Source organism: Cohnella phaseoli (assembly GCF_003386235.1).
GTDB lineage: Bacteria > Bacillota > Bacilli > Paenibacillales > Paenibacillaceae > Cohnella > Cohnella phaseoli.
Genome location: NZ_QRDZ01000026.1, coordinates 1 through 57,671, shown reverse-complemented (window position 1 = coordinate 57,671; position 57,671 = coordinate 1). Strand labels below are relative to the sequence as shown.

Here is a 57,671-nt window from a genome sequence, read left to right as displayed (position 1 = left end):
GTTCGCTCCGTCACCTCCAATCCGGGACACCTGCTTATGAGCGGGATCGTTTCGGAGGATAAAGCCAGAATCGTCTCGCAAAGGCTGGTGGCGCCCGACATGTTCGGAGGGTATGGCATCCGGACGATGTCGACCGGCTCGACGGGCTATAACCCGATGAGCTATCACGACGGCAGCGTCTGGCCGCACGACAACTCCATGATCCTGATCGGCATGAGCCGTCTAGGGTTGAAGGAGGACGCTTCCGTCGTCGTCTCCGGCCTGCTGAAAGCCGCCGAGCATTTCGAATACACCCGGCTACCGGAACTGTTTTGCGGCTATGACGATTCGATCGGCTATCCGGTTTCTTATCCGGTGGCCTGCTCGCCGCAAGCTTGGGCGGCGGGCACCTCGATCGTGCTCGTTCAGGCGATGCTTGGCCTGGAGCCCGACGCTCTCAATGGCAAGCTGAAATTTGCGCCGTTCCTGCCCGAAGGCGTTGATCGGCTGACCGTAAAGGACTTGCCGGTGGCCGAAGGGCGCATATCGGTGGAGCTGAGCCGTAAGGACGACAAAGCTGCCGTGCAGCTTGAAATTCTGGAGAACAGCAGCGGCTGCTCCATTGAGATTGCGGACTGATCCGCATTCGTTGGATTGAGCGGACTGCGCGGATCGCGGCGGCCGGGCCGGAAGGTACCGCCGGCTCGGCGTCGCGTCAATCGTTTGCCGCGATTTGTTCAGCCCGTTTAATTATAGATACATGCATATAAAAAGGGAGGAAGGTTTACTATGAAACAAAAAATGTCGATTACGCTTGCCTCGATGCTTGCTCTTTCCTTGGTCGTCTCCGCTTGCGGGAACGGCTCCAACGGCGCTGAAAGCGCTTCTCCGTCCTCATCTCCGTCCTCTTCCGCAAGCGCGCCCGAATCGTCTGCGCCTGCGCAGGAGCCCGTCGAAGTCACGTTGGCTGGATGGGGCTCTTCTCCGGAGGAGCAACAGCTGCTGCAGCAAGTGCTGGATGAATTTCAAGCGAAAAATCCCGACATTAAAGTCAAGTACGAAGTCATCGCCGACCAGTACATGGACGTCATTAAAACCCGCCTGATCGGCAACGAGGCGCCGGATGTCTTTTATCTGGATGCTTTCGAAGCGCCAGCTCTGATTGATAAGGACGTTCTTGAGCCGCTCGACGGTTATGTTACGCCCGAGTTCGATCTGAACGACTTCGAGGCTCCGACTGTAAATGCGTTCAAAGGGGCCGACGGCAAAATCTACGGCTTCCCGAAGGACACCTCTACATTGGCGCTGTTCTACAACAAAAAAATGTTTGCCGACGCCGGCATAACTGCTCCTCCCGCCACCTGGGACGAACTGCAGGAAGTTTCCGAAAAGCTGACCAAAAAGAACGGAAGCAAGGTTGAGGTCTACGGTCTTGGCCAAGCGCCTGAGCTGGCGCGCCAGATGTTCATGATCCAGGCGTTCGGCGGCAAACTCGTCGACGATCAAGGTCAAGCTGCGTTCGCGACTCCAGAAGGGGAGAAGGGACTCGCTCTCGTCGTCGACCAGCATCTTAAAGCTCAAACGGCGGGCCAGCCTTCCGACGTCGGTTCGGGCTGGGGCGGCGAGATGTTCGGCCAACAAAAGGCGGCTATGGTTCTTGAAGGCAACTGGGCGATTCCGTTCATTCAAAGCAACTTCCCCGACGTCGACTTTGGAACGGCAGAGGTACCTACCGTAAACGGGAAAAAAGGAACGATGGCCTTTACGGTCGCTTACGTAATGAATAAAAATTCGGCCAAGAAAGAAGCGGCATGGAAGCTGATGTCGTACTTGACCGGCAAGGAAGGCATGAAGACGTGGACGAGCAAAGGCTTCGCTCTGCCAACCCGGAAGTCGGTCTCCGCCGAGCTCGGCTATGACAAAGACGCTCTGCGCGGCGCTCTCGTAGCGGGATCGTCCTACGCTACGCCTTGGCAGGCAGGCCCCACGCTGCCTACGGTTATGAACAATTTCAACAACCAGTTCATCGCGGCTTATACGGGCGGATCGTCGTTGAACGAAGCTCTTGCCACTGCTCAAGATACGGCGAACAAGGAAATCAAAGCAGGGCAATAAAGCAGCCCGAAACATGAAGGGGAAACGCAGCGTCGGGCCGAAGGCGGACGCCGCGTTTCCCGCATTGCCGCGCGTTGGCGTGAAACGAGTGCAGCCGCGCGCCTTGATCCGGCTTTAGTCATTTCACGCCCCAACCGGGAACGGCCGAAAGGAGTATCTCAAGATGGCCAAGTCGTATTCAAAAGCAAAAATCAGGGACGCCTTATCGGGCTATTCGTTCATGTCCCCCGTCATTGTCATTCTCGGCTGCTTTCTGATGCTGCCGATCGCTTACGCGATTTTTCTGTCGCTTCATAAAGTGAACTTGCTCGGGGCGGTCAGCTACAAGTTCGTCGGCTCCGCCAACTTCGAGCGGATGATCGACGATCCGCGCCTATGGATCGCGCTCAGAAACACGGCCAAATATGCGCTGATCGTCGTGCCCTCCCAGACGGTACTGGCGTTGGCATTGGCTTCGATCCTCAATATGCAGCTTCGCTATCGCAACTTCTTTCGAATCGCATTCTATTTGCCGACAGTAACCTCGTCGGCTGTACTTGTGCTGATTTTCATGTGGATCTACAACAGCAACGGTCTGCTCAATTATTTGCTGGAGCTGGTCGGTCTGCCGACCTACAATTGGCTCGGCGATCCGTCCGTTGCGCTGCTCGGCATCATGATCATGAACGTCTGGTCGACGGCTCCGCTATTCATGGTCATCTATCTGGCCGCGCTTCAAGACATTCCGCGGAACCTGTACGAGGCGGCGGACATCGACGGGGCGAACGCATGGCAGAAGTTCAGAAGAATTACGCTGCCGCAGCTAAAGCCGGTCACTTTCTACGTCATCGTCATGGGCATTATCGGAACGTTCCAACTCTTCGACCAATCTTACATTTTCTCGGCAGGCTCCGGGGGGCCGAACAACGCCACGCTGACGATGGTATTGCTGATTTATCAATATGCGTTCAAAAATCTGGACATGGGTTACGCTTCCGCGCTGGCGTTTCTGCTTGCGGTCGTCATCATGCTCATTACCCTCGTGCAGCGGCTGTTTTTCAAGGAAGAGAAGCTTAATTAGGGAGGAGGATTGCGATGCGTTCGATCAATCGCTTCAAGTCGGCGTTTTACGTTCTATTGGGCGTCTATGCGTTAATTACGTTTATTCCGTTTTTGTGGGCGCTGTCCGCTTCGTTCAAGTCGCTGCCGGAAATCGTGTCCGGAGGCATGCATCTCATTCCGAAACATTTCACCTTCGACAATTATCGGACGATTTTCCAGCAGGAGCCGCTGTTCGGCAGATGGTTTCTGAACAGCGCGTTTATCGCGCTGTCGGTAACGGCGTTTAATCTGCTGTTCAATTCCATGGCCGGGTATGCGCTCGCCAGAATCCATTTCCCCGGAAGCACGCTAATGTTCTATAGCATTCTGGCCATGATCATGATCCCGGGGCAGCTGACGATTATTCCAAGCTATCTGATTATCAAGGAACTGGGCTGGCTCAACAGTTATCAGGCGATTATCGTTCCGATGGCCGCTCAAGCGACTTACATTTTTATGATGCGTCAATTTTTCATCAGCTTTCCGAAGGAGCTTGAGGAGGCGTCCGAGCTGGACGGTCTTGGCAAGCTCGGGCTGTTCTTCCGCGTCGTTCTTCCGCTTGCCAAGCCCGCTCTGGCCGCGCAGACGATCTTTATCTTCATGGGCGCCTGGAACGAGTTTTTGAAGCCGCTCATGCTGATGTCGGACAAATCGATGTTCACCTTGTCGGTCGGCCTGAACACGTTCAAAGGCCAGTATATCAGCTTCTGGAACTACATTATGGCGGCATCGGTCATTATGACCATTCCGGCGCTGCTCATTTACGTTTTCTTCAATCGCTTTTTCGTACAGGGAATTACGTTTACCGGTACTAAATAAACATCAGGGGACGCAGGGGCCGATAAGGCCGCCGAGCGTCCCCTTTTTATCTATCTTCCAGCCGCATGCGTCCCCGCCGTATATCCCGTCGAGAAAGCCGCCGTAATGTTGTAGCCGCCCGTGTAGCCGTGAATGTCCAGAATTTCGCCGCAGAAGTAGAGCCCGTCCATCAGCTTCGATTCCATCGTTTTCGGATCGATCTCCTTTAAGCTCACGCCTCCGCCGGTAACAAAAGCGTCCTCGATCGACAGCGTGCCGTATACCCGAATCGGGAACCGCTTGATCAGTCCGCAAAGACGGCTCCATGACTGGCGCGGCAAATTGTCGAAGGTGGTCGTCTCCGCCAACTCGGCTCCGCGCAGCAGCGGCGGGATCATTTTCTCGGGGAGGCAGGCTTTAAGCACGTTCTTGACCGCTTTCTTCGGCTCCTGTTCGGCCAGCTTCAGCGTCTCGGCGTACACTTCGTCCGGGCTTTTGTCCGGCATCAGATCGATCGCCGTTTCGACGTTGCCCGCCCGGGATGCCTTCAGCTCTTTGACGACAAACTGGCTGCACCGCAGCGCGATCGGCCCGGAAACCCCGAAATGGGTGAAAATCATGTCTCCGCGATGCTCGACGATTCGCTTTCCTTTGGCGCTCCAGACCGACAAGGCGACATCCCTAAGGCTGAGTCCCTGAAGCTCTTTGCTTGTAATAAAAGGCTCGTTAGAGGTTAGCGGCACTTCCGTCGGAAACAGCTCGGTGATCGTGTGGCCCGCTTTCTCCGCCCAGGCGTAACCGTCTCCGGTCGAGCCTGTCTGCGGTACGGACTTGCCTCCCGAAGCGACGATGACCGCTCTGCAGCTTAGCGTTTCTCCCGAACGCAGCCGAACGCCCGCAACGCGTCCGCCTTCGTACATCACAGTGTCCACTGGAGCGTTCACGCGAATGTCGACGCCCTGTTTGCGCACTTGTCCGACAAGCGTGTCGACAACGGTTTTGGCGCGGTCGGTCACAGGGAACATTCGACCGTTGTCTTCTTCCTTCAAACGGATGCCCAAATTTTCAAAAAAAGCGATAATATCCTTATTGTTGAAATTCGCCAAGGAGCTGTACAAAAACCGTCCATTGCCGGGAATGTGGCGGATCAGCTCGTCGGTGTCCTTATTGTTCGTCACATTGCATCTGCCTCCGCCGGATATGCCGAGCTTGCGCCCCAGCTTGTCTCCTTTGTCGAGAAGCAGAACGCCGGCGAGCCGTTTGCTGGCGGCGATTGCGGCCATCAGTCCCGCCGAGCCTCCGCCGATGACGATCACATCGTAGTCCATGTTCGTTCTCCTGACTAATTGATATATTTAGAGTGTATCACCGGATGCCGAGAACGCAAAATTCCATCGTTCATGTAAAAAAGCTCATAAAGAATATCGGAAAAAGTGAAGATTACTAACTGCCTTATATTGTAACTCATGGGGAGATGTGCTTTAATCAAAGTGATTCGGCACAAATTCGCTAGATCCCGATCCGTAGTTGCGGGAGGTTCGCTAGATGTGGAAAGATGCGCTACTGCAGATCCTGATTGTATTTCTTCCCGTGTTTATGTTCATGGTTTGGTACGATAAACCGGATAGAACCGGCTATTCGCACATATTCATCGGATTATGCTGCGGATTGGCCATGCTATTAAATATGAGTTTTACGACAGTGAATCCATATGGATTTTCTTTGGACCTGCGCCATGTTCCGCTATTGATAGGCTCGATATACGGCGGCATTCCGATCTCTCTGGGGCTCCTCGTTGTATACGCGGCTAAGAGACTTGGAGAGATTGCCTTTCAATGGGAATATTTTGTTTTGATCGGCTTCCTGGCGGTTTACGGTACAGTGCTTTTTACGAAAAAATTCGACTACGGCTCCCGTTCGCGCAAGGGGAAGCTATGGTTTGCGCTCTATTCCTGCTTATTTCTTGGGCTGCTTCAGGCAGGGTCGTATTTCGCAAGCGCACAGGGAAGCATGTTCGACAAGCTCTCCGCAGTAACGGGCGCTCCACTTATTTTCGTATCCGCTTTCATTGTCGCGACGCTGCTGTGCGTGCACTATATTGAGCTGACTATTGAGAGATTTCAACTGAAGCTGCAGCTTCGGGATATGTCTCTAAGATACGACAGGGAGATTCACGGGCTCAAGGACGAGGTCGACAGAATGGAGAGGCTGAGTCTGGTCGGGCAGATGGCCGCGAGCATTACGCACGAGATTCGCAACCCGCTTGCAGTTATTCGCGGATTTATACAGCTGCTTAACGAGCGTAGCCCTGCGGAGCAGAAAACGTATTTTCACATCGTGCTGGAAGAGCTGGACCGGACGAATTTGATCATTAACGATTTTCTGTCGTTGGCCCAGAATCGTACCGCCGAGAAAGAGCTGTTCAACCTGAACGACCTGCTGAGCGATTTGCTGCCTCTGATCTGGGCGGACGCCAATATGAGGGGGCAGATTATCGATCTGCACACGGACGCAAGTCTGGAACCGATTTTAATGAACAGCAAGGAGATCAAGCAGCTTGTGCTGAATTTGTCGCGCAACGGCATGGAAGCGATGAACGATAAAGGCGCGCTCAAAATCGAGACGACGAATTTGCCGGATTCGGTGCAGCTGCGCGTCAGCGACACCGGCGTCGGCATTCCTGCGGAGAAGCTGAAGCTGCTGTTCGAGCCCTTCTATACGACGAAGACGAACGGCACCGGCTTAGGTTTGGTTTTATGTATGAGCATCGTGGAGCGTCACGACGGCAAAATCCAGGTAGAATCGACAGTCGGTCAGGGAACGACCTTTATCGTCTCGTTCAGCAAGCAGAGCGCGTCAAGAGACAGCCGGCAGGCTGCGGAACAGGCGGGCTAATCGCGGATAAGCGTTCCAGTTTCGGTTACACTACGGGGGCAACGACTAGACAAGGAGGCTGTTATCATGCCCAGAAACGAAGGTCCTTCGAAGTCCGAACGGTCGGCCGAACAACGCGGCAAGAGCAAAACTTCGCCGTTATCCCCCGCATTCGACAAAAAACTGGACGGGCCTAACCGTCCCTCGACCTGACGATGGGCGGCAACGGGAGAAAGAGCAGGCCCTACGCCGACGCGATTCCCGTTCATGGGCCGGACGATCCGGAATTGGATCCGTTCGAGATCGAGTTTCGGCCGGAATTCCGCGAAGGCCGGGGACCGCGCGAGCCTTTCGTGAATGAATACGGCGTTGTTATCGGAGATCACGATTACGAATCCGCGAACTCTCCGCTGGAACGATGGAGCGAGGAGACCGACCCCTCCGTCATGGCGGGGGAGACGTGGGTGCATCCTTATAAAGATATCGGCTTTCTGACGAGCGAGAATCGCGACTTGTTCGAGCGGGGAGTGGCCTCTTCCCGTCCGTTCGCGCATCCGATGCATTCAACCGCACTGGCCATCGACGGGGACGAGGATACAAGCCATCCCTCCGTTCCGGAGGTGCTGGACGAGCCTTAAACCGGGTACGATAGCCGAAAGCGGCGGCGCGCCGAACGAAGTCCGGGCGGGCCGGAGCCTCAATAGCTTTGACGGAGCTTGCGGCAGCACGGTATAATGAAATTTAGCGGAATATGCATGCCGCCAATTTCTCGTTCGGAAAGAGAGGCGCATTAGAATGTCGATGTCATTCGAAAGATATATGCTGGATATGATTCAACCGATGCGCGACGATTTGACGCGAGTCGGTATTCAAGAGCTGAGAACCCCGGAGGAAGTGGAAGAGAACCTTCCCGGAGCTGCCGGAACGGCGCTCGTCGTCGTAAACTCCGTATGCGGCTGCGCGGCGGGACAATGCCGTCCAGGCGTTGCCGAAGCGCTGAAGCACGATGTGGTGCCCGATCATCTGTTTACGGTGTTCGCAGGACAGGATAAGGAAGCGACGGCTAAAGCGCGCGAATACTTCCTGCCGTATCCGCCGTCGTCCCCTTCCATCGCATTGATGAAAGACGGAGAGCTCGTTCATTTCATTGAGCGGCATCAGATCGAGAATCGCAGCGCGGAAGAGATCGCGGCCGATTTGACCGACGCTTTCGACCGTTACTGCAAGCAGTAAACAACGTTCCCGGAGGCAGAGGCCGCTCGCGCCCGAGCCGCCGGGTTATTTTTTGCGGTTAAGGAGGAGAGCTCAGGATGACGCTTCAGCAAGAAATTATCGAGAAGCTTGGCGTTAAACCGACGATCGACGTCGACGAAGAGATCGGACGGAGAGTCAAGTTTTTGAAGGACTATGTCGTGCAAGCGGGCGCGACGGGACTGCTGATCGCGATCAGCGGCGGGTTGGACAGCGCGGTGGCCGTGGGACTGTGCAAGCTCGCCACGGACGAGCTGTCGCAGGAGACGGGCAAGGAGTACATCACGCTTGGCGTATTCCAGCCTTACGGAGAGCAAGAGGACATTCACCATAGCTACGAGGTGGCCGAAGCGTTTAAGCTGACGCACAAAGTAGAGACGAACATTGAGGATGCGGTTGACGAGATCGCTCTGGAAACCGAGCAGGCATTCAAGTCTCTGCAAATTCATCGCCATATTAGCCGAGGCGGCAAAGGCAACGTTAAAGCCCGCACGAGAATGGTCGTGCAGTACGCACTCGCCTTCGATCTGAATCTGCTGGTCGTAGGAACGGACCATGCGTCAGAGGCGCTGACGGGCTTTTACACCAAATGGGGAGACGGCGCTGTCGATATTACCCCGCTCAGTACGCTTAACAAGCGTCAAATTAAGGAGTTGGCCCGCCGTCTCGGCGTGCCGGTCAGTATCATCGACAAAGCTCCGACCGCTGGCCTGTGGCCGGGACAGACCGACGAAGATGAGCTGGGCGTAACTTACGAGGACAACAGCTCCTATCTCGAAGGCAAGGACATCGCACCGCAAGCAAGAGAGAATCTCGAGAAGCGCTATAAGAGCACGCAGCATAAGCGCCAGCCGATTCCGGGAATCTGACCGCACAGAATGATCGTCGGAATCGGGTTGGATATCGTTGAGACGGAGCGGATGGCGAAAATTCTCGCAGGGCGAAGCGCGGCCAGGTTTATCGACAGGGTGCTGACGCCGGCGGAACGAGAGGTATGGGGAAAGCTGCCGCCCCGGAGGGCGTTGGAATACGCCAGCGGCCGGTTTGCCGCCAAGGAGGCGGTTGTGAAGGCGCTGGGCTGCGGAATAGGAGCCACGGCGGGCTTCCAAGATATCGAGATTATCGCCGACGAGCTGGGAAAGCCCGTGTGCAAGCTGTCGTCCGCCGCTGTAGTTCGTCTCGGCTGGGATCGCCCGAATTACCGGCTGCATATCGCGATTACGCACGAGCGCTCCGTCGCGGCCGCTACCGCCCTAATCGAAAAGCTATAAGCGACAACAGTCCGGCAGCTTTTTTCTGTCGGACTGTTATTTATTGGTTTGATGATTACGATATGGTAATTTACGCTTCGCTTTTCGTGACGTATAATGGAAGAATGTTAATGGGATGAAATATCATTTTATCCGGACAATGGGGCATCGAAGATGAGAACGAATTATGTCACGATTATGATGAAGCATTTCGAGCAGATGCATCTTGAGGTGGCTGCGGCTGCGGAGACGGTGCTGGACGCTTCTACGGTGAAGGACAAGGATACGGTATACGATTGTCACCGATTTTTGTTCGTGAAGTCGGGAGAAGGTAAACTGTTCGCTCAGAACAAGGAGATTCCTTTTGCTAAAGGGACGCTCTTTATTTTACTTGCGGGGATGCCGCATCGCATCGTGCTGGAGAAGGACGAGACGGCAACGGTGCAATGGTGCCATTTTCGGGGGAGCTACGAGGATCGGGATTTGTACAAGATGCTGCAGATTCCGTTTCATATTCAGGCGGAGAACGAGGACGCGGTGTCGGCAATCTTCTTTCGCTTGTTCGAAGAGCTGGCGCGCAACGGTTTAACTACCAAGCTCAGAACAAAGGCCGCGATGCTGGAGTTAATCAGCTATTATTTGGATAGCCTGTCGCTGATCGACAATGCGACGCCGACGGACGATCTGCAGAAGATCGATCAGGTGTTGAAGTACATCGACGAGCATCTCGCGGATAATATTACGGTCGAAAATATGGCCAAGCAAGTGTTCTTGCATCCGAACTATTTTATTGTTTTTTTCAAAGGAATTCTAGGCTATTCGCCGATTCAGTACGTCAATCTTCGGAGGATGGAAATCGCCAAGAGTCTGCTCCTGAAGCCCGACAGCAACGTTTCTTTCGTTGCCGGGCAAGTCGGCATGCAAATCTATTACTTCTCGAGAATGTTTAAGGCGCATACCGGGTTGACCCCCAGCCGCTTTCGCAAGCAGGCGGCATTCATCGCTGCATCGTCCGGGGAGGAGCGCGAGGAGGAAGAAAAGCTTTGACGAGCGAGAGCAACAAATCGTATTTCGGCGAAAATCTGCTGCGGTGGTATCGCAAGGAACGGCGCGATCTGCCCTGGCGGAGAAGTCGGGATCCTTATCATATCTGGGTATCCGAAATTATGCTTCAGCAGACGCGCGTAGATACGGTTATTCCGTATTTCAACCGATTTATGGGCCGCTTTCCGACGCTTCGGCATTTGGCGGAGGCGCCGGAGGAGGACGTGCTGAAGCATTGGGAAGGACTGGGCTATTACTCCCGGGCGCGCAATCTGCAGTCGGCTGCGCGAGAGGTGGTCGAGCGGTACGAGGGCGCGGTGCCGCGCGTTAAAGCGGAAGTGTCGACGCTTAAGGGAGTGGGGCCCTATACGACCGGGGCGATTCTCAGCATCGCGTACGATCAGCCTGAGCCGGCCGTAGACGGCAACGTGATGCGAGTGCTGTCCCGGTATTTCTGCCTTGAGGACGATATCGCCCGTCCGGCGACTCGGGTTTCCATGGAGAGTTTAGCCCAATCGCTCATTCCGGAAGGGCAGGCAGCCGATTTCAATCAGGCGCTTATGGAGCTTGGCGCGATGGTGTGTACGCCGAAATCTCCTTCATGTCCGATTTGTCCGGTAGGGGAGAGATGCGAAGGCAGGCTGCAGGGCAAGGAGCGGGAGCTCCCGGTGAAGACGAAGGCCAAGAAGGCGAGACCGGTATACCGTGTGGCCGCTTTGATCGAAGGAACCGGAGCGTTCGCCGGGAAAGTGCTCGTCCGGCAACGGCCGGAGACGGGGCTGCTGGCGCAAATGTGGGAGCTTCCCCATATTGAGGTGCAGGACGAGGAAGCATGGGCCCGCCTTGAGGAAGGAGCGGGATCGCTGGAGGCAGCGCTCGCGGAGGACGGCGTCCGCGTGAGAGCCGCGACCGAGGTCGTCGGCGAGGCGCAGCACATCTTCACGCACCTTGTATGGCGAATCAAGGTGCTGCGCGCCTCCGCGCTCGAGGAGCGCTTCGTGGAGGGCAGCAGCGGCTATCGGTGGATCGGACCGGAACAGTTCGAGGACTATGCTTGGCCGAACGTGTTTCGCAAATTGTTAACGGAATATTTTCTTCAAGTTCAGCGGCATTAGGGCGTGTCTGAATACTCCGAGGGCAGCAAATTTTGCCGAATTTTCGTTCCATGCAAGGAACTTTTGTGAAGGCGTACCGGAGGTACGTCAAGCAAAAGTGGCGCAGCAGGGGAGGTGAAAGGTGCCCCTGAGCGGGTTTTCAGACACGCCCTAGCTTGGCCGGATAACAGAGGCCTGGCGCAATTTGAAGGCTGTCTCTCATGCGGGGAGCCGATCCGACATTCGGATCGACCCGATCGTGGAGGCAGTCTTCTTTTTGCGTCCGTAGAGTACTTGCAAAGCCAAACATTTTCTTAACAACTGATCCATTCAGTTAGCGAAAAACATACCTATCTCATATTCGTTAAGCACAAGATCTAATAATTCCCGCTTACAGTAGAGGAAGATGTCAGACGTATGCAAACGGCTGACAGCAGGAACGCCGACAACAAGGAATGAGGGGGCGCGTAGTGAAGCTAATTGAGTTCTACAGGCAGCTTTTCCTGGAGACGAGCGCAATCTTCGAGCCGGTATGGGAGGAAGAGGACATACCGTTCGGTTATCGTTGGCATAAGCGGAACTATCCTTTGCCGGAGCAATTTCAAATTAGAGACATGAATACCGATCATCCGGCGCTCATGTATTCGCTGATCTTGCCCGAGACTTATCTGGGGACGACGATCTACGAGGAAATTAAAAGATATCCCTCGGAGTACGAGCTGTCCATCGTCATTCTGAATCGCCAAATTTGGCTGAATGCGACGCTTCAAACGGACAAGCTTCAGGATTCTCTGATGGGTTTTCTCCACCATTCACGCGGAGAGCTGATGAATGTGCTGGATTGTATAATTCGACTGCCCGAAGAGGCGGAGGGCTGACGCAACGCGCGGCCGTCCGCGGCAGACACCTACAAAGGAGACGTGGCTTGCAACATGAACATTCGAGCAAAAATGTTAACCGGTTTCGGAATTGTGCTAATTCTTCTTGTAACAGTGGGAATCGTATCGATCGTCCAGATGTCGTCGCTAAAAGGTTCGATTTCGAATCTCAGGGATGTGGGGATGCCGAGCACTTACAAGCTGTCCCAATTGCGAGGAGATTTTAACGGAATCAGCGGACAGCTGCTGATGGTGAGGTTCGACAAGGACGAGCAGACGAGAAAGTCGATGACCGATGCGGTGAGAGCGTCGATAACGAGCTTTCGAACGGGAATGGAGGAGTACAAATCTCTGATTACCGATTCCGTGGATCAAGCGAAGTATGATACGATTCGGGAGAAGTCGGATAGCTTCTTCACTGCCGTGGAGCAAATTATTAGCGACGCGGAGCGGGAAGGCTCGAATGCCGAGATGACTCCGATCCGCGAATTGCTTCCGCTTGTGCAGTCGACCCGGGCCGATATGGATTCGTGGATCAATTACAACGTGCAAAATGCGGACGAGGAGATCGCCGCGACCTTCGAATCGAACCGTATCGGCACAATTATCGTTGTTGTCTTAGCTTCGATTGCGCTGGTGCTGGGCATCGCGTTGTCGCTGTTCCTATCGTCCAGCTTCGTACGTTCGGTCAAATCGGTCGTTAACGTCGCCACCAGGGCGGCTCAGGGCGACTTGACGGAACGGGCGGAATCGCTGACGAAGGACGAGGTCGGCGTTCTGGCCGGAGCCTTCAACGAGATGATCGGCAATTTGCGAACGTTGATCGGACAGACGCTCGGCTCGGCGCAGAGTGTGTCCGCCGCCGCCCAGGAAATTTCGGCGACGACGGAGGAGATTGCCAAAGGCAGCTCGGATCAGGCGGAATCGGCCCAGACGATCAATGCACTCGTGCAGGAGATGTCCAGAGCGGTCGCCGCCGTAGCGTCCAACGCGAGCTCAGTAGCGGAGCTGTCGGAGCACACGCGGCGCAGGGCGGAGGAAGGCGGGGAAGCGATTCAGGCTTCGTTAAGCAGCATGGACAGGCTGTCGGGGCAGATGCGTCTGCTGGAGCAGGATTCGCAGCAGATTGGCCAGATCATCGAGGTCATCGACGAAATTGCCGAGCAGACGAACCTGTTGGCTTTGAACGCCGCCATCGAGGCGGCCAGAGCCGGAGATCAAGGAAGAGGCTTTGCCGTCGTCGCCGACGAAGTCCGCAAGCTCGCTGAGCGGAGCGGAGAAGCGACGAAGCAGATCGCGAATATTATCAAAGGCATGCAGAAAAATACCGATCAAAGCGTCAAGGCGGTGGAAGAGGCGGCCGGATTGTCGGCGACGTCGGGACAGACGTTCGAGCGCATCGTCGGCATGGTCGCGGAGACGGCAGGTCAGATCTCGGAGATTGCGGCGTCCAGCGAGCAGCAAGCCGCGCAGTCCGACGAGGTTCTGCGCGCGGTGGAGCTGATTGCCGCGGCCAGTCAGCAATCCGCTGCTGCGGCGGAAGAGGCGGCGACTTCATCGAACTCGCTGGCGCAACTGTCCGAGAAGCTCAACGAGAATGTGGCGATTTTCAGAGTGTAGGAGAGAGGAAGCGCGATGGAAAACTATATCGTCTTGGGTCTGAATGAGGGAAAATATGCGCTGTCGATCTCTGAGATTCAGGAGATTATCAAGCTGCAGCCGATTACGGAGGTGCCGTGCGGCAAGATGTTCGTCAAGGGAGTCATCAACCTGCGGGGCAGAATCGTTCCCGTCATCTCGTTAGGCGCCCGGTTCGGCGTCAGGGAAGCCGAACCGGGAGCTTCCGCGCGCATTGTGATCGTCAGCTCGGATACGGAAGATATCGGGATATGCGTGGACAGCGTCGATAGAGTGGCGATCTTCGACGAGCTCCTGCCTCCGGCTGTCGACAGTACCGGGGATGCGACCCGCGACTGCCTGTCGGGAATCGGCAGGCTAGGCGACACGCTGATCAGCATTTTGGATTTGCAAGCCGTGCTTGGCTTAAGAGGAGGGGTGTAATCGGAATGGACCATTTCGCTTCGACTTACTTAGGCGTGTTCCTGGACGAGTTGGAGGAACAGCTGCTAACGCTCGACCACGCTATTCTCGAGCTGGAGAGCGGCGGCAATCAACTTGATACCGTTCAAAAAATATTTCGCGCGGCACATACGCTGAAGGGCTCTTCGGCGGCAATGGGTTTTCACCAGATGAAGGAAGTTACGCATAGGGTGGAAAGCGTGTTCGATCTGCTGCGCCAGGACAGGCTGATGCTGAGCTCCTCGCTCATCAACACGCTGTTCGATTGCATCGACTATTTGAAAGTGCAGCGCGAAGCGCTGAGGCAGGGAGGGACGGAAGCGGAGCCGCACGCCTCTCTGTTCGACGCATTGGAGGATTGTCTATCGGGTCGGCCGACCGGTTCGGGAGGGAAGGAAGGGGCCCGAACCGCTGGCAAGATTGGCAAAAATAAAGCTGCGGAAAAAAACGCATTTGAGGACAAGGCTACGGGGTGGACTCCGGCAGAGCTGGAGGAAATGACTCGGAAGCGCGAAGAAGGCGTGCCGCTTTACCTCGTATCGGTGACGTTGTCGTCGGGAGCGGATATGCCGACGGTGCGGGCTATGCTCGTGCAGCGCACGCTTAGCGAGACAGGGGAAGTGATTGCGCTAAAGCCTTCGTTAGCCGAATGGGAGAATGAAGAGCTTCTGATGTCCGGCCCGATCTCGTATGTGATCGCTTCCGCGCATCCGAAGGAAACGATAGGCGGCAATGTGCTGCAGTTGTCGCAAATTAACGACGTTAACGTCCAATTGATCGAATGGTTTTCCCAGCCGGACGAAGACGAGGGATTGAAACGGGGCGAAACCGTCGCGAACGAACCGGAGGCTCCGGTTGCTGCTTCGGATACGGCTCCTGCGCCGACTTCGACCGGACTGGCAGGCAAGCTCGAGACGGCGGAGGCCAAAACAACGATCCAACAGACGGTCAGGGTGGACGTCAAGCGACTGGAACACTTGCTGAACTTGGTCGGAGAGCTTATCATCGATAATACCCGGCTGCAAGAGGTTCGCAAACGGCTGGGAGAGCGAGATAAGCAGGACCAGGACGTTGCGATGCTGGGAGAGGTTACCGATCATCTGAACGGCGTCATTGCCGAGCTTCAAGAGGGAATGATGAAAACCCGGATGCTGCCCATCGAGCAGCTGTTCAATCGTTTCCCGAGACTGGTCAGGGATTTATCGCAGCAGGCGGGCAAGGAAATCCAGTTTACAATCGAAGGCAAGGAGACGGAGCTAGATCGGACGCTTATCGAGGAGATCGGAGACCCGTTGATTCATATATTGCGAAATGCGGCAGATCACGGACTCGAGGCTCCCGAAGAGCGCGAGCGGCTCGGCAAGTCTCGCAAAGGGCAGCTGCTGCTGCAAGCGAGCCATCAGGAGAATGCGATTGTCATTCGCGTGAAGGACGACGGGCGAGGAATCGATCCGGAGAAGGTCATGCGCAAAGCCATTCACAAAGGCTTCGTGACCGAGCAGGAAGCCGCAAGAATGTCGGACAAGGAGCTCATCGCGCTGATCTTCCACTCCGGCATGTCTACGGCGGAGCAAGTGACCGAGCTGTCCGGCCGGGGAGTCGGCATGGACATCGTGCGGACGCAGATCGAGAAGCTGAACGGATTGATCGACATCGATACGGCGAAGGGACAAGGGACGGAAATTACGATCAAGCTGCCGCTGACGCTGGCGATAACTCGGTCGCTGCTTGTCGAGCTGGGCAAACATACGCTGGCGATACCGCTCGTACACGTCTTGGAAACGTTCCAATTGTCTTCGGCCAACATTCAGAGCGTTCACGGCAAAGAAATTTGCACAGTAAGGGGAGATATTTTCCCGCTGGTCAGGCTGCATGGAAGGCTGCGTACGGAGCCTTCGAGCTCCAGCAGAGGCTATGCCGTCATGATCGGCGCGGCGGATCGACGCGTATGCCTGTATGTGGATCGTCTCGTCGCCAACCAGGAAATCGTCATGAAGCCGCTGTCCGCTTATTTGGGACAAGTGCCGTATGTCTCGGGCGCATCGATTCTAGGCAATGGCAGCATCGCTTATATCTTGGACGTGAACGCCGTTGTACGCGATGCGGGTACGGTCACCGATCCCGGACGGGCCGGCAGACATGCGATCCGATCCGTTCATGCGGAGAAGAGAGTTACGTTTATGCTGGGCGATCAGCAGTATGCGCTCGATATCGGACAGGTTAAAGAGATCATCAGAGTGCCCGCGCTGTCGCAAATCGCATCGAGGTCGCCTGAAATGCTCGGCATGTTCAATTTGAGAGGAGCTTTGCTGCCGGTTGTCGATCTGGCGCAATGTCTCGGTCTTCCTCCGCTGCCGATCGGGGAAGAATCGCGCGTCATTGTGATGAAAGAAGGCGGAAGCGATATCGGGGTATTGGTGGATTCGGTAACGGAAGTGTTTAATATGCCGGACACGGAAGTCGAGACGACTCCTACGGCGATTGCCAGCGTGGCGTCGGAATTTATAAGAGGAATTCATAAGCGCGGAGACGAGCTGACGATTCTGCTGAGAACGGACAAGGTGCTGGAAGCAAGCGGCTTCTGCATCGCGTAGTTATAGGGGGGATTAGTTTGATTCGAGTAAGCGATGCGAGATTAAAACAAATGAATTATATCGGCATTTCGGAGGACGATCTGGCCGTATTGAAGTCCAAGCAGGCCGCGTTTGCCGAGATTACGAACTTAGTGGTGGACGAGCTGTACGACAGAATTGTCGGACAGCCGGAGCTGCTTAAGCTGATTAACAGCCATAGTACGATCGAGAGGCTGAAGGAAACGCAGCGCTGGTATTTCATGTCGATGACTTCAGGTTTGATCGACGAGGATTTCTTCAGCAGGAGGCTGTATATCGGCAAAGTCCATTCCCGAATCGGGCTGACGACGAACTGGTATTTGGGCACTTATATTCTGTATCTGGATCTGGCGACGAAGCATCTGAAGCGGGTCGATCCCGAGGATTGGACCAGATCGGTGCACGCGCTGAGCAAAATGTTCAACCTCGATTCACAGATCGTGCTCGAAGCTTACGAGGAAGACGAGAAAGCGAAAGTCGAAAAGCTCGTCGAGACACGCCAGTATATGCTGACCAAAGTGAGCTCGGTCGTGCAGGAGCTGTCCTCCATGATGGTGCAATTGAACTCCAGCAGCAATCTCGTGGCGTCCAACGCTTCCCATACGGCCTCCGTCCAGGAGAACTCCCACGCGAAGGTGCGAGAGCTGGCCGGCAGCATTGACGAGATCAATCAGCTGGGAACAACGATGCGGGAAATTTCCGATCAGACGCATCTGATCGGCCTGAACGCGGCGCTGGAAGCCGCGCGAGCCGGCGATGCCGGGCTCGGCTTCGAGGTTGTCGCCAATGAGATTCGCAAGCTGGCGACGAGCTCCAAGCAGTCGCTGATGACGATCCAGCGCAAGCTGAAGGAAATTCGCGAGGCGCTGGACGAAGTCAAGCACGGCAGCGAGGAGACGGTGCGCTTCTCGCGCGAGCAGGCGGCAAGCTCCGAGGAGCTAAGCTCGTTCGTGCAAATGATCGATACAGTTGCCGCTGACTTGAACGGTCTATTGGAGCAAGATTCGGTTCACTAAAAAAGAGGCCGTCCCGCAGGCAGAGTTGCTTAAGAGGAATCGATAAATAAAGTAAGGGGTATGTACCTTCTGTAGACTGCCTCATACGCTCCTGAAATGACCTTGTAACGGGTTATCCATTTCAGATTTCGGGAGCGTATAGCATCGGAAGGAGGTACATACCCCTTGAACCTTTATCATCGATTATCTTTCACAGCAACTTGAAATGCTTGCGGGACGGCCTTTTCGTTCCGATTACTTCGCGGAATCGTAGATCGCGCCGACTGCGTTCCAGTCCACGACGTTCCAGAAAGCGGCGATGTAATCAGGACGTTTGTTTTGATATTTCAGGTAATAAGCGTGCTCCCATACGTCCAGTCCGAGCAAGGGCGTGTCGCCTTCCATGATCGGGCTGTCTTGGTTAGGCAGGCTGTATACTTTCAGGTTGCCGTCTTTGCCCAGTGCGAGCCAAGCCCAGCCGGAGCCGAAACGAGTCGTAGCCGCAGCTGCGAAAGTTTCTTTGAACTTGTCTAAGCCGCCAAGCTCTGCGTCGATTGCAGCTGCCAGAGCGCCGGACGGTTGGCCGCCGCCGTTAGGGCTGATCGTTTTCCAGAACAGGCTGTGGTTAGCGTGACCGCCGCCGTTGTTGCGAACCGCTGTGCGGATGCTTTCCGGAACTGCGTTCAGGTCGGAGATCAGGTCTTCAACGCTCTTGCTTTCCAGCTCGGGAGCGGATTTCAAAGCGTTGTTCAGGTTCGTAACGTAAGTGTTGTGGTGACGTCCGTGATGGATTTCCATCGTCGTTGCGTCGATGTGCGGCTCAAGCGCATTCGTCGCGTAAGGAAGTGCCGGTAATTCGTGTGCCATGGTCAATAACCTCCTAAATGGGATTGCGATATGTAGCCTAATCGCTCACAGTCTTTATTATCCAATATCCTTTCGATTAAATCAACATAAATGTATAAAAAGTCTTCGGAAGACGAAACGGAAGTTTGCAACCGGAAGACGAATGGCAGACCGAACTGCAGCAGCCTAATTCATTATGTCCAGCCGTTTTTCTAATATTCGACATGGTGAAGCGTTTACATCGGGAGATTCAGCGATTTTGCAAAAAAATTTTATCTTATTTTAAGAAAAGAGCTAGAAATTTCGCCGAATTGTCGTAAAATGAAAAGATCGTTAGCTGGATGTAAAACTGAATGCTCGGAGGATAAGTCAGCATGCAGATTCGTTCTTTCCAATTGTCAGATTACAAGCTGGTTGCAGAGCTTCTGGAGGAAGTGCTGTCGGAAGATTGCTGCGAAGAGACGATGAAAGCTTTCGCCCGCCAATTGTCCTGGGACAGCGACTTGGTGCTCGTGGCGGAATCGGCCGGAAACATCGTCGGCGTATTGATCGGAACGATTGATCATCACAAAGGCTACGTCTATCGCATTGCGGTAAGGGACAAGTTCAGAAATCAGGGCGTCGGAAGACAACTGGTTTCTCATATGAGCAACCGGTTCAGACAGCGCAAAGTGTTGAAGGTGCTCGTCGCGGAGGACAAGCACAACGAGGTTTTGCGTCCATTCTATGACTCGCTCGGAATAAGCTCCGTCAACGTCGTTAAGTTGACGCAGCCGCTTGCGATCGTGGCCGGCTAATTCAAGCGGACGGATTCTAAGGAAAGCATATCTTTAACGCCATTGATTTTGGCGGGGAGATATGCTTTTCTTATATTACATGTATTTCGCAGGCAGAATTAAAAGCTGCTCGATCAACCAGAACCTGCAGGGAGGGACGAGCCATGACGGAAAGCGCCGACGGACGGTATATGAGGTGTGTGATCAAGAGCTTCAAGCATGACGGTTCCTTGCATCGGGTATGGCTCGAGAATTGGCAAGTTCCCGCGGATCGGCTGCTGCCGGGGCTTGATTCCCGCACGGTGTGGGTGTTAATCAACGAACATACGACGGTTCAGGAATCGAACGGCCGGGAATGGTCGAGCCGGGTTCCCGCCGTCACTTACTTTTTCCCGGAACGATGGTATAACGTCGTTGCGCTGCTGGAGGAAGAGGGAGTTCGCTATTATTGCAATTTGGCCTCTCCGCCGTATCGGTACGGAGACGTGCTGACTTATATCGATTACGACTTGGACGTAGTGGTGCTGGCCGACGGAACGGCGATGGAGCTGGACCGCGACGAATACGATGCGCACAAAGCGACGTATCGCTACGGCGAGGCGGTGGAGGAACGCGTGGAAGCGGAGCTGCTGGCGCTTCGTAAGGACATCGAGGCCGGGGAATTTCCTTTCGACGATTCCACGGCGCGCTTATTTTACCAGCAGTGGAAAGAGCAGATGAAAGCAGAAGGAGGAACGCAGGCGACATGACGGAAGAGATGGGTGCGGGAATTCCCGAAGGAAGAAGCCGCTCGGCGTCCAAAACTCAGAAAGCGCCCCAAGCGCAGAAATCCCGGAATCAGGGGCCGAGGCTGACCGGCTGGCGCAAAGAGCTGTGGGACTGGGCGAAAGCGCTGATCATTGCCGCGGCGATCGTGCTGCTGCTTAAGGCATTTGTGTTCCAACTGTCGACGGTGAAGAAAATATCGATGGAGCCTACGCTTCATGAAGACGAATGGTTGTTCGTGAACAAGATCGCCTTGCGGCTCGGAAGCTTGGATCGCGGAGATGTTGTCATCTTCAAAGATCCCAGCGTGGGAGAAGACCCGGAGTATTTGGTTAAAAGGGTGATCGGCATCCCCGGAGATCAGCTGGAAATCCGCGGCGGAGAACTCTATGTCAACGGGACGCTGAAGGTTGAGTCGTATACGGATGTGAAAATCGAGGACGGGAATTTCGGACCGACGACGGTTAGTCCGGGGCATTATTTCGTGATGGGAGATAACCGTCACCAGAATGCGAGCAAGGACAGCCGGGCCTTCAAGGAAGTGCCCGAAGAGCTAATTCAAGGGCGGGCCGACATGATCGTCTGGCCGATCAGCCGCATCAAGAAGCTGTGAGTGACGTTGTCGTGAAACGGGATTACCGATATTGGAAGCAATTCAAGGAAGAACTGCTAAAGGCTGCGCCGGGGCTAGGCATCGATAAGCTGGGCGTGACGACGGCAGAGCCTTTCCATGAATTGAAGGAACGGCTGCTTCGGCACCGCGAGCGGGGGCACGAATCCGGCTTCGAGGAGCCGGATCTCGATTTGCGGACAGACCCGTCGCTGCATATGGCGGAAGCGAAGTCCATCATCGCGATCGCGGTTGCTTATCCGTCGAAGCTGAAGAACGCGCCTGTATCCGAACCGGGTCGCAGGCGCGGCATATTGTCGCGCTCCGCTTGGGGCGAAGATTATCATCAAGCGCTTAGACGACGGATGGCGAACCTGTCCGAGTGGCTTCTGGCACGGGAGCCGGAGGCCAAGCTACTGTCGATGGTCGATACCGGCGCCTTGTCGGATCGCGCCGTGGCCGAGCGGGCCGGCATCGGCTGGAGCGGCAAAAACTGCTCCGTCATCAACCCGGAGCTAGGCTCGTGGATTTACTTGGGCGAGATCATTACCAGTCTTCCGCTGCCTCCTGACAGCTCCCTCCCGGACGACTGCGGCGACTGCACGTTATGTATCGACGCATGCCCGACCGGGGCGCTCGTCGGACCGGGACAGCTGAACGCCCAGCGATGCATCTCCTTCATTACTCAGACGAAGGGCTTCGTCAGCGACGAGATGAAGCTGAAAATCGGCAATCGTCTTTATGGCTGCGATACTTGTCAGATCGTCTGCCCCGTCAATCGTAAAATCGACATCCGCCATCATCCCGAGCTTTTGCCCGACCCGGAAGTGGTCAAGCCGCTGCTGCGTCCGCTGCTGACGATGGGCAACCGGGAATTCCGCGAGAAGTTAGGCTCGAGCTCGGCGGCTTGGCGAGGACGCAAGCCGATCCAGCGCAACGCGCTGATCGGGCTGGGCAACTTCCGCGATGCGGAATCGGTTCCGGACATTGTTGCCGTACTGCGAGACGATCCGCGTCCGGAGCTTAGGGAAGCGGCCGCCTGGGCTCTTGGGCGCATCGGAACTTCGGAGGCGCTGGACGGGCTGCGCGGAGCGCGAAGCAAGGAAGGGAGCGTCGAAGTGTTGGACGCTATCGACAGAGCGCTCGAACGAAAGAGCGATCAATAGTTTATTTCCGAGGAAATGAGAGGCATTTCATCGTTCGCGCCTTCATTTCCTCTTCTTTTTTGCCGAAATAGTGTGTAAGCATGAACAACGAGATCGAGGCAGGAGAGAGAATATGAAATTAGTCGACATAGAGACGGTTGAACCGGGACAATATTTGGGCAAGACGATTTTTTCCTCGAATGGAGCCGTATTGCTCTCCACCGGCGTGCAGCTTACCGTATACATGATCAGCACGCTTAAGCGTCTGGGCGTTACGACGATCTATATCGACGATCCGATGTTCCGAGATATTTCACATGAAGAGCTGCTGTCGGAAGAGACGAAACGCGCGGTCATTCACCAAATGTCGGAAACGTTCGAGCAGCTGCGCTCGGGCAAAAACTTCAGCTCGAAGGCGATCGGCCAGACGGTCGACGATCTGCTGGAGGATGTGATGCAAAATCAGAATCTGATGATTCAGCTGTCGGATATTCGCACCGCCGACAACGCGATGTTCCTTCATGCGATGAACGTTTGTACGATGGCGTCGTTGGTGGGCTTAAATATGGGCTTGAATATGATCCAACTGAAGGAGCTGGCTATGGGAGCGCTGCTTCACGATATCGGCAAGCTGGGCGCTCCGGAAGTTCAGGAAGGCCGTATGCATCATGCTTGGCGGGGATTCGAGCTGCTTAAGAATAAGAGGGAATACAGCCTGCTCGTCGCGCATGTCGCATTCCAGCATCATGAGGCGATTGACGGAAGCGGCGCTCCGCGCGGACTGACCGGAGACGACATTCACACCTATGCGAAAATTACGGCCGTCGTCAATATGTACGATAATATGATCTATCCGTCCGGAGACGAGAAACCGTTATTGCCTCACGAAGCGTGTGAACGCATGAACGCTTTTTCCGGAACTTTGCTGGATCATGAGGTGCTCGTCCACTTTATGCGAATTGTGTCGATCTACCCTAACGGCATCTCGGTCAAGCTGTCCACCCGTCAGACGGGCGTTGTCGTCGGACAGCACCGAGGGCTGCCGGGACGGCCAGTCGTTCGCGTCATCGACAAGGAAGGGGATGAAGCGGTCGGCTATAACGAGATCGATTTGGCGCAGCATACGACCGTGTTCATCGAAACCGTGCTGGCTTGAGGAGCGGCGTGTAGGCAAACCTGCGACTTTTTGACCGCCTCAATAAGCTATCGTTTGCGCACCTTGTTCGGCCATGCTATCATAATACAGCAGCCCTGCTCGACGCATTGCGGCGTTTGCAGGGTTTTATTTTATGAAATTCGGAGGGTGTTTCGGAAATGTGGTCCTATATTATTCCGATTGTGACGTTAATCGTCGGCATAGTCGTTGGTTTCATCATCGGAGTGTTCTACTTGCGCCGCCAGATGACCAAGATGCAGAGCAATCCCGAGATGCTGCAAAAGATGGCCAAGCAGATGGGATATAACATGAACAACCAGCAGATTGCGAAAGCGCAGCAAATGATGAAAAATCAAAATAGCGGCGGCAAGGCGAACCCTGGGGGAGCCCAAAACCAGAACCGCAACAATCCGAAGTTCCGCAGATAGGAAGGGAGGCGTTGTCATGGCGGGAGCGAAAGATTACTCTAACAGTCATGTCGGGCAGAATCGCGAGCAACTCGAATTTCACGTTCGGGAAATTTTAAAGCTGATCGGGGAAAATGTCGAGCGCGAAGGCTTGCTGGAAACCCCGGCTCGCGTTACGCGGATGTACGAGGAAATTTTTGCAGGCTACGCGGTAAACCCCAGAGATGTTCTCGGGGTTACCTTCGACGAGCAGCACGAGGAATTGGTAATCGTTAAAGATATTGTTTACTACAGCCAATGCGAGCACCATATGGCGCCCTTCTTCGGAAAGGCGCATATCGGCTATATTCCGAGCGGCAAGATCGCCGGACTGAGCAAGCTGGCCAGACTCGTCGAAGCGATCTCCAGAAAGCTGCAGGTGCAAGAGAGAATTACTTCGCAAATCGCGGACATTCTGGAGGAGGTGCTTCAGCCGCACGGCGTCATGGTTGTCGTCGAAGGCGAGCACTTGTGCATGTGCGCGCGCGGCGTGAAGAAACCGGGCAGCAAGACGGTCACTTCTGCGGTACGCGGCGAATTCCGTAAAAGCCCTGCGCTTCGTTCGGAGTTTCTGGAATTGCTTAATCGATAACAATACGACAGTATTAACGCCTGCGAGCGATCGCAGGCGTTTTTTCTATGATGCCAATGAGCGTACATCAGCCTGCTCGCATAGCCGCCAAGCAGGCGAAATTCCCGCTCACGTAACAGTCCGGTCGGCGAGCAAAGATGGGACTTTCGAATGATATTGCATCATTCCTTCAAGTTCACCTATGCGAATTGCTCAGCCGTAAGCAACGGCAACATCAAACGGCGAGAAAGAAACGATAATTGGAGATGAAGGAGAAAATAAGGGGTTTAAGGGATGTTTATTGTTAGACCTTAGCGTATATGGCAAATATAGATTTGAGGGTGGGCTTAGGATTGGGTATGCTGAAATCGATGTCGGACAATTTCTGTTATACGACATTCGAATCAGGTCTTAAGAACCTGAAAATCCCATAATTCATGTGGCGACACCTAAATATTAGGCTAATTCACTCAAATCCACAACGCTTCATCTTCCCTTTTCTTCCTTTTAAATCCATAATCGGCTAATCTGCCATAAATTCCGACAAAGTTTCTTCGACAAAATCAGGGGCCGCTTTATTGATCAGTTCGACGGTATGCAAATAGCGCTGCGTCGTATTGATGTGGGAATGGCCTAGCGTCTCTTGGACCTGCTGCAAAGTCGCTCCTTTAAGCAATGCCAGCGTCGCGTTCGTATGCCTTAACCAATGCGGGGTCGGCTTTTTCGAACGAATGCTTTGTTTTCCTGCGTCTCGGATGATGCGTTCGATCTGCCTTGCCGTAATCGGGAATACGGTTGCCGCCGGGTCCCGCGTGGAATCGTTACCCCCGACCATACAGCGATAATTCTGAAAAATAGACCAGAGGCTTGAGGGAATTTTGACATCTCTGCTCTTGCCTCCCTTTCCGTTTTTTACATGCAGCCATACTGATTTCTCAAGCGGATCGGTATGGAAGTCTTCCCATTGTACGGCGATGAGCTCGGAGACTCGAAGTCCCAATGTAACGAGCGACAATCCGATCAAATAGTTGCGGAAGCTCTGACATTGGAGCTGATTCAATAAGCTGCCGACCTCTCCCTTGGTCAAATAATGCTTGCGGCTTGTGACGCGCACTTGCGGAAGACGGATGGAGCTTGTCGGATTATAAGGGAGGAGGCCAACGTTAATATCGCTCCCCCACTTATACAATGATTTTAGCGGAGCGATCAGCGCGGCGACGCTTGCGGGAGCGAGAGGCTTATTTCGAAAACTGGAGGCTCCGCAAATCAGGCCTAATTTGTAGGCTTCTATTTCTCTCCACGTGACATCCCGAAGCGACATATGCGAGACGAAGGTTCTGAACATTTGGATAGCCCTGCTGTAATTCCGAACCGTATGGGGAGAGTAACTGCATACGGCAAGAAACATTTCAACGATCTGGTCGTCGCCGATATTTGTTCCATTGGCGTAAGCGCCGTTACCTTCCATTGAGCTTGCAGCCTGCGCTGTCAACATCGTGGTATTCATAAACTGATCCTCCTCTAGAATGTCGTATAACAGAAATTGTCCGACATCGACATAGTGGGTAACGTCCAATATATCGGCTAGACCTGGCGAACATTGAATCGGGGCAGGTGCAAAAAGGTGGTAGGAGCCTTGAGAGCAGTAGGAGATTTCCCCCATCATTTCGATCATACCTCCGATATTTCGGAGATGATGAAGCTGTTGCGGCACAAGCACGAGGACACATACCATCACTGCGTTCGAGTCGCCCTGCTGAGCGAGAAGGTAGCTTCGGCGATGGGAATGGATTCGGCAAGCGCACAGAAGCTGCTCAGAGGCTGCTTCATCCACGATCTCGGCAAATTGCTCGTTCCGACCGCGATTCTGGATTCCGTCAATCCGTTGACGGAGGAACAGTGGGCTCTGATAAGACGCCATCCGGAGTACGGAACGGACATTCTGAAGGATAGGGGAGAGCGGGATGCCGATCTGGTTCGCTTGGTGCTGCACCACCACGAGAGATGGGACGGCAAAGGCTATCCTTGCGGATTGGCGGGAGAGCAAATTCCGCTATTCGCAAGAATCTGTTCGGTCGTCGACGCCTTCGATACGATGATGTCGCCGCGGCCTTATCGCCGCCGCAAGAGGTTGGAGGAAGCGATGGAGGAACTGCGAAGGAACGCCGGAACCCAATTCGACGCCGCGGTGGTCAACGCCTTTATTCCTTTGGGGGCTGAAGTGGCTCCGCTCTATTTTTCGAATTACGATAACGAGGATTAGCGCTTGCCCGCACAGGGGAAGTTAAGCCATATTCAAAAAGAGATAACGGGAAGCGACCTGGCGAGATAAGCCCGGTCGCTTTTTGGCTTCGGACAAAAGACCATAAGAAGAAAGCCAAAATGGTGCTGTCTGCGAGTGCGGCATTTCGTATAAGATGAAAATAAGCTTTGACTACGTTAATTCTATTGGAGGAATACAACAACATGGCAGATTCATCGAAAATTCGCATCGGCCTAATCGGTGCAGGCAATATCGGCAACGTTCACTTGCAGGAGTTTGGCAAGCTTGGCGCGGAGTGCGAGTTCGTCGCAATAACGGACGCCTATTTGCCTCTTGCGGAACAACGGGCTCGGGAGTACAACATTCCCGTCGTTTCTCCTTCGCCGGAGGAGCTCATTCGCAGAGAGGACGTCGATGTGGTGATCGTCGCCGTTCCGAACCAGGCTCACGCGCCGCTGACGATTCTGGCACTGGAAAGCGGTAAGCATGTGCTCGTAGAAAAGCCGATGGGTCTGGACTCCGCTGCGGCGAAGGACATCGTTCGGGCGCAGCAGCGCACCGGCAAGACGGTTATGGTGGCGCATCAGATGCGTTGGGAGCCTCTTTCTCTGAAGGTGAAGGAGCAGGTGGAACGAGGAGAGCTTGGCCGCGTCTATACGGCGAAGACAGGCTGGTACCGCCGCAAGGGCATTCCGGGCTGGGGAACGTGGTTTACGCAGCACAATCAGTCCGGGGGCGGCCCGCTGATCGATATCGGCGTGCATATGCTGGATCTGGCGTTTTTCTTGATGGGCGAGCCGAAGCCGGTATCGGTATACGGCTCCACCTACGCGGAATTCGGTCCAAAGAAAAAGGGCATCGGAACCTGGGGCAAGCCGAATTGGAACGGTACGTACGACGTCGAGGATTTGGCGACGGCGATTATCAAAATGGAGGACGGCACTTCGTTGACGCTGGAAGTCAGCTGGGCGGTTCATATGGATACCGACAGCGCACCGTTCCTGCATCTGATGGGCTCCGAGGGAGGCGTCGCGCTTCGCGGGAACGAGGGCAAGTTTCTGACCGAACGGTTCGACCAGGCGATCGAGGCGCCGCTCACCGCGCCTGCGGACGATGAAGGAGCACGCGTCCGCCTCAGCCGTCATTTCCTGGATTGCGTAAGAACGGGCAAGCAGCCTTGGACTTCCGCAGAGACGGGCCTGCGTAGCAACCTGATCATTGACGCGATCTACGAATCTTCCCGCACAGGCGGAGAAGTGAAGCTCGACTGGAGTTTGTAAGGAAGCTTATACGCCAAGAAAGCCCCCGGACCGGGTACGGTTCGGGGGCTTTTTTTAGGATCGTTTCGGGCGAAGGTTTAAAAAAGGGAAGGATGCCAAAGAATAACACTTACATTTTCAACGAGTCTCATCTCTAAAATTGGTGGTGAAAGGCATTATGTTTCTGTTCGGAAGAAAAAAGAGAAGGCGATCATCGGAAGGCGGGGAACAGCCCTGGCATTCCGCCGATCGGCTGAACGACTCTGTCGTCGACGGAAATCTGGAGCGCATCGTGGGGCAGATTAACGGGGTGCTCGGGGAGAACGACGATTTTACGATTCGCAGGTTCCAAGTATTCGGCCGATTTCCCGCAGCAATGCTTTTTTACCCTAATATGATCGATATGACCAGCGTGAATTCGGAAATTCTAAAGCCGCTGATGTACGGGCCGCCGCACGCGGAACAGCTTCCCGAGGAAGGGAAGGAGCTGTGGGATTTCCTGCTGGAAGCGACGCTTTATCATAGCGATGTCCGCTCGGAGACGCTCGTCGCCAAAGTTGTCTCCGACGTTCTGCGCGGGCAGACCGCTGTCGTTATCGAGGGCGTGGAAAAAGCGCTGCTATTCGGAACCCGTACCATCGACAAGAGATCCATAGACCAGCCTGCCACAGAGCAGGTTATTCGCGGGCCGCGCGAAGGCTTCATCGAATTGCTGTCGACGAACATCTCGCTGATCCGCTATCGCCTCCAAACGCCGGATTTGCGCGTGAAGACGATGGAGATCGGCAGGAGAACGCAATCTAAAGTTGCGATCTGCTACATGCATGACATTACGAATCCGGAGCTCGTGAAGGAAGTCACGAGAAGACTGGAGTTGATCGACGTCGACGCCATTCTGGATTCGGGCTATCTGGAGCAATACATCGAAGATAATCAGCTATCTCCGTTCCCACAGGTCCAGTACACCGAAAGACCGGACAAGGTGGTAGCCAATCTGTTGGAGGGCCGGGTGACGCTGATCGTGGACGGCTCGCCGCTGGCGCTGGTCGTACCGACCGTATTCAGCCAATTCTATCAGGCGGTCGAGGACTACACGGAACGGTTTCTGTTGATGAGCGCTATCCGCTGGGCCAGACTGATCGCGCTTGTGTTCTCGCTTGTCTTTCCGTCGCTCTATGTGGCGATCATCTCGTTTAATCCCGAACTGATTCCGACGGAGTTCGCGGTGGCCGTGGCGGGAGGCCGTGCTGGGGTCCCGTTTCCGGCGATCGTAGAAGTGCTGGTCATTGAAATCTCGATGGAGGTGCTCAGGGAGGCCACGATTCGGCTGCCGCAGCAGGTCGGCGGGGCATTGTCCATCGTCGGCGTGCTCGTCGTCGGTCAGGCGGCGGTCGCTGCCGGCTTCGCCAGCCCGATTACCGTCGTCATTATCGCGCTTACGACGATCGGCTCCTTTGCCACCCCGGCTTACAATGCGGCATTGGCGCTGCGCCTGCTGCGTTTTCCGCTGATCGTGCTGGCCGGAATTTTCGGACTGTACGGCGTGATGATCGGTCTGATTCTAATCGCCAACCATCTGTTGTCGCTCAAGTCGTTTGGCGTTCCGTACTTGAGCCCGCTCGTCCCCGGCAGCCCTAAGGGGATGAAGGATCTATTCCTGCGCGGTCCGTTCTGGTGGATGAGTACGCGGCCCAAATTTCTGTACCCTGGAGATAAAATTCGAATAAGCGACAAAACGGTCGAAGACTTGAAGAAGCCCCCCAACAACGCGCTAGAGCCGTCGAAAATGGAGAACCCCTGAGAGAGGTGAGGGTATGAAGCAAGCAAGAAGCATTACGACGGTGCAGGTCGCCGCGATTATGACGAGTACGATTATCGGCGTCGGGGTGCTGCCAATTCCGCTGTTCGCCGTGAGAGGAGCGGATTCCGGCGCCCCTCTCGTCACATTGCTGGGAGCCTCGGTCGCTTTCGTCGGCCTATTTCTCATTGCCCGGCTCGGCATGCGGTTTCCGGGTCAGTCGATCGTTCAATACGGCGAGGTCGTCATCGGCAAGTGGCTGTCGTGGATCGGAAGCATTGGCATCATCGGCTTCTTCGCGATCCTGACGTCGCTTACGGCGCGGGAATTCGGCGAAGTGGTCATTACGTCGGTATTAACCGAAACACCGTTGGAAGTAACGGTAATCGTGATGCTAATGTTGGCTGCGATCTCCACCCGCAACGACATTACGACGTTCGCCTACATTCACCTCTTTTATTTTCCCCTGCTGATCGGGCCGGCATTGCTGATCGTCGCTTTATCGCTGAAGAATGCCGACATGGTCAATCTACAGCCGATTTGGGGCAATTCCCATAAAGACATGCTGGCCAGCGTATTGACGATCGCTTCGCTGTTCCAGGGAGGGTTCATCATTACATCGGTCATTCCGGCCATGCGCGAACCGCGAAAGGCAATGATGGCGAGCATGATCGGACTCGTCATCGCGGGCGGCTTGTACGTGACGATCGTCGGGGCGACCGTTGGCGTATTCGGTTCGGAGGAGACGAAAAATCTGCTCTGGCCGACATTGGAGCTGGCCAAGGCGACGTCGCTGCCGGCCAACGTGCTGGAGAGGCTCGATGCCGCTTTTCTGGCGGTATGGGTAACCGCTGTGTTCACGACGCTGTTTTCCAGCTATTATTTGGCGGTCAAAGAGCTGAGCAAGCTGTTTCGTCTGCAGGACCATAAGATGTTCTCCTTTTTTCTGCTGCCCGGGGTGTTCTCCATGGCGATGGTGCCCTACAACATTTTACATATGTATGAAATTATCCAGAACGTGGGACGAATCGGCTTGTTCGTGACGATCGCATATCCAGGGTTACTGCTTGTCGTCGCCATTCTCCGGAAAAAGAGAGGGGAGCCAAGTGAAGAGCGGTCTGCGGGTTAGGCGACTGTTGTTGTCCGCGTTCGCGGCGTCTGTCGTCCTCCTGTTGACGGGCTGCTGGGACCGTCTGGAGATTGAGGACCGGGCCATCGTGCTGGGCATATCCGTGGACAACGCGGCGCCTGGCGCAGCCGATAAAGAGAGCGAGATCTCCCATACGGCAGAGGGCTTTCCGGTTCCCGACGTCAACATGATTCGCATTACCGTACAGATCGCCTTGCCAGGTAAAATCCCGCTCGGTCCGGGGGAAAGCGGCGGAGGAGGCAGAGGTTCGGAGCAGACTGTATGGGTTGTCGGAACGGAAGGACACACGGTCGACGATGCGATCATGAATTTGCAGCAGCAAATCTCCGGTAGGCTCTTTTTCGGTCACCTGCGCGTCATCGTCGTTTCCGCAGACGTTGCAAGCCTGGGGATGCAAAATATTAACGACTATTTTCACCGCAATCCCGAAGTTCGAAGAATGGCCTGGATGATGATCTGCAAAGGAAGCGCGGAGAAGCTGATGCGCGCGGCGCCCGAGCTGGAACGGGTTCCGGCGCTGTACTTGATGTCGACGATGGACAATGCCGTAAAGCTCGGGAAATTTCCCGAAAACTACGTCGGCATGTACTGGAGCAATTCGGCCAAGCAGGGCCAGGAAGGCTATCTTCCCTACGTGGAGCTGAAGAAGGAACAAAATATCGAAGTAAAAGGGATGGCTTACTTTAAGGACGACAAGCTTAAAGGTATGACCAAGCCGTTTCAGGTCGCCGCCTATATGTCGATTAAAGGAATGAACCCGGCCGGATACAGAGGGGTCGTCAAAATCGGCGGGGATTCCGAAATGGTCATGATCTACGCGACGTCGCGAAGATCCAGCATCAAGGTCAGGATACAGGACGGCGAACCGATCGTTAACGTGGCGATCTTCACAGAGATCAATCTGGAAGAGAAGATCAACGATCAGTTTACGATCAATGATTCCGCCTCTCTGACCCAGATCGAGAAACAGGACGAAAAGTCTCTGAAGCTCGAGGTGGAAAACTTGATTCGCGAAATGCAGGAGAAGGGGGCCGACATCTTCGGGTTCGGCGAATACGTGCGCGCCAAAAAGCCGGGCTATTGGAACGCCCGAATTGGCTCGAAGGATCGCTGGCAGAGCGCGTTTAAGGAATTGCGCGTCGAAGTCGAGGTCAATTCGAAAATACGAAGGATCGGCATGAAGGCGAAGTAAGTAAACGAAGAGGTCGGAAAGGGGAGCGGCGAATGCTGAGAAGCGGAGGTTACGGAGGCTCGCTTGGATACATTGTCCCTCTTTGTATCCTAACGGGACTGTTTATTCTCCGTTGGGAAATCGTTATGTACCAGAAATTGAAATTGAAGCGCGAAAAAAAATTCGCCAAGGCGCTCGGTTGGATTAACGTCGTCGCGGGAGTCGGCTTGTACATCGGGAACTGGTTTTTCACCAGGCTGCTCTGATTAACGCAGGCCATAGCGTAAAGCAGGAATGTCGGGCGCTATGGCCTGTGATTACAGCTGCGAGGATCAAACGGGTTCCAGATTGCGATCTCCTCTGTGAGCATGAAGGGATTGATCGAATCATACCTTCTTGTGAACGCTTTCGAGGAATGCGACGGTTCGGGAGACGTATTCCTCTGTATGTGTGCGGTAGATCATTTCGTGTATCGCTCCCGGAACGACCCACAGCTGCGACAAGCCGTTCGTCTGCGCCTGGGCGACGTTCTCTGCAATATAGACCGGGGCTTTGTCGTCGGCTGTGCCATGAATCATAAGAATCGGAAAAGGATAGGCCGTCGTTTGCGCCTTTGCTGAGGGAACTTCGTCCAGATTCACCCCGCCCATCAGCGGAAGAAACAGGCGCAGCAAGGGAATCGTCGGATATTGCGGAAGCTGGATATACTGATTAATGTTGGCGTAAAGGGTATGCTCGTCGGGAAGAAAGGTGCTGTCCAGAATCATGGCATCGACCTGTTCGTCTTGCAGAGCGGCTTGGAGCGCCGTTCCGGCTCCCATAGAGAAGCCCCAGACGATCAGTTCGTCGCTGCCTTGGGAGCGGGCGTACTGCAGAGCCCCGGCCAGCTGCCGGGACTCGGAGACTCCGCCGGTCGCAGGCAACGGATGCAGCGAGCTGGCGTAGCCGTAGTCGAACATTAGAACGTTATAGTGCATGCCATTGAGAAAGCTGGCAAGATCGTACATCGGAACCCAGGGCTCCTCCCGGTTCGTTCCGTAGCCATGGCTCAGCACGACCGTTCTGCGGCTGTCGGACGCGGGAATCCACCAGCCTTCGACCTGCGTAACGCCGTCCGCGCTTGGAAACACGACATCGGAATAGGCGAGATTTTTGGCAAGCATCGGATTTGAGCCGATCGACACGATCGGCGGATAGGAGAACAAATAAGCGGCATAGGCATGAAATGCGATAAACAGCCCTGCTAACAAGCAGGAGAAGGCGATAAAGACGTTAAGCGCGATACGGCTCAGTCTGAATGAGGCGGCGCGACGATAAGACGGTACGGAAGCAGGAATAACAACCGTATCCGATCCCGCGTATGGAAATGGCGTAGACAATGAGGTCATGGGGATCGCCTCGCTTTTCGCGTTTCTGAGATTCTTCTTATTTTTATCGTAGAAAAAGCTGCGGCAAGCGTCAATGAGCGGCGACGAGTTGTAAATACTACGTAATCAAATTGTAATAAAGCGCTTCCAATATTTACGGAATTGCAAGTTTGCGTTATAGTGGTTGTAACAGGGTTTCATAGAGTGAAACGGTTGCAAAGGGGATATGGACCATGGAAGAGGAGAAAAAGACGGTTCGCGCCGTGGAGAGAGCGCTGGACGTACTGCTTTGTTTCGCTTCGGGCCATGAATGGGGGCTGACGGAAATTGCGAACAAGGTGGGCCTCCATAAGAGCACCATCCACCGTTTGCTGGCGACGCTTGAGGATAAAGGCTTCGTGACGCGAGATCCTTCGACGGAGAAATACCGTCTGGGGCTCAGCATACTCGAATTGTCCGCGCATCTGTCGCGCTCGGACGATCCCTCGGTCATGCTGCTTCCGGAGATGGAGCGGCTGCGGGATCAACTGAACGAGACGATCAGTCTATACGTCCGGGACCGGACGGAGAGAGTGAGAATACAGGCGGTGCAGAGCACGCAGGCGATACGCAGAGTCGCGACGGTAGGAGCGAGACTTCCGCTGTCCGTAGGCGCGTCCAGCAAAGTGCTGCTCGCCTTCGCCGATCCCGGCGTGAGGGACGCGGTACTGTCCGATCCGGCATGGCCCGCGCAGTTGGAGCGCGAATCGATCGCGAAGCAGCTGGACGATATTGCCGCCGCCGGGTACGCGACCAGCTTCGAGGAACGCGAGCCGGGAGCGGCCGCTGCGGCTGCGCCGATCTTCAGCCGGTCGGGAAAACTCGTTGCGGCATTGTCCGTCTCCGGACCGTCAAACCGGCTAACGCCGGATCGGATGCGCGAGTACGCTCCTGCGATCATCGAAGCAGCGCATCGTATGGGGACGATACTTGGATAGCTGAGTTGCGTATGGCATGCCAAAAAGGATCTCGAACTCCACTTAGCGCTTGGCAGTGGAAGTCGAGGTCCTTTTCTTAGGCGTTATTTGGCGTTGATTCGTTCCTGCACGCGCTTAGGCGCGACGGAGGAAGCTTTGGCGCCGAGCTGCTTCCAGTAAATCTTGTAGTGGGACTTGGCCGCAGATTTCTGTCCCAGCGACCATTCGACGTCGGCCAGGTTGAGATAGGCGACAGTGCGGGAAGGGACGAGCTTGACGACGTTGGCCAATACCAGCTTCGCTTTTTTGTTGTTCCCGGTCAGAGACAGGAAGAAGCCGTAATCGTTCAGAATGCCGACATAGGCGCCAAGCGTCAATCGCGACTTGACGTAATCCGAGTCGGCGGAGCCGACGATGGTTTCTTTGGCAAGTTTGCCATCTCCGTAATCCAAGATGCCAAAGGCATCGCCGTATTGTGTCAACCCGTATTCAAGATATCGGATTGCGTTAGCGGTGTTTTTCGCTTTGTGCTGCTGCATCGCTTTCTGGTGGGCCAGCTTCAGCGTTGGCGCAGCTAGCGTGTAGGCGGCTTCATACGCCCAAGGGTATTGGGGAAAGTCGAACTCGGTCTGCGCGATCAAGCCTTCTATATCCTTTGCCTTGAGCAGAGCGGCTTTCTCCTCGTAATAGCTTTCCGTCGGATCGGCATACTCGTGATTGACGACGTAGAAGCTGTCTCCCGCCCATTCGAGCTCGATCCAAGACTCGAACGCTGAATAAGGCGCTTGACTCCATACATAAACCATATTGCCCTCAGTGGAATAATCCAGCTTGGCCGTGTTCAGGAACATATCGCCGCTTTCGCTGGTTGCCGCCCGATCCAGCAGTTTAAGGCTTGACGCATCCTCGTTAGAGGCCACAAGTACTAGCTCGATCCATTCATAGTTATGAATAAAGGAAATGAATTGCCGCGTAAAGCCTTTAGGATAATTGCCCAGATCTACTTCATAGATGCTGCTAGCCGTAATCGCCACCGCATCCTCCGCCAACAATTGGATCTGCTCCGTGATGAACGGCGCTATTTTTTCGTATAGCTTCGTCCCGTCCTCCAGCTCTGCGAGACTGATCGATTCGAAGGCAGCGCTCTCGCTCTCGCCGGCGGCTGCCGCGGAAGGGAGGTGCGACAACCCTAGCCCGGAGAATGCGAACAGCGCCAGCGTACAGCCCAGAAGCCATTTTCGCCAAATTTTCATACATTACCGCCTTTCAATGATAAGCTGATCTTTATTTATCGGCTTTCGGCTCCAGTTTTTTTAGAAAATCGACCGCTTCCTGCAGCGTGGATATTTTAACGAGCTTAGGTTTTAGCTTCAGCTTGTCAACCGTCTTCTGGGCCAATGTCCAGTTCGAGTCGTTCTTCGCATTAAAGGGGACGAGGAAATAGTCGGCCTCCTCCTTGTTCGCCGCCATCAGCTTGTAATTAATTCCTCCGATCAGGCCGACCGTGCCGTCCGCGCTGATCGTTCCCGTCCCGGCGATGCGATATCCTCGAGTCAAATCCTCGCCGGTCAGTTGGGCGACGATCTCCAGCGTCATCATGAGTCCCGCGGAAGGACCGCCGGTATCCGCGAAGTCGAATTGGACCTGATCCGGCGGGGTCACCTTCAGGACCGTTTCGTTCACGAATCCGATTCCCGTGCGATTATCGGGCGACATGGAAACCAGAGGGACGGTTGCCTCGAACGTATCTTTGCCTCTTGATCCGCCGACCTTGACTTTTTCCCCGGCTTTCTTAGCCGTTAAGTATTCGGAAAGCTCCTTGGCCGTCGCGATCGGTTTATCGTCGACTTGCGTAATGATATCGCCTTCCTGCAAGCCGTTGTCTCGAGCTTCCGATTGCGGCAGCAGCGACATGACAATAACGCCCTGCGGCTTGACGTCGAGCTCCCTGTCCATCGCCGTATAGGCGGCCAGCAAAGCGTTCGCTTCGGAGCTGTCGCGCATATAAGACATCAAGTTGCGGTAAGCGGTCAGGTTGGTGGCGCCCCCGGTAGCGACCTCCAATTTTTCAATATCCATCTCGGGATTTAACCAAGCGTAAATCAGGTCGTAAATACGCGGCTTCGAATAAGTGGCGACAGTGGTGAACAGAAAGGCGCCTTTCTCTTCGAGCTTGTGACCCGTGTCTACGCGCGGCTGCAGCGGATCGGCCGATCCGGGACCGTACAGCATGTAGGGCCACGTCTTTATGTAGGAGAAGACAACTAAAAAAAAGACGGCCAAAAGAATGAGGGCTGTCCGGTATTTCCGTATCCATGATTGTCGCTTGTAGGTGTCCAAAACCGGGGTCGCCTCCATCATCATTATCGTTGTTGTTAATCTGTACGTTGTTCCTATTATAACTTATGACGGGCGAGGGAAACAAAAAACGAAAAGGGCAAATTTGAATGTTTTCCGAGCAAATCCAAAAAAAGGCGCGGGGATTGTCTCCCCGCACCTCTTGTTCATGCTATCGAGCTTATTGAGCCATCATCTGGCGCAATACTGTTTGCAGAATGCCGCTGTTGCGGTAGTAGTCAACGTCGACCATCGAATCCAGACGAACGATTACGTCGAACGAGAACGTCGTTCCGTCTTCGCGTGTCGCGGTAACGGAGATCGTCTGGCCAGGAGTAACGTCGTTGCTCAAGCCGGCGATGTCGAACGTCTCGCGTCCGGTAATGCCGAGCGTCTTCCAGCTTTGACCGGCAGGGAACTGCAGCGGGAGAACGCCCATGCCGACGAGGTTGGAGCGGTGAATCCGCTCGAAGCTTTCGGCGATGACGGCTTTGACGCCGAGCAGGAACGTTCCTTTAGCTGCCCAGTCGCGGGAGCTTCCGGTTCCGTATTCTTTGCCGGCGATGACGACCAGGTTCGTGCCGCTGTCCTGGTACTTCATCGAAGCGTCGTAGATGGACATCACTTCGTCCGTAGGCAGGTACGTTGTAACGCCGCCTTCCGTGCCCGGAGCCACTTGATTCCGAATACGGATGTTAGCGAACGTGCCTCTCATCATCACTTCATGGTGACCGCGACGGGAGCCGTACGAGTTGAAGTCTTTTCTCTCGACGCCATGCTCGAGCAAATATTTGCCCGCAGGGCTGTCGGCTTTGATGTTGCCGGCCGGCGAGATGTGGTCCGTCGTAACGGAATCGCCCATCAGCGCCATGACGCGAGCAGCTTTGATGTTCTGAATATCGCCCGCTTGCGGAGCGAGATCCTTGAAGAACGGCGGATTCGCGATATAAGTGGACTTCTCGTCCCACTCGTACAGCTCGCCTTGCGGAACCGGAATTTGGTTCCACTGCTCGTTCTGCGTGAACACGTTTTTGTATTTGGCGCGGAACATGTCCGGGTTAAGCGAAGCGGAGACCGCTTGCTGAATTTCTTCGTTCGTCGGCCAGATGTCCTTCAGGTACACCGGCTTGTTGGCGTCGTCGTAGCCGATCGGCTCCGACGTCAGATCAACGTTGACGTTGCCGGCGAGCGCGTAAGCGACGACAAGCGGCGGAGAAGCCAGATAGTTTGCTTTGACCTGTGCATGTACGCGGCCTTCGAAGTTACGGTTACCGGACAGAACCGCCGCGACCGTAAGATCGTTATCGGCGATTGCGGCGCTCACTTCGTCCGGAAGCGGACCGGAGTTGCCGATACAAGTTGCGCAGCCGTAGCCCGCAACGTAGAAGCCGAGCTTCTCGAGGTAAGGCAGCAGGCCGGCGTTTTTCAGGTAGTCGGTAACGACAAGGGAGCCCGGAGTAAGGGAAGTCTTGACGTAAGCCGGCTTCGTCAGGCCGCGCTCGACCGCTTTCTTGGCAACGAGACCGGCGCCGATCATAACGCTTGGGTTGGACGTGTTCGTACAGCTGGTGATCGCAGCGATAACGACTGCGCCCGTGCTGAGCTTGCTCGTCTCGCCGCTTGGGTGCTTCACTTCGGCCGACTGCTCGATTTGAGCGTCGCTCAAGCCGAAGCCGCCTTTGTCGATCGGCGTGCGAATGCTTTCGTTGAACGATTGCTTCATCGCCGTCAGCTCTACGCGGTCTTGCGGACGCTTAGGTCCAGCCAAGCTAGGCACGATCGTGGACAGGTCAAGCTCGATTACGTCGGTGAATACAGGGTCCGGAGTTTCGTCCGTGCGGAACATGTCTTGCGCTTTGTAGTAGCTTTCCACGAGCGCGATTTGATCTTCTTCGCGTCCTGTCAGTCTCATGTAGTTCAACGTCTCGCTATCGACCGGGAAGAAACCGACCGTTGCGCCGTATTCCGGAGCCATGTTCGCTACCGTCGCACGGTCCGCAAGGCTGATGTTGGACAGGCCCGAGCCGAAGAACTCGACGAACTTGCCGACAACGCCTTTTTTACGAAGAATTTGCGTAACGGTCAAGGCAAGGTCAGTCGCTGTAGCGCCTTCCGCCAGCTTGCCGGTCAGTTTAAAGCCGATAACTTCAGGCATAACGAAATAAAGCGGCTGGCCGAGCATGCCTGCTTCGGCTTCGATACCGCCCACGCCCCAGCCCACGACGCCAAGACCGTTGATCATCGTCGTATGGGAGTCGGTTCCAACGAGGGAATCCGGGTAAACGTCGGTTACGCCGTCTTTTGTTTTTGTAGCGGCAACGGAGGCCAGATACTCCAGGTTAACTTGGTGAACGATACCCGTCGCCGGAGGAACGGCGCGGAAGTTGTCGAACGCCGTTTGGGCCCAACGCAGGAAGCGATAACGCTCTTCGTTGCGCTCGAACTCGACGTCCATGTTGTATTGCAGAGCGTCCGGGCTGCCGAATGCGTCAACCATGACGGAGTGGTCGATAACGAGATCGACGGGAACGAGCGGGTTGATCTGCTTCGGATCGCCGCCAGCTAGTTTAACGGTTTCGCGCATAGCCGCCAAGTCGACGACGACGGGAACGCCGGTGAAGTCTTGCAGAACGATACGCGCCGGGATAAAAGGAATTTCCTTGTCCTCGCGACCTTCGCTCCAAGTAGCCAATTGCTTGACGTGCTCTTCCGTGATGCCGCGACCGTCAAATTGACGAACCGCCGCTTCGAGCAGCACCTTGATGGAGAATGGAAGCTTGGAGACCGGGCCTGCGCCTTGCTGTTCCAGAGCCGGCAGGCTGAAGTAACGGTAGGATTTTCCGGAAGACTCCAGCTGGGCTTGCACTTGATAAGGGATTTTAGACAAGTGTATAACCTCCTTGATTCGAATCTGTAGATCAGTTCGTATTTTTGCGCAATCGTCGTCTAATTGAGAATGAGTTTCATTCTATGAAACGCGATTTCAAAAATACTCTATGCATTCAGTATACCTTGTCAAAGCGGCTCCGTAAAGTCATTTCAGTCCATCTTGAAGCGTCTTATAGAGGAAAGAAAACCTGAATAAGGGCATTCATGATCTCTGCTCGCGTGCTTGCGGGGGGAAAACCGGGTAAACGGTATTCGCTCTTGCCAGGGCTGGCATCTTGCCGAACGTTTCACTTCGAACTTCTATAGAATGCCGCAATCGGGCGCGGGTAATGCTGACGCATGGAATGGGCTTTTCCGGCATAGGATGAAGTGGCGCAATCTGACGACGGCTTGTCAAGAAACGGAATCGGAGGTGGTCTCCATGCCCGGCGAGGATATAGATTGGAAGCAGGCTCTGTTCGAGTACGTCAACGTGATCAATGCGGCATCTCTTGGGACGGATCTCCGCAAGCTGGGGGAGATTCCGGACAGGGAGCATCGGGAGCGGCTGAATGAGAGGGCGCAGCTTGCGGCGCGCAGGGATGCGAGGTGGGCGATACGGACAGCCCGCAGCGAAATGAGGGTGAAAATCGAGCGCTATCAGTCGGCGCGCGGCGAGGTTGCGGCCGATCTGTCGATCCATCTCGTGCGCTTGATGGAGCAGCGGAATCAGGTGTGGTCGGAGGAGCGAGTGGAGAGGGAAAGGCTTCGTTTTGTCAGGGAGGGCAAAATCTGGCGACTGACGACGGTGAGGCCGCTTCCAGGCGAACGGCCGGGAGAGCTGGCGGCGGAGGAACTGGATGAAGTTCACGATCCATGGGACGGGGAGAAGAAAGCCGCTGCGCCTTCTGTGCCGTACTTGAATCCGAATGCGGTTTATGGATCTAAGTCCTCTAAGGTATACGCGGGGGCGTATGCAACAAGCGACGACGGTTGGGGTTACGGGGGGATTGGCAGAGGCACTCCTTATTTAAGGGAAGAAGCGGTCGCCTACGCCGAGAGATGGTGGAATGAACCGAATCCCGCTTACGAGAACTTCGAGGTCAACTGCACGAATTATGTCTCCCAGTGTCTCTTTGCAGGGGGCGCGCCGATGAATTATACTGGGAGAAGGTCTTCGGGCTGGTGGTATAAAGGTTATTCCGGCAAGGAAGAAGTGTGGAGCTTCAGTTGGGCGGTCGCTGCCGGCCTGCAGCAATATTTGGCGGTTCCGCGCGCGTTGGGCCTCAGGGCGGAAGCCGTATACGATCCGCGGCAGCTCAAGCTCGGCGACGTAATCTGCTACGACTGGGATGGAAGCGGCCGGGTCGGTCACAATACGATCGTTACCGCGTTTACGCCGGACGGCATGCCGCTTGTGAACGCGAACACGGTAAGCAGCCGCCACCGCTACTGGGACTATAAGGATTCGTATGCATGGTCGGAGAGAACCCGCTATTATTTTTATCATATTGCGGATGAGTTTTGATGTGTCAGCATTGTTCGGAGTTGACGAACAGCGAAGTTGTGGATAGGTTGGCGAACAGAAAAGCAGGGTTTGCGCGGGAGAGCGGTCGTCCTCGCTTCTTTCGGAGAAAGAGGGTCGGCACGGGCGACAAACGCCGATAAGCCGGAGGGATTTGAAGCTATGGGAAACAAAATACGCGTCGGACTCGTGTACGGAGGGCGTTCGGGCGAGCACCAGGTATCGCTGCAGACCGCCCTTGCCGTATTGAAGGCGTTCGACTACGACAAGTATGAACTAATTCCTTTCTATATTACGCCTAAAGGCCAGTGGAGATCGGGGCCTCTGCTCAGCGCTCCTCCGAACGCCGTTGCGGAATTGCAATTCTCGACGGAAACGGAACCGGGGAACGAGGAGGCGGGCGGAAAGCTCGCGTTGCTGCCTGTTCTGCAGGGCATGTCTGAGAAGGTGTTGACAGAGGGCGCTCCGGCCAGCGACGGCAAGGCGATCGACGTCATGCTGCCGCTGCTGCACGGAACTTTCGGCGAGGACGGCACTATCCAGGGAATGTTTGAGATGGCGGGCTTGCCTTATGTGGGAGCGGGAGTTCTGGCTTCCTCTGTCGGGATGGACAAGGTGGCGATGAAAACGATGTTTGCGCAGGCGGGTTTGCCGCAGGTAGGCTATCGGCATTTTATTCGATATCAATGGAAGAAAGACCGCGAGACGGTGCTGGCCAACATAGAGGAGTTGGGCTATCCTTCCTTTGTAAAGCCGGCCAACCTAGGGTCCAGCGTCGGGGTGTCTAAAGCTCGCAATCGCGAAGAATTGGTCGCGGCGATCGAGGAAGCGCTGCGTTTCGACCGCAAGGTAATCGTCGAGGAGTTCGTCGACGCGCGCGAGATCGAAGTAAGCGTGCTGGGCAACGATGACCCGCGTGCTTCCGTTCCCGGCGAGATCGTCAGCTCGAACGAATTCTACGATTATAAAGCGAAATATATCGATGGCAAATCGATGATGGTTATTCCGGCGGAGATTCCGCAGGAGACGGCGGATGCCGTACGCAGCATGGCCGTGCGGGCGTTTCGTTCGATCGACGGCTCCGGCCTGTGCCGCGCTGACTTTTTCTTGCGGCGCAGCGACGGCGAGCTGTTCATTAACGAGGTGAACACGATGCCGGGCTTTACTCCATACAGCATGTACCCGCTGATGTGGAAGGAGTCGGGCGTCTCTTACCGCGAGCTGCTCGACACCTTGATCCAGCTTGCGCTGGAGCGCTTCGAAGAACGCCAGTCCATCGACTACGGCGGCGGAGAGTAAATTCGTGAGGCAGCGAACGGATTTTGTTCGCTGCCTTTGTTGTTGGCGTGGGGGGAATAAGCACGAAGGTGCGGCTGGGCGACTGGCGATGGCGAATAAGACCGCCTCGCGTACTTAAAGTGCCGGCAAGGCGACTGGCGGTGGCGAATAAGACCGCTACGCGGACTTAAAGTGCTGATTTGGCCTCAGGTGCAGCGAATAAGACCGCCCCGCGGACTTAAAGTGCTGATTCGGCCTCAGGTGCAGCGAATAAGACCGCCCCGCGGACTTAAAGTGCTGATTCGGCCTCAGGTGCAGCGAATAAGACCGCCCCGCGGACTTAAAGTGCTGATTCGGCCTCAGGTGCAGCGAATAAGACCGCCCCGCGGACTTAAAGTGCTGATTCGGCCTCTGGTGCAACGAATAAGACCGCCCCGCGGACTTAAAGTGCTGATTCGGCCTCAGGTGCAGCGAATAAGACCGCCAGGCGGACTTAAAGTGCTGATTCGGCCTCAGGTGCAGCGAATAAGACAGCCCTGCGGACTTAAAGTGCTGATTCGGCCTCAGGTGCAACGAATAAGACCGCCCTGCGGACTTAAAGTGCTGATTTGGCCTCAGGTGCAACGAATAAGACCGCCCCGCGGACTTAAAGTGTCGACTCGGCCTCAGGTGCAGCGAATAAGACCGCCCCGCGGACTTAAAGTGCCGACTCGGCCCTGGCGAGGCGAGGCGAGGCGAAAAAACCATGGGAAACCAACTAAAGTGTACTCAACGCACAAAACCTCGACTAACTAATTTATAACTTCTGACCCGCTGTGCACCGCTGGCAGGCTCTAGCCAATTTATTTTTACAAGTTCATCAATTTGTTTGTATACAAATTTGCGATTTTTCCCTAGACATTCACAAACCATGGTAACTGTGATCGGGGAGATGGTGCGGATGGCTAGACGGACGATTTCTCGTTGATAGAGGGGGAGAGCGAGCAAATCCAGTTGTTCCTCCTCATACCATTGTTCCAGCATTCGTCGGATATGCTGTTGGCAGGATAGCGGATCTTCTTTGAGTTTGTCGATGGAGAAGCGTAAAATGTGACAGTTTGCAAATTCAATTTCGTTTTGTCTATCCAGTCCCCGTGCAAAGGTATCGCGATCAGCGTCCCGTGCATGAGAGCTGAAGCTATCGGCTTCGAGGCATGTAGGCTGGGGAGGGCGAATGTAGACAAAATCCGGATAATAATATTGTCCATCGGGTGTGATAAGCTCGTACTCGGGATAGAGAAACTCCAAGCTTTCGACGACAGGCCACCATGCTTGCTGGAGTAGAAGCTTTTCACCGAAGCCATGCCGATACTTAAGCCTGCGCAGTCTTTCTCCACGGCTTTCGCTAATATGCTTGGCCAGCCATGTGTTGTATTCTGCTTCGAATCGTTGATCCACGTTCATCCGCTCCCCGTCAAAAAAATAACCGCCCCAATCCAAAAAGGATTAGAGCGGTGTGCTTCACACGCGTATAAATACATTTTAGCCAAGATGGGATGGATTGTCACTTTCAATTTGAAAGGCGGCAGAAATTATTATCAGATGTCATGTCAGGCAAAGGGCGCAGGTGAGGGGACGGAGTAAGTGGAAATCTTTCGAAAATTCATTATACACATGTGGAAAACTTGGTTAAACATATGAAATTCACCGAGATATATACAGCGAATGTGGAGAACTTGGATTTTTCTGTGGAAAACAGACTGAATATTGTGAATAAACAAACATTTTCTGTGGAGAAGCCTGTGAATAGCGTTTGAGGTTATGCACAAGTGAATAATTTGGAAGGCTGGACGCAGCTTGTCCACAAGAAGGCTGCCAATTAATCCGTTACGGGACGGATGCGGCAAACGAAAATTGGGTCCGATGTTGAAACCGCAGCTGTAACCGCAACCGCAAACGCAATCGAACCTGAAACTGAACTGAAACCGCCACCGAAGCGAAACTGAAGCTGTAACCGAAAACCGAAACCGAAGCTGAGCCCCCAAAACTCCAGCATTAGCACAAGTGCAACCGCCGATTAGTTCTTTTCGCCATGTTCGCTTTCCCGCATTCCATCTGAAGGGTATAATAATGGTCAGGAAAGGCGCGTAACCGTAAGGGGTATTGGCGCGCTATCGAGACAGGAGGAATGCCATCATGGGTTTTCAATCGGAATTCAATTCGGTATGCAAATTTAAATCCGAGCAGGAGTTATACGAACTGTTGGAGTATGGCCGCGGCAAAATGGTCAAAAAGCAGTTTCGCGTCTATCCGACAGGTCAGAAGGTGATCGCTTATACACCCGACAATCAGGCGGTAGCCATCGTGCGCATTTTAGTGTCGATTGCGGAGATCAACTTCCAGGGCGAGGAGATTACTCAGGTGGAGATGGAGCTGGTTCGCCGCTTGACCGAGGAAGAAGCCAGAGTTCAGACGGCGCTCGCACATGAAATGTTCTTCGGAGAGCAATCCTAGAACCCTCAAGCAAATCCGGGGGTGAACGAGCATGCTGGTCCGTTTCGGTTATGTGGCAATGTCTGTACAACTGGAAAATGCTTCGCCCTCTCGAACGATGACGATGGCGAACTTCTCCAAGCTTGCGGATCGGGAGGCGGGACTGCGCAGACTCGAGAAGCTGGCGGAGGGAAATTTGCGCAATACGCTGCGTCTGCTGAAGCATAATCGTTATATGGGCGTCCATGTTTATCGGATGACCTCTAAGCTGATCCCGCTGGCTACCCATGAGGAGCTGCGAGACTGGAATCCATATCCCGTCCTTGCGGCGTCGTTCGCAGAGGTCGGGGATTTTGTGCGCAAGCAAGGGATGCGGGTGTCCTTTCACCCGGATCATTTTACGGTGATTAATACGCCGCGCAAGGATGTGTTCGAGAAGTCGGTGAACGATCTCGACCATCACGTTCGGATGCTTGAAGAGATGAGGCTGGACGGGCGGGCGCTGAACAACATTCACGTTGGGGGCAGCTACGGAGACAAGATGGTGGCGGGAAAAAGATTCGTCGATCAATTCAGCCTTCTTGAGCCGAGAATTGCGAAGCGCATTACCCTGGAAAACGACGATAAAACGTTCACAGCTCCCGAAACGCTGGCTATTGCCGAAGAGGTCGGCGTCCCGATGGTGCTCGACATTCATCATGATGCGGTGAATCGGGGAAGCGAGACGGCGGAGGAGCTGTGGCCGAGAATTATGCAGACGTGGGACAGGCTCGAGTGGAATGTCGTTCATGCTGCCGACTCCGAGCTGAAGCTGCCGCCCAAAATTCACGTCTCAAGTCCCAAAAGCGATTCGGACCCTCGCGGCCATGCCGATTACGTCGAACCGGGGCCGTTGCTGGATTTTTTGTACCGGATTGCGGCAACGACGCCTGCTCTGGACGTGATGATCGAGGCGAAGAAAAAGGATGATGCGCTGTTCCGGTTGATGGAGCATTTTCGTATGCTGGAAGGGGAAGGACATCCGATTCGGGTAGTCGACGGGGGAACGGTGGAGGTCGGAGGCTGAGCGGGCGCGAAGGCTTTCCGATCTCTGTATTTTCGCTGTTGCAATCATTGGAGAAATAAGGTACGTTGAAAATGAAGGATGCTTGTCCGGCCATGTGGGGACGAGGGGCGTCCTTACTTGCGAAGAGGGGGATTTCCGCGGATGAACGGATTGTTAGAGGGGAAAAATATCGTGGTTATGGGCGTCGCCAACGAGCGGAGCATTGCCTGGGCCATAGCGCAAGCGCTTGCATCTCAAGGTGCCAGACTGATTTTTACATACGAGAATGAGCGGGTTGAGGAACGGGTCAAAAAGCTGTCGAACACGATTGAAGGCTCGCTGACGCTGCAATGCAACGTGTCCTCCGACGAGGAGATCGAAGGCTTGGCCGCGCGTTTGAAGGAAGAGGTTGGCGTCGTCCACGGCTTGGCGCACTGTATCGCTTTCGCGAAGGCGGAGGAGCTGGACGGTCTGTACGTTAACACATCTCGCGCGGGCTTTGCCCTTGCCCACGATGTCAGCGTCTACTCGCTGACCGCCGTCGCGCAAAGACTATATCCGCTTATGACCGAAGGCGGCAGCATCGTTACGCTGACCTACCTTGGCGCGGAGCGCACGCTGCAGAACTATAACGTTATGGGCGTTGCCAAAGCCGCTCTGGAAGCGTCGGTACGCTATCTCGCCAGCGATCTCGGCCCAAGCAATATTCGCGTGAACGCGATTTCCGCCGGCCCGATCCGTACGCTTGCGGCCAAAGGAATCGCAGGCTTCAACACGATTCTGAAGCATGTCGAAGAGAAGGCGCCGCTGCGTCGCAACACGGAAGCCGCCGAAGTCGGCGACACTGCGATGTTCCTGATGAGCCAATTGGCGCGGGGAGTTACAGGCGAAGTGATTCATGTCGACAACGGCTATAATATTGTAGGCTGATAGAGGTCGAGATGGGAGGGGAGCTTTTCTCGCGAATGTGCGGGAAGGCTCTTTTTTCAGATAAAATAGGGTCAAACCGGAAACGATAAGCGGAAACGCCAAAAGTCGGGCGAAAAATAAGGCTGTTCGTAAGCAAACGTCGCAACCGCTCAACGTCGTTTTCGTATATGATTAGAAGAAGGACAACCTGGTCCTTGCAACCGATTTCGAAGATTAGAGGGATGAAATCATGAGCGCCAATCAACCGGAAAGCGTCATCGGCGGCAAGAGCTTCACCGCGGTAGCCGTCAATTGCGCGGCCAAAGCCGGGGAGTGGATTAAAAGCAAGAGCGGCAATATCACCCAACTGGATACGAAATATTCCGCGCAGGACCTGGTCACGGAAGTGGACAAGGGCGCGGAGAGAATGATTCGCAACCTGATCGGCACCCATTTTCCGAACCATGCGTTTTTGGGAGAAGAGGGCGTGGAGCCGGGGCCGTTAGCCTCTGCCAAGGCGCTGGAAGCGGTCAGGGACGCCGAGTATTTGTGGATCGTCGATCCGGTGGACGGGACGACAAACTATGTGCACGGTTTTCCGTTCTTCTCAGTTTCGATTGCGCTGGCCCATCGCGGTCAGGTGATCGTCGGAGTCGTATACGACCCTTCGCGAGACGAGCTATTCGTTGCGGAAAGAGGGAAGGGCGCATACGTGCATGGGAAAAAAATGGACGTGTCGCAGGAAACGACGCTTAGCCAAAGCTTGGTCGCGACCGGTTTTCCGGCGGACCCTCAGGAGGCGCTGCCGGCCAATCTGAGAGATATTCAGGCGATCGCGCCGAAGGTGCGCAATCTTCGCGTGGCGGGCTCGGCTGCTCTGCATCTCGCCTACGTGGCTGCGGGCCGCCTGTCCGGATTCTGGGAGCATAACCTGAGCGCATGGGATATCGCGGCGGGCTCGCTGCTCGTCGAGGAAGCGGGCGGTCGTATGTCCGATTTTGGCGGCGAACCGTATCAGCTTGCCGTTCGCAACGTACTGGCGACCAACGGTCGGATTCATGACGAGCTGAGCCGGGAGCTGAAAGCGGCGGACGTGTAACTTATATGTGACACATGAGAAAAGTTGTTTTCGACCATCCTAGGGCGTGTATGCATACCATACACACCCAAGTGACGAAGGGGGGCGAACGAAAATGGAGCGAGACGAAGCCGAGGAGCTGCTGGCCCGTCAATTGAGCGAGGAGCCTGCCGCCGAGACGGACGAGGAAGAAGCGGGCGCCAGAGTGGCCAAGCGACTGCCTCCCAAGTGGGAAATTCGTATCCAGGCGAACGTGGATCCGATCGTCGAAGAGACGATCGCCTACCGCAGCATCGCTCGCGAGGTCGACGGCAGGTATGACAAAGTCGACGTTAGCGCCGAGGACAAGACCAAAAAGGACGGGCAAGCCTGAGCGAAAGCTGTTTCGCTTTAACGGGCTTGGCTTCGATAAACCGCAAAAGGTCCAACAAGTCATTGGACCTTTTGCGGTTTTTTTGTGCGTGCCTCTATAAGCTTACGATTGGAAAAAAGTCTTTGAATAATGGAAATAAGATGGCGCTTTTTCGGGAAAACTTGATAACTTCAGGCAGAGCGGTTTTATGAAGTTTAGAAAAAATATTTCATGAATTATATTTTATTGTTGAAATTATATTTCGTAAACATTATACTGTTCTCGCAGGGACCTATCAGGATAGACAGACGGAAAGGCAATTAACAAAGGGGGGGACAGTATGGGGAACGGCGTTAAGGTCGGCGCCGATCAGGTTGGGCAACTAAGCGGAAGTTTGAAAGGGTGCAACTTTGCGCTTCTGACAAATCCGACGGGGATCGATTCCGAGTTTCGTTCGACGATTGAGGTGTGCGCTAGTATTGAGGGTGCTAAGTTAAGCGCTTTCTTCGCTTGCGAGCACGGGTTGCGCAACGAGCTGCAGGCGGGCGTGAAGTTCGAGGATCATATAGACGAGGAATATGGCCTTCCTGTGTACAGCCTGTACGGAGAAAACCGCGTTCCGACCGCTCAAAGTTTGCAGGGACTAGATGCCGTCGTCTTCGATATTCAAGATTTGGGAGTTCGTTTCTACACTTACCTGAGTACGCTTGTATACGTTATGTCGGCATGTGCGGAGCACGGCGTCCGGCTCATCGTGCTGGATAGGCCGAATCCGCTCGGCGGACACCGGGTTGAAGGCGGACTGCTGCACGATGACTTCCATTCGATGGTCGGAGCGTGGAGGATGCCGGTGCTTAGCGGTATGACGATCGGCGAGTTTGCCCGCCTAGTCAACGCCCAAGCCGAGAAAAAGTGCGAGCTGGAAGTGATTCCTCTGCAAGGCTGGCGGCGTTCGATGGAGTATACCGCTACGGGGCTGCCGTGGATTATGCCATCCCCGAATATGCCGACCATCGACACGGTGCGAATTTACGGAGGCAATTGCTTGTTCGAGGGAACGAATCTCTCGGAAGGAAGAGGCACGACACGGCCGTTCGAACTGGTCGGGGCGCCCTGGCTGGATCATCGCCGGCTCTGCGACACGTTGAATGCGCTGGAAGTGCCAGGGGTGCGCTATCATCCGGTTACTTTTACACCTACTTTCCAGAAGCATGCGGGCGAGCTTTGCCAGGGCGTGTACACTTATGTAACGGATAAGGAAGGTTTTCATTCCGTCGAGAGCGGGCTGACGCTGCTCCATCATATCGTCGCGATGCATCCGAACGAATTCGAATGGCGCGGGAGCGAGGACGGCAAAACCTTTATCGATATTCTCAGCGGCAGCGACGAGGTTCGCCTTCGGATTGCCGAGCCGGAAGCGCTGAAGGACATTGCGGCCTCATGGAGAAAGCAGTCCCGCGATTGGGAAGAGGCTCGCGAGATTTACTTGCTATATGAGGACTAGGCTTGAGCAGAGGCTTGCGACGGAGAGGAGCTGCCGGACATGAACGAGTACTGGTCTGTGGAAGCAGGCTCCGGCTGGACGCTATCCGAGGAAGCGGGCGCTGGAATCAGGAGACCGATTGTCGAGGCGATTAGAGAGAGACTTATCCCCGGCGCATCCATCGCCATTTATTATCGGGGCAATCTGATCCGCTATGCGGCCGGAGCTGCGATAACCGGGCTGCAGGAGCGCCCCACCGGCCCGAACACGCTCTACGATTGCGCTTCTCTGACGAAGGTTGCGGCAACGCTGCCGCTTATCCTGCAGTTGGGAGGCCAAGGGCGGCTCCGTCTGGACGACGAAGCGTCCATGTACGTGCCGGAGCTTCGCAGCGACAGAGCCGCGCGAATCACGATTCGCCAACTGCTTGCTCACACGTCCGGCTTGCCGGCTACGCACGATTTTCACAGTTTACCTTGGAGTTTGGAACGCATATTGACCTTTATCGGGAGTGAGCTTTCGATAGAGAAGCCTTCGGAAACGGCGGTATACAGCGATTTGGGCTTTATCATACTTGGCGCGATCGCCTCTCGCTTGTATGGTATGCCCCTGGACGAAGCAGCCAAGCGTTACCTGTTCGCACCTCTGGGAATGTCGAACACCGGATTCTGTCCCGACCCGGCCAAGCTGGATGAGATTGCGGCCACGGAATGGTCGGAGGAGCTCGGAGGCTACTGGCGAGGAATCGTTCATGACGAGAATGCCCGTGCTTTGGGAGGCGTGAGCGGTCATGCCGGTCTGTTCTCCACGGCTGGAGATTTGCTCAAATACGCGCAGCTATGGCTGAACATCGGGAGCGGCGAAGCTTCCCTGCTGCCGGATTCGCTGGCGAAGGAAGCGATCAGGCTTCAAACCGGCGGGGCGGACTCGTCCCGAAGAGGGCTCGGCTGGGTGCTTAAGGGAGATACTGCGGATGTATCGGGAGCTTGGATGACTTCGGGAGCCTTCGGCCATACCGGATTTACCGGAACAAGTCTTTATGTGGACCCCGGTCGCCAGTTAGCCGTCGTGCTTCTGACGAATCGCGTCCATTACGGAAGACAGCAAAACATTACCGGGCTCAGGCAGTCGTTGCATGATGCAGTCGTTCGCTCGCTGGTCGAGCAGGCTGAGAAGTACCCTAATCCAATCCAATCGAATTGACAGGAGGATTTTCGAATGAAAATGAAAGTTCAATCCACGGCGATGCTGATTTTGATTCTGTCTATGGTTTTGGCCGCTTGCGGCGGAGGCAAGGAAAATAACGGCGGCAATAGCGGCGGCAGCGCCTCTCCCGCTCCGTCAGGCTCGGCGAGCGCTCCTGCCGGCGGAGACAAGGTAACCGTAACGGTAACGTCATGGCGCGCAGAATCCAGCGAGCAGCAATTTTACAAGAAGCTGCAAGAGGAACTAAACAAGACGTCTCCGGAAATTGTGATCGACTATCAGCCGGTCAAGGCGACAGAGTACAATACGACGCTTAACCTGAACTTGAACACGGGAACGGCTGCCGACATCATTCACCTCCGCCCTTACGCAGGCGGCAAAGCAGTTGCCGATGCAGGCTATCTGGACCCGATCGACGGACTGACGGGGCTAGACAAGTTCACGCCGGCTCAGCTTGCTGCTGCGCAGGGCTCGGACGGCAAGCAATATGGCGTACCTTACATGCTGAGCTCTACGCAAATTTTGTACAACAAGGAAATTTTCGAGAAGAACGGTCTGCAAGTGCCGCAAACCTGGGATGAATTCATTCAAACCGCCGAGAAGCTGAAAGCGGCAAGCGTTACGCCTCTTGCCTTCGGATCCAAGGAAGGCTGGGTGTTGTCGCTCATGCACGGCGCAGTCGGTCCGCAGTTCTACGGCGGCACGGAGTTCGTCGATAAGTTCCTGGCCGGCGAAGCGAAGCTGGACAGCCCGGAATATATTCGTTCGATTCAAGCGATGAAAGACTTGCAGCCGTACTTCCCGGCCAACTTCGAAGGACTTGGCATGGAGGATATCCGCACCTTGTTCGCTACCGGACAAACCGGCATGGTCATTAACGGCCACTTCGAGATCGCGTCCATTCTCGGACTGAATCCGGATCTGCAAATCGGCGTATTCCCGGTTCCTCCGGTCGAAGCCGGCGGCAAAGGTTCGGTATCGACTTGGGTTGACGGCTCGTTCGCTCTGAACAAATCGGCCAAAAACAAAGAGGCTGCCCGCAAAGTGTTGGAGTTCATGACGACCGAAGCGTACGGCAACCTGATTCTCGATCACACGAAGTCTCCGTCTCCGATTCCGGGAACGTCTACGAACGACGCGCTGGTCAATGAAATCGCACAGCTTTCCGGCACGAATGCGACTCCGTACTTGGCCGTCACAGCGCTGAACAACGGGAATCCTACAACAAAATCGACATTGGAAAATTCCTTGCAAGCGATGTATCTGGGCAAGCTGACTCCGGAGCAGGTTGCGGCTGAAGTACAGAAGAGCGTGGATACCTGGTTCAACAAGTAAGCGAAATCATCAATTCCGCAACATTGACGGCCGCGGTTTGGACGGGATCATTCGGGAAAGAGATCGCGAACCGCGGCCGTTCGTTATCGGATTTATGCAAATGCGAGGTGGATAAAGCCTATGGGAAAGGCGAATAACGATAGCCTGGACATTCGCGGCGGTATGCGCAAAAAATGGCTTGTTCATTTGTTTCCGCTTCCTGCCGTCGCGATTTATACGATTTTTATCGTATATCCGATTCTGGCAGCCTTCACTTACAGTCTGTTCGAATGGAAGGGACTGGTGATGGGAGGGTTTAACCAGTTCGAGAACTACAAGCGGCTGTTTATGGAAGAGCCGTACAACACGATGTTCTGGAATGCCTTGTCGCACAACGTGTATTACTTCATGATCGAGATGCTCGTGCAGAATACGATTGCGTTCGCCTTGGCGTACGTGATATACAAAAAGATAAAAGGCGTCTCTTTCTTCAAGGTTGCCTACTTCCTGCCGCGTCTATTATCGATTATCGTCGTCGGCTTCCTCTGGAAGCTGATTCTGAACCCGAACATCGGCGTTCTGAATGCCACTCTGCGCGCGGTCGGGCTGGACTCTTGGGCGACTGCCTGGCTGGGCAATCCGGATACGGCGTTGACGGCCATTGCGCTGATCAACTCCTGGTTTGCCATCGGCTTCTACATGTTGATTCTTCTGGCGGGATTGCAATCGATCTCCGTCGAGGTGCTGGAAGCGGCGAAGCTGGACGGAGCAACGGGTCTTAAACTAATTCGTTCCGTCGTGCTGCCGATGATGTTCCAGCCGCTTGTGATCGTCATTGTCATGACCTTTATTCAGTCATTCGAGGCGTTCGAGCTCGTGTTCGCCATGCAGGGTTCTATGGGCGAGCCGTATTATTCGACAGATTTGCTGGCCGTCTTCTTCTACCGTACGGCATTCGGAACCAGTGGCGGAGACGCAGGCTCCCTGGGAATCGGCTCCGCGCTTGCGGTGGTCATGTTTGTCATTATCGCGACGATATCCGCTCTGTTTATGCGCTATGTCAATAAGCGGGAACAGACTTAACGAAAGGAGCCAAGGAATCCATGAGCATGAAAATGATGAGGCGAAGCCTGTTATACACGGCCGCAATCGGATATGCGCTCCTTTCGCTCTTTCCGCTGGCGCTGATGCTGATTTCGTCGCTCAAGCCCAATATTGAAATTTTGACGAAGCCGCTGGAACTGCCGAGCAAGCTGACGTTTGTCTCCTACGAGAAGCTGTTCCTGGAGCTGGATTACGCCAAATACGTGTTCAACAGCGCGTACATCAGCATTATGAGCTTGCTGCTGGTCATTGTGTTCAGCGTAATGGTGTCTTACTATATTGCAAGATTTCAATTTAAATGGAACGGTTTGCTGTTCTTCTATTTTCTCATCGGGATGATGCTGCCGATCAAGCTCGGTCTGGTTCCGCTGTTTCTGCTGATTCAGGATCTGAACCTGGTCGATTCGCCCTGGTCCGTCATTCTGATTCATGTCGGCTCGGGATTGCCGATGGCCGTACTGATTTTGGCGGGCTTCTTCCGCACCTTGCCTAAGGAGCTGGAGGAGGCGGCCAAGATCGACGGATGCACCAATGCGGGACTGCTGATGAAAATTCTCGTTCCGCTGATGAAGCCGGCCATAGGCACCGTGACGATTATTAACTTTATCGGAGTGTGGAACGAATTTTTCTTCCCGATGATTTTTATTCAGACAGAAGGGAAGAAGACCATTCCGCTTGCGATGCAGCAACTGTTCGGGGAGTTTACGACCGACTGGAGCGTCCTGTTCGCGGGACTGACGCTATCGTCCTTGCCGATGATTCTGATATTCGCCTTTGCTTCCCGCCAATTTATGGACGGTCTTACGGCAGGAGCGGTGAAATAACGGTTAGTCCAGACTGACAATTTAAGGTGGGGTTTCTATGATGCATGGGGCACTTATCTCGATTAAAGCGGCGTTGACGCAGCTTAAGCCGCAGGAAAGAATCGTTGCGGAATACATTCTGGACAATCCGGAGCTAACCGTAAAGATGTCCGTTCAGAAGCTGGCGCAAACGACAGGCGTCAGCGAAGCGACGATCGTCCGGCTTTCGCGCTCGCTCCGATTCAAAGGCTACCAGGAGCTGAAAATGCGAATCGTCGCCGATCTGGCCCAGACGTCCCGCACGGCGATGGAAACAGACGCCTATCAGGAAATCCAACTGAACGGAATGGTGTCAACCTTGATCGACTCCATCTCCCATAACAATATGCAGTCGATTCAGGACACGTTGTCGGTGCTGTCTGCCGAAGAGGTCGAGAAGGCGATCGAGAAGCTGGGGAAGGCGCGAAAAATCTGCATTTTCGGAGTAGGGGCGTCGGCTGTGATCGCGGAGGACTTCATGCAGAAGCTGACGCGGATTGCCCGCTGGTGCACGGCAGCCTTCGATTTTAATACGCAAGCGACCTACGCGGCCCTACTGCAGGAAGGGGATGTGGCATTCGGCATCTCCTACTCCGGCCAGACGGAGGACGTTATTCGTTCGCTCGGCATCGCCAAGGAAAACGGAGCCTGCGTAATCTCTCTAACCAAGTTCGGAAGCAACCCGATTTCCGATCTTGCGGACATCCGGCTGTTTACAAGCTCGATGGAAAAAAGCATTCGAAGCGGGGCGATGGCCTCGCGGATCACGCAATTAAACGTCATCGACATTTTGTATGTCGGCGTCGCTCAGGTGGATTACGAAGAGAATGTCAACATGCTGGAGAAAACGAGAAAAGCCGTAGCGATATCGAAGCGCAATACGAGAACGGACTGATTTATAGGAGGACATACTGTTATGGAAAGACTAGAGCATCTCGTTACAGAACAGAGAAACGCGCGAACGCGCGATCTGAGCGAGTTAAGCATAAAAGAAATTATAGAAATTATGAACGAAGAGGATCAGACTGTCGCACTGGCGGTGAAAAAGGAGCTTCCGGCTATTGAGCGGGCGATTGCGGCTATCGTGTCTTCTATGGAGAAGCAGGGAAGGCTCGTCTATGTCGGAGCGGGCACGAGCGGGCGCATCGGCGTGCTGGACGCCTCCGAATGTCCGCCGACCTTCGGCGTGGACTTCAATACCGTGATCGGACTAATCGCCGGTGGAGAAGGCGCGTTCATCAAAGCTGTAGAAGGAGCGGAGGACGACGAGGAGCTCGCCGTGAGCGATCTGAAGCGAATCGTTCTGACCGCGAACGATGTCGTGGTCGGTTTGACGGCCAGCGGCCGCACGCCATACGCCAAGGGCGCGCTTCAATATGCGCGGCAAGCGGGCGCAACGACCGTTTCGGTAGCCTGCAATAAGGATTCGCTCGTCAGTTCATACGCCGATCATGCAATCGAGGTTGAAGTCGGACCCGAGATTCTGACCGGATCGACCCGTCTGAAAGCCGCAACCGCGCAAAAGCTGATTCTGAACATGATATCGACGACTGCGATGATTCGGCTTGGCAAAGTCTATCAGAACTTGATGATGGATCTGCACGCGAGCAATCAAAAGCTGAGAGAAAGATCGCTTCGAATTGTCATGGAAGCGACGGGAGCCGGTTACGAGGAGGCGAGCCTTGCCATGAAGGCAACCGACAATCACGTCAAAACGGCAATCGTGATGCTGGAGACGGGGCGCGACTGCGAGGCTGCCAGAGCGGCTCTTGGAGAAGCTTCCGGATTCGTCAAGCGCGCGATCGAAGTCGTGCGAACGGCTTCCCGGGAATAATGCCGATGGAGTATGTCATTGGAATCGACGGCGGGGGAACGAAGAGTCTGCTTCACATGATGGACTGCGACGGCAATTTCATCGTGGAGCTGGACGGCGGACCTCTTAATCTCAATGCGACCGGTAAAGAAGCTGTGCAAGCGGAGCTAAAAGAGCTGCTCTTCCGGGCGGCGGACCGTTCCGGGATGCCGCTGGCGAATTGCCGAGCGCTCTGCATTGGCGCGGCAGGAGCCGCCAGGAGCGATGAGCGGGCAATCATTGAAGGCATGCTCAGAGAGCTTGGTCTTCGCGGTATCATTGAGGTGACCAATGATGCCGAGAATGCGCTGGCTGCCGGATGCGAAGGGCGGGAAGGCGTCGTTGTCATTGCCGGAACGGGATCGCTGGCGTTCGGGCGAGATCGGGACGGCCGCGTCTGTCGCGCCGGAGGCTGGGGCCATCTCATCGGCGACGAGGGAAGCGGCTACGCGATTGCCTCCCGCGCCGTCGCGGCCGCCATGCGAAGCTTCGACGGCCGCGAGCCGCCGACAGAGCTGCTGCCTCGGCTGATGGAGGCGATCGGCATTGAGAGCCCGGAGCAGTTTATCTCCTTCGTCTATCGTCAGGCAGGAAAGCAGCATATCGCAGCGCTGGCTCGGATCGTGAACGAGGCCTATCTGGCGGGTGACCAGAAGGCGGCGCACATTCTGACCGAAGCGGCGGACGAGCTTGCCTTAATGGCGCAGACGGTGCTCGGCAAGCTTCGGTTCGATGTTCGGCCGATTCCCCTTGTGTGCAGCGGCGGCGTCTTCTCCCGGATCGATGTCGTATACGAACGTTTTGTCCAACAGGTCTCCGCAGGCGGCTTTCCGATTGAGGCCGTCAAGCCCACTCGCAATGCCGCTTACGGCGCGGCTAAAATCGCTTTGTTGTCCTCTCGCGGGGCTGTCTCGTAAGCATGTCAAGTTGCTGTGATAGATAATCGATAATAAAGGTGCAAGGTGTATATATCTCCCTCCGGAAGGTATATACACTTTTTTATTTATCGAGCGTGCCCAGATAAGCACGCATCTTCTAGCCGGTGAAAATCCGGTCGCGGGAGGAGCCAAGTCCCCGTGTAGCTAGGATACTTGCGTACGGCGAAATCCGTGCGTAAAAGCGTATCGACGAAAGTACCTGTCAGAGACAGGGCGAGCGACATGCCAGGCCGTAACATGAAGTGAATCCTGCCGCGTCGTCAAAAAGGCCTTACAAGAGGAAGCTGAGTTCTGTCGATATGGACGAAAGCCACGGAAGCTGCTTGGATCTTGGAGCGGCAGCGAAGAATCCTCCGGCGTAAAGGGATCGGCATGGCATGAAAGAAGATGAAGTGAACTGGGGAGACCCTCCCCTGCACGAAGTTTTTTTTTTTTTTTCGTAACCGGATGCTCTATAAGCCAAAGGGGTGAAGTGAGCCATCCGCAGGAAGGGAGTCCGAGGGGCACATAGTGCGTGCGTGGCAGCACGATCATCAGGTGGGTTAAAGTCCCGCTGAGTTTCGGACTAGGGGACTCATATCCAAACCCGGGAGTAACGTCTCGGGGGCCGACAAATTTTTTTTGCCGGAGGGCAGGGCGTCTGCCGCGAGGCAGAGTCTGAAGGGCTTGAGGAGAAGTACCAGGCCGTAGTGAAACGGGGCTACCCGAATTGCGAACCGGTCGGCCAAAGATGGGGCAAG

At 54.8% G+C, this 57,671-nt stretch carries 54 protein-coding genes (1 of these 54 running past the window's edge); 46 read left to right on the top strand and 8 right to left on the bottom strand.

Annotation, left to right across the window (positions count from 1 at the left end; all coding sequences use genetic code 11):
* From DFP98_RS26985 to DFP98_RS26970, 4 genes are all read left to right on the top strand, one after another.
* Nucleotides 1-618: the 3' portion of an amylo-alpha-1,6-glucosidase gene (locus tag DFP98_RS26985; protein ID WP_116063744.1), read on the top strand. The gene continues 1,485 nt to the left of window position 1, outside the view; the window shows 618 of its 2,103 coding nt (coding positions 1,486-2,103); its start codon lies beyond the left edge, outside the window; the stop codon is at nucleotides 616-618.
* A 150-nt stretch (nucleotides 619-768) separates the two neighbouring features.
* Nucleotides 769-2,094 carry an ABC transporter substrate-binding protein gene (locus DFP98_RS26980; RefSeq protein ID WP_116063743.1) on the top strand — a complete coding sequence of 442 codons (1,326 nt, stop codon included), beginning with the start codon at nucleotides 769-771 and terminating at the stop codon, nucleotides 2,092-2,094.
* 163 nt (nucleotides 2,095-2,257) lie between these two features.
* A complete protein-coding gene (locus DFP98_RS26975) occupies nucleotides 2,258-3,154 on the top strand; it encodes a carbohydrate ABC transporter permease (RefSeq protein WP_116063742.1) in 897 nt (298 codons plus the stop codon).
* Nucleotides 3,155-3,168: 14 nt separating this feature from the next.
* Nucleotides 3,169-3,993 carry a carbohydrate ABC transporter permease gene (locus DFP98_RS26970; RefSeq protein WP_116063741.1) on the top strand — a complete coding sequence of 275 codons (825 nt, stop codon included), beginning with the start codon at nucleotides 3,169-3,171 and terminating at the stop codon, nucleotides 3,991-3,993.
* Nucleotides 3,994-4,043: 50 nt separating this feature from the next.
* Here the strand turns inward: DFP98_RS26970 and DFP98_RS26965 are convergent, their stop codons facing one another.
* A complete protein-coding gene (locus tag DFP98_RS26965; RefSeq protein WP_116063740.1) occupies nucleotides 4,044-5,300 on the bottom strand; it encodes a BaiN/RdsA family NAD(P)/FAD-dependent oxidoreductase in 1,257 nt (418 codons plus the stop codon).
* A 217-nt stretch (nucleotides 5,301-5,517) separates the two neighbouring features.
* Between DFP98_RS26965 and DFP98_RS26960 the strand changes: the two genes are divergently transcribed.
* From DFP98_RS26960 to DFP98_RS26905, 13 genes are all read left to right on the top strand, one after another.
* A complete protein-coding gene (locus DFP98_RS26960) occupies nucleotides 5,518-6,867 on the top strand; it encodes a sensor histidine kinase (RefSeq protein WP_116063739.1) in 1,350 nt (449 codons plus the stop codon).
* Nucleotides 6,868-6,933: 66 nt separating this feature from the next.
* Nucleotides 6,934-7,059 (top strand): hypothetical protein, encoded by a 126-nt coding sequence (locus tag DFP98_RS40040; RefSeq protein ID WP_281275162.1) that lies wholly within the window; start codon nucleotides 6,934-6,936, stop codon nucleotides 7,057-7,059.
* A gap of 2 nt (nucleotides 7,060-7,061) precedes the next feature.
* A complete protein-coding gene (locus tag DFP98_RS26955) occupies nucleotides 7,062-7,484 on the top strand; it encodes a DUF3905 domain-containing protein (RefSeq protein ID WP_116063738.1) in 423 nt (140 codons plus the stop codon).
* A gap of 157 nt (nucleotides 7,485-7,641) precedes the next feature.
* Nucleotides 7,642-8,079, top strand: coding sequence for a BrxA/BrxB family bacilliredoxin (locus tag DFP98_RS26950; RefSeq protein ID WP_116063737.1), 438 nt, complete (start codon nucleotides 7,642-7,644; stop codon nucleotides 8,077-8,079).
* Nucleotides 8,080-8,156: 77 nt separating this feature from the next.
* On the top strand, nucleotides 8,157-8,966 hold the full coding sequence (gene nadE, locus DFP98_RS26945) for an ammonia-dependent NAD(+) synthetase (protein ID WP_116063736.1): 810 nt from the start codon (nucleotides 8,157-8,159) through the stop codon (nucleotides 8,964-8,966).
* Nucleotides 8,967-8,975: 9 nt separating this feature from the next.
* On the top strand, nucleotides 8,976-9,368 hold the full coding sequence (gene acpS / locus DFP98_RS26940) for a holo-ACP synthase (protein ID WP_116063735.1): 393 nt from the start codon (nucleotides 8,976-8,978) through the stop codon (nucleotides 9,366-9,368).
* A 153-nt stretch (nucleotides 9,369-9,521) separates the two neighbouring features.
* A complete protein-coding gene (locus tag DFP98_RS26935) occupies nucleotides 9,522-10,394 on the top strand; it encodes an AraC family transcriptional regulator (RefSeq protein ID WP_116063734.1) in 873 nt (290 codons plus the stop codon).
* A complete protein-coding gene (mutY, locus tag DFP98_RS26930; RefSeq protein ID WP_116063733.1) occupies nucleotides 10,391-11,506 on the top strand; it encodes an A/G-specific adenine glycosylase in 1,116 nt (371 codons plus the stop codon). The genes DFP98_RS26935 and mutY overlap by 4 nt, the downstream gene beginning before the upstream one ends.
* A 449-nt stretch (nucleotides 11,507-11,955) precedes the next feature.
* Nucleotides 11,956-12,363: a hypothetical protein gene (locus DFP98_RS26925; protein ID WP_116063732.1), complete on the top strand. Its 408-nt coding sequence runs from the start codon at nucleotides 11,956-11,958 to the stop codon at nucleotides 12,361-12,363.
* 54 nt (nucleotides 12,364-12,417) lie between these two features.
* The gene (locus DFP98_RS26920) at nucleotides 12,418-13,983 is read left to right on the top strand and encodes a methyl-accepting chemotaxis protein (RefSeq protein WP_116063731.1); all 1,566 of its coding nucleotides are present in this window, start codon (nucleotides 12,418-12,420) and stop codon (nucleotides 13,981-13,983) included.
* Nucleotides 13,984-13,998: 15 nt separating this feature from the next.
* Nucleotides 13,999-14,424 (top strand): chemotaxis protein CheW, encoded by a 426-nt coding sequence (locus DFP98_RS26915; protein ID WP_116063730.1) that lies wholly within the window; start codon nucleotides 13,999-14,001, stop codon nucleotides 14,422-14,424.
* 5 nt (nucleotides 14,425-14,429) lie between these two features.
* A complete protein-coding gene (locus DFP98_RS26910; protein WP_116063729.1) occupies nucleotides 14,430-17,036 on the top strand; it encodes a chemotaxis protein CheA in 2,607 nt (868 codons plus the stop codon).
* 17 nt (nucleotides 17,037-17,053) lie between these two features.
* Nucleotides 17,054-18,070, top strand: a complete 1,017-nt coding sequence (locus DFP98_RS26905; RefSeq protein WP_181917969.1) for a globin-coupled sensor protein — start codon at nucleotides 17,054-17,056, stop codon at nucleotides 18,068-18,070.
* Nucleotides 18,071-18,304: 234 nt separating this feature from the next.
* Here DFP98_RS26905 and DFP98_RS26900 read toward each other — a convergent pair whose 3' ends face one another.
* Entirely contained in the window at nucleotides 18,305-18,916 is a 612-nt protein-coding gene (locus DFP98_RS26900; RefSeq protein ID WP_116063728.1) for a superoxide dismutase, read from the bottom strand.
* Between the two features lie 353 nt (nucleotides 18,917-19,269).
* Here DFP98_RS26900 and DFP98_RS26895 point away from each other — a divergent pair, with 353 nt between their 5' ends.
* The 7 genes from DFP98_RS26895 to folE all read left to right on the top strand — a co-directional run bounded on the left by DFP98_RS26895 (nucleotide 19,270) and on the right by folE (nucleotide 24,385).
* On the top strand, nucleotides 19,270-19,692 hold the full coding sequence (locus DFP98_RS26895) for a GNAT family N-acetyltransferase (RefSeq protein ID WP_116063727.1): 423 nt from the start codon (nucleotides 19,270-19,272) through the stop codon (nucleotides 19,690-19,692).
* Between the two features lie 143 nt (nucleotides 19,693-19,835).
* Nucleotides 19,836-20,420: a DUF402 domain-containing protein gene (locus tag DFP98_RS26890; RefSeq protein WP_181917968.1), complete on the top strand. Its 585-nt coding sequence runs from the start codon at nucleotides 19,836-19,838 to the stop codon at nucleotides 20,418-20,420.
* Nucleotides 20,417-21,049, top strand: coding sequence for a signal peptidase I (lepB, locus tag DFP98_RS26885; protein ID WP_246016771.1), 633 nt, complete (start codon nucleotides 20,417-20,419; stop codon nucleotides 21,047-21,049). Before DFP98_RS26890 ends, lepB begins: the two co-directional genes overlap by 4 nt.
* An 11-nt stretch (nucleotides 21,050-21,060) precedes the next feature.
* A complete protein-coding gene (gene queG, locus DFP98_RS26880) occupies nucleotides 21,061-22,212 on the top strand; it encodes a tRNA epoxyqueuosine(34) reductase QueG (RefSeq protein WP_181917975.1) in 1,152 nt (383 codons plus the stop codon).
* A 112-nt stretch (nucleotides 22,213-22,324) separates the two neighbouring features.
* A complete protein-coding gene (locus DFP98_RS26875; protein ID WP_116063725.1) occupies nucleotides 22,325-23,347 on the top strand; it encodes an HD-GYP domain-containing protein in 1,023 nt (340 codons plus the stop codon).
* Nucleotides 23,348-23,505: 158 nt separating this feature from the next.
* Nucleotides 23,506-23,775, top strand: a complete 270-nt coding sequence (locus tag DFP98_RS26870) for a YneF family protein (RefSeq protein WP_116063724.1) — start codon at nucleotides 23,506-23,508, stop codon at nucleotides 23,773-23,775.
* Between the two features lie 16 nt (nucleotides 23,776-23,791).
* The gene (gene folE, locus DFP98_RS26865) at nucleotides 23,792-24,385 is read left to right on the top strand and encodes a GTP cyclohydrolase I FolE (protein ID WP_116063723.1); all 594 of its coding nucleotides are present in this window, start codon (nucleotides 23,792-23,794) and stop codon (nucleotides 24,383-24,385) included.
* A gap of 502 nt (nucleotides 24,386-24,887) precedes the next feature.
* Here folE and DFP98_RS26860 read toward each other — a convergent pair.
* Nucleotides 24,888-25,871: a tyrosine-type recombinase/integrase gene (locus DFP98_RS26860; protein ID WP_116063722.1), complete on the bottom strand. Its 984-nt coding sequence runs from the start codon at nucleotides 25,869-25,871 to the stop codon at nucleotides 24,888-24,890.
* A gap of 129 nt (nucleotides 25,872-26,000) precedes the next feature.
* Between DFP98_RS26860 and DFP98_RS26855 the strand changes: the two genes are divergently transcribed.
* The 6 genes from DFP98_RS26855 (at nucleotide 26,001) to DFP98_RS26830 (ending at nucleotide 32,271) form a co-directional block, all read left to right on the top strand.
* On the top strand, nucleotides 26,001-26,627 hold the full coding sequence (locus tag DFP98_RS26855) for an HD-GYP domain-containing protein (protein ID WP_116063721.1): 627 nt from the start codon (nucleotides 26,001-26,003) through the stop codon (nucleotides 26,625-26,627).
* 203 nt (nucleotides 26,628-26,830) lie between these two features.
* Nucleotides 26,831-27,907 (top strand): Gfo/Idh/MocA family protein, encoded by a 1,077-nt coding sequence (locus tag DFP98_RS26850; RefSeq protein ID WP_116063720.1) that lies wholly within the window; start codon nucleotides 26,831-26,833, stop codon nucleotides 27,905-27,907.
* 157 nt (nucleotides 27,908-28,064) lie between these two features.
* Nucleotides 28,065-29,687, top strand: a complete 1,623-nt coding sequence (locus DFP98_RS26845; protein WP_116063719.1) for a spore germination protein — start codon at nucleotides 28,065-28,067, stop codon at nucleotides 29,685-29,687.
* Nucleotides 29,688-29,700: 13 nt separating this feature from the next.
* Complete coding sequence (locus tag DFP98_RS26840; RefSeq protein ID WP_116063718.1) at nucleotides 29,701-30,813, top strand: GerAB/ArcD/ProY family transporter; 1,113 nt, start codon at nucleotides 29,701-29,703, stop codon at nucleotides 30,811-30,813.
* Nucleotides 30,791-32,026, top strand: coding sequence for a Ger(x)C family spore germination protein (locus DFP98_RS26835; RefSeq protein WP_246016769.1), 1,236 nt, complete (start codon nucleotides 30,791-30,793; stop codon nucleotides 32,024-32,026). Before DFP98_RS26840 ends, DFP98_RS26835 begins: the two co-directional genes overlap by 23 nt.
* A gap of 32 nt (nucleotides 32,027-32,058) precedes the next feature.
* A complete protein-coding gene (locus DFP98_RS26830) occupies nucleotides 32,059-32,271 on the top strand; it encodes a CLC_0170 family protein (RefSeq protein WP_116063717.1) in 213 nt (70 codons plus the stop codon).
* A 120-nt stretch (nucleotides 32,272-32,391) separates the two neighbouring features.
* Here DFP98_RS26830 and DFP98_RS26825 read toward each other — a convergent pair whose 3' ends face one another.
* A complete protein-coding gene (locus DFP98_RS26825) occupies nucleotides 32,392-33,393 on the bottom strand; it encodes an alpha/beta hydrolase (protein WP_116063716.1) in 1,002 nt (333 codons plus the stop codon).
* Between the two features lie 212 nt (nucleotides 33,394-33,605).
* Here DFP98_RS26825 and DFP98_RS26820 point away from each other — a divergent pair, with 212 nt between their 5' ends.
* Nucleotides 33,606-34,349, top strand: coding sequence for an IclR family transcriptional regulator (locus tag DFP98_RS26820; RefSeq protein WP_116063715.1), 744 nt, complete (start codon nucleotides 33,606-33,608; stop codon nucleotides 34,347-34,349).
* 83 nt (nucleotides 34,350-34,432) lie between these two features.
* On the opposite strand, the gene DFP98_RS26815 is transcribed toward DFP98_RS26820, so the two are convergent.
* From DFP98_RS26815 to acnA, 3 genes are all read right to left on the bottom strand, one after another.
* Entirely contained in the window at nucleotides 34,433-35,581 is a 1,149-nt protein-coding gene (locus DFP98_RS26815) for a tetratricopeptide repeat protein (RefSeq protein ID WP_116063714.1), read from the bottom strand.
* Between the two features lie 31 nt (nucleotides 35,582-35,612).
* Complete coding sequence (locus DFP98_RS26810) at nucleotides 35,613-36,560, bottom strand: YlbL family protein (RefSeq protein WP_220377175.1); 948 nt, start codon at nucleotides 36,558-36,560, stop codon at nucleotides 35,613-35,615.
* A gap of 286 nt (nucleotides 36,561-36,846) precedes the next feature.
* Nucleotides 36,847-39,558 carry an aconitate hydratase AcnA gene (gene acnA / locus DFP98_RS26805; RefSeq protein ID WP_116063712.1) on the bottom strand — a complete coding sequence of 904 codons (2,712 nt, stop codon included), beginning with the start codon at nucleotides 39,556-39,558 and terminating at the stop codon, nucleotides 36,847-36,849.
* 417 nt (nucleotides 39,559-39,975) lie between these two features.
* Between acnA and DFP98_RS26800 the strand changes: the two genes are divergently transcribed.
* Nucleotides 39,976-41,061 carry an amidase domain-containing protein gene (locus DFP98_RS26800; RefSeq protein ID WP_116063711.1) on the top strand — a complete coding sequence of 362 codons (1,086 nt, stop codon included), beginning with the start codon at nucleotides 39,976-39,978 and terminating at the stop codon, nucleotides 41,059-41,061.
* A 159-nt stretch (nucleotides 41,062-41,220) separates the two neighbouring features.
* Nucleotides 41,221-42,357, top strand: a complete 1,137-nt coding sequence (locus DFP98_RS26795; RefSeq protein WP_116063710.1) for a D-alanine--D-alanine ligase — start codon at nucleotides 41,221-41,223, stop codon at nucleotides 42,355-42,357.
* A gap of 747 nt (nucleotides 42,358-43,104) precedes the next feature.
* Here DFP98_RS26795 and DFP98_RS26790 read toward each other — a convergent pair.
* On the bottom strand, nucleotides 43,105-43,773 hold the full coding sequence (locus tag DFP98_RS26790; protein ID WP_116063709.1) for a hypothetical protein: 669 nt from the start codon (nucleotides 43,771-43,773) through the stop codon (nucleotides 43,105-43,107).
* A gap of 738 nt (nucleotides 43,774-44,511) precedes the next feature.
* Between DFP98_RS26790 and DFP98_RS26785 the strand changes: the two genes are divergently transcribed.
* The 13 genes from DFP98_RS26785 to DFP98_RS26725 all read left to right on the top strand — a co-directional run bounded on the left by DFP98_RS26785 (nucleotide 44,512) and on the right by DFP98_RS26725 (nucleotide 56,910).
* Nucleotides 44,512-44,829: a hypothetical protein gene (locus DFP98_RS26785; protein WP_116063708.1), complete on the top strand. Its 318-nt coding sequence runs from the start codon at nucleotides 44,512-44,514 to the stop codon at nucleotides 44,827-44,829.
* 31 nt (nucleotides 44,830-44,860) lie between these two features.
* Nucleotides 44,861-45,874 carry a UV DNA damage repair endonuclease UvsE gene (gene uvsE, locus DFP98_RS26780; RefSeq protein WP_116063707.1) on the top strand — a complete coding sequence of 338 codons (1,014 nt, stop codon included), beginning with the start codon at nucleotides 44,861-44,863 and terminating at the stop codon, nucleotides 45,872-45,874.
* A 141-nt stretch (nucleotides 45,875-46,015) separates the two neighbouring features.
* Nucleotides 46,016-46,783, top strand: coding sequence for an enoyl-ACP reductase FabI (fabI, locus tag DFP98_RS26775; RefSeq protein ID WP_116063706.1), 768 nt, complete (start codon nucleotides 46,016-46,018; stop codon nucleotides 46,781-46,783).
* 229 nt (nucleotides 46,784-47,012) lie between these two features.
* Nucleotides 47,013-47,861, top strand: coding sequence for an inositol monophosphatase family protein (locus tag DFP98_RS26770; protein ID WP_116063705.1), 849 nt, complete (start codon nucleotides 47,013-47,015; stop codon nucleotides 47,859-47,861).
* Nucleotides 47,862-47,955: 94 nt separating this feature from the next.
* The gene (locus DFP98_RS26765) at nucleotides 47,956-48,213 is read left to right on the top strand and encodes a hypothetical protein (RefSeq protein ID WP_116063704.1); all 258 of its coding nucleotides are present in this window, start codon (nucleotides 47,956-47,958) and stop codon (nucleotides 48,211-48,213) included.
* A 319-nt stretch (nucleotides 48,214-48,532) separates the two neighbouring features.
* Nucleotides 48,533-49,696, top strand: coding sequence for an exo-beta-N-acetylmuramidase NamZ family protein (locus DFP98_RS26760; RefSeq protein WP_116063703.1), 1,164 nt, complete (start codon nucleotides 48,533-48,535; stop codon nucleotides 49,694-49,696).
* Between the two features lie 39 nt (nucleotides 49,697-49,735).
* Complete coding sequence (locus tag DFP98_RS26755) at nucleotides 49,736-50,878, top strand: serine hydrolase domain-containing protein (RefSeq protein ID WP_116063702.1); 1,143 nt, start codon at nucleotides 49,736-49,738, stop codon at nucleotides 50,876-50,878.
* Nucleotides 50,879-50,893: 15 nt separating this feature from the next.
* Complete coding sequence (locus DFP98_RS26750; RefSeq protein ID WP_116063701.1) at nucleotides 50,894-52,216, top strand: ABC transporter substrate-binding protein; 1,323 nt, start codon at nucleotides 50,894-50,896, stop codon at nucleotides 52,214-52,216.
* A gap of 120 nt (nucleotides 52,217-52,336) precedes the next feature.
* Entirely contained in the window at nucleotides 52,337-53,278 is a 942-nt protein-coding gene (locus DFP98_RS26745; protein WP_116063700.1) for a carbohydrate ABC transporter permease, read from the top strand.
* 20 nt (nucleotides 53,279-53,298) lie between these two features.
* Nucleotides 53,299-54,123: a carbohydrate ABC transporter permease gene (locus tag DFP98_RS26740; RefSeq protein ID WP_116063699.1), complete on the top strand. Its 825-nt coding sequence runs from the start codon at nucleotides 53,299-53,301 to the stop codon at nucleotides 54,121-54,123.
* Nucleotides 54,124-54,160: 37 nt separating this feature from the next.
* On the top strand, nucleotides 54,161-55,036 hold the full coding sequence (locus DFP98_RS26735; protein ID WP_116063698.1) for a MurR/RpiR family transcriptional regulator: 876 nt from the start codon (nucleotides 54,161-54,163) through the stop codon (nucleotides 55,034-55,036).
* A 21-nt stretch (nucleotides 55,037-55,057) separates the two neighbouring features.
* A complete protein-coding gene (murQ, locus tag DFP98_RS26730; RefSeq protein ID WP_116063697.1) occupies nucleotides 55,058-55,975 on the top strand; it encodes an N-acetylmuramic acid 6-phosphate etherase in 918 nt (305 codons plus the stop codon).
* Between the two features lie 5 nt (nucleotides 55,976-55,980).
* Nucleotides 55,981-56,910: a BadF/BadG/BcrA/BcrD ATPase family protein gene (locus DFP98_RS26725; RefSeq protein ID WP_181917965.1), complete on the top strand. Its 930-nt coding sequence runs from the start codon at nucleotides 55,981-55,983 to the stop codon at nucleotides 56,908-56,910.
* Nucleotides 56,911-57,671 lie beyond the last annotated feature (761 nt).

Coding starts and splice junctions, on each gene's coding strand:
- lepB (WP_246016771.1), top strand. CDS start 20,417: ATGACGGAAGAGATGGGTGCGGGAATTCCCGAAGGAAGAAGCCGCTCG.
- DFP98_RS26820 (WP_116063715.1), top strand. CDS start 33,606: ATGGAAGAGGAGAAAAAGACGGTTCGCGCCGTGGAGAGAGCGCTGGAC.
- nadE (WP_116063736.1), top strand. CDS start 8,157: ATGACGCTTCAGCAAGAAATTATCGAGAAGCTTGGCGTTAAACCGACG.
- DFP98_RS26745 (WP_116063700.1), top strand. CDS start 52,337: ATGGGAAAGGCGAATAACGATAGCCTGGACATTCGCGGCGGTATGCGC.
- DFP98_RS26980 (WP_116063743.1), top strand. CDS start 769: ATGAAACAAAAAATGTCGATTACGCTTGCCTCGATGCTTGCTCTTTCC.
- fabI (WP_116063706.1), top strand. CDS start 46,016: ATGAACGGATTGTTAGAGGGGAAAAATATCGTGGTTATGGGCGTCGCC.
- folE (WP_116063723.1), top strand. CDS start 23,792: ATGGCGGGAGCGAAAGATTACTCTAACAGTCATGTCGGGCAGAATCGC.
- DFP98_RS26755 (WP_116063702.1), top strand. CDS start 49,736: ATGAACGAGTACTGGTCTGTGGAAGCAGGCTCCGGCTGGACGCTATCC.
- murQ (WP_116063697.1), top strand. CDS start 55,058: ATGGAAAGACTAGAGCATCTCGTTACAGAACAGAGAAACGCGCGAACG.
- DFP98_RS26725 (WP_181917965.1), top strand. CDS start 55,981: ATGGAGTATGTCATTGGAATCGACGGCGGGGGAACGAAGAGTCTGCTT.
- DFP98_RS26815 (WP_116063714.1), bottom strand. CDS start 35,581: ATGAAAATTTGGCGAAAATGGCTTCTGGGCTGTACGCTGGCGCTGTTC.
- DFP98_RS26765 (WP_116063704.1), top strand. CDS start 47,956: ATGGAGCGAGACGAAGCCGAGGAGCTGCTGGCCCGTCAATTGAGCGAG.
- uvsE (WP_116063707.1), top strand. CDS start 44,861: ATGCTGGTCCGTTTCGGTTATGTGGCAATGTCTGTACAACTGGAAAAT.
- DFP98_RS26975 (WP_116063742.1), top strand. CDS start 2,258: ATGGCCAAGTCGTATTCAAAAGCAAAAATCAGGGACGCCTTATCGGGC.
- DFP98_RS26950 (WP_116063737.1), top strand. CDS start 7,642: ATGTCGATGTCATTCGAAAGATATATGCTGGATATGATTCAACCGATG.
- DFP98_RS26870 (WP_116063724.1), top strand. CDS start 23,506: ATGTGGTCCTATATTATTCCGATTGTGACGTTAATCGTCGGCATAGTC.
- DFP98_RS26760 (WP_116063703.1), top strand. CDS start 48,533: ATGGGGAACGGCGTTAAGGTCGGCGCCGATCAGGTTGGGCAACTAAGC.
- DFP98_RS26785 (WP_116063708.1), top strand. CDS start 44,512: ATGGGTTTTCAATCGGAATTCAATTCGGTATGCAAATTTAAATCCGAG.
- DFP98_RS26970 (WP_116063741.1), top strand. CDS start 3,169: ATGCGTTCGATCAATCGCTTCAAGTCGGCGTTTTACGTTCTATTGGGC.
- DFP98_RS26955 (WP_116063738.1), top strand. CDS start 7,062: ATGGGCGGCAACGGGAGAAAGAGCAGGCCCTACGCCGACGCGATTCCC.
- DFP98_RS26845 (WP_116063719.1), top strand. CDS start 28,065: ATGTTTCTGTTCGGAAGAAAAAAGAGAAGGCGATCATCGGAAGGCGGG.
- DFP98_RS26735 (WP_116063698.1), top strand. CDS start 54,161: ATGATGCATGGGGCACTTATCTCGATTAAAGCGGCGTTGACGCAGCTT.
- DFP98_RS26750 (WP_116063701.1), top strand. CDS start 50,894: ATGAAAATGAAAGTTCAATCCACGGCGATGCTGATTTTGATTCTGTCT.
- DFP98_RS26830 (WP_116063717.1), top strand. CDS start 32,059: ATGCTGAGAAGCGGAGGTTACGGAGGCTCGCTTGGATACATTGTCCCT.
- DFP98_RS40040 (WP_281275162.1), top strand. CDS start 6,934: ATGCCCAGAAACGAAGGTCCTTCGAAGTCCGAACGGTCGGCCGAACAA.
- DFP98_RS26810 (WP_220377175.1), bottom strand. CDS start 36,560: ATGCTGTACGGTCCCGGATCGGCCGATCCGCTGCAGCCGCGCGTAGAC.
- DFP98_RS26875 (WP_116063725.1), top strand. CDS start 22,325: ATGAAATTAGTCGACATAGAGACGGTTGAACCGGGACAATATTTGGGC.
- DFP98_RS26850 (WP_116063720.1), top strand. CDS start 26,831: ATGGCAGATTCATCGAAAATTCGCATCGGCCTAATCGGTGCAGGCAAT.
- DFP98_RS26920 (WP_116063731.1), top strand. CDS start 12,418: ATGAACATTCGAGCAAAAATGTTAACCGGTTTCGGAATTGTGCTAATT.
- DFP98_RS26910 (WP_116063729.1), top strand. CDS start 14,430: ATGGACCATTTCGCTTCGACTTACTTAGGCGTGTTCCTGGACGAGTTG.
- DFP98_RS26890 (WP_181917968.1), top strand. CDS start 19,836: ATGACGGAAAGCGCCGACGGACGGTATATGAGGTGTGTGATCAAGAGC.
- DFP98_RS26770 (WP_116063705.1), top strand. CDS start 47,013: ATGAGCGCCAATCAACCGGAAAGCGTCATCGGCGGCAAGAGCTTCACC.
- DFP98_RS26860 (WP_116063722.1), bottom strand. CDS start 25,871: ATGAATACCACGATGTTGACAGCGCAGGCTGCAAGCTCAATGGAAGGT.
- DFP98_RS26795 (WP_116063710.1), top strand. CDS start 41,221: ATGGGAAACAAAATACGCGTCGGACTCGTGTACGGAGGGCGTTCGGGC.
- acpS (WP_116063735.1), top strand. CDS start 8,976: ATGATCGTCGGAATCGGGTTGGATATCGTTGAGACGGAGCGGATGGCG.
- DFP98_RS26800 (WP_116063711.1), top strand. CDS start 39,976: ATGCCCGGCGAGGATATAGATTGGAAGCAGGCTCTGTTCGAGTACGTC.
- DFP98_RS26895 (WP_116063727.1), top strand. CDS start 19,270: ATGCAGATTCGTTCTTTCCAATTGTCAGATTACAAGCTGGTTGCAGAG.
- DFP98_RS26960 (WP_116063739.1), top strand. CDS start 5,518: ATGTGGAAAGATGCGCTACTGCAGATCCTGATTGTATTTCTTCCCGTG.
- DFP98_RS26935 (WP_116063734.1), top strand. CDS start 9,522: ATGAGAACGAATTATGTCACGATTATGATGAAGCATTTCGAGCAGATG.
- DFP98_RS26900 (WP_116063728.1), bottom strand. CDS start 18,916: ATGGCACACGAATTACCGGCACTTCCTTACGCGACGAATGCGCTTGAG.
- DFP98_RS26740 (WP_116063699.1), top strand. CDS start 53,299: ATGAGCATGAAAATGATGAGGCGAAGCCTGTTATACACGGCCGCAATC.
- DFP98_RS26840 (WP_116063718.1), top strand. CDS start 29,701: ATGAAGCAAGCAAGAAGCATTACGACGGTGCAGGTCGCCGCGATTATG.
- DFP98_RS26915 (WP_116063730.1), top strand. CDS start 13,999: ATGGAAAACTATATCGTCTTGGGTCTGAATGAGGGAAAATATGCGCTG.
- DFP98_RS26965 (WP_116063740.1), bottom strand. CDS start 5,300: ATGGACTACGATGTGATCGTCATCGGCGGAGGCTCGGCGGGACTGATG.
- DFP98_RS26825 (WP_116063716.1), bottom strand. CDS start 33,393: ATGACCTCATTGTCTACGCCATTTCCATACGCGGGATCGGATACGGTT.